The sequence below is a fragment of the Noviluteimonas gilva genome, from assembly GCF_009740395.1.
Classification (GTDB): domain Bacteria; phylum Pseudomonadota; class Gammaproteobacteria; order Xanthomonadales; family Xanthomonadaceae; genus Noviluteimonas; species Noviluteimonas gilva.
This window is the reverse complement of record NZ_WOXT01000002.1, coordinates 559023-612138: the sequence shown is the minus strand read 5'-3', so window position 1 is coordinate 612138 and position 53116 is coordinate 559023. Positions and strand designations below refer to the sequence as shown.

The window sequence follows — 53116 nt, the reverse complement described above, 5'->3', positions numbered from 1 at the left end:
TGGTGCAGCGGCGCGAGGGGAATGAACGCTTCCAGGCGCGCGAGCACGTCGGCATCCATGCGCACGGGCGCAGCGAATTCCATTCCACCGTGCACCACCCGATGGCCCACCGCGAGCAACGGCTCGTCGGGGAGCTGCGCATGCACGAACTCGACGATGTGGCGCAGCGCTTCGTCATGGCCGAGCGCCGTGCCCTGCGGCCAGGTCTTCGTCCCGCACTCCGCGCCCGCGGCATCGCGCGCCTTGAATCGGGGCTGCGTGTGGATCGACTCGATTTGCCCCCGCAGCGCCGGCGCGAGGCCCTGCGCACGATGGAAGTAAACGCAGAACTTGAGGCTCGAGGAGCCCGCGTTGATGACGACGATCGCGCCGGACATCAGCGCACCGCCCGCCCCGCGTCGAGGCGTCGGGCATGCGCGACCCGGACGGCGACCGCGCACGAAGCAAGACGCGCGGTGACCGAGTCCGCCCGACTCGTGAGGATGATCGGCACGCGCGCGCCCAGTACGATGCCGGCGGCGTCCGCGCCGGCGAGGAAGGTGAGGCTCTTGGCGAGCATGTTGCCTGCCTCGAGGTCCGGCACGACCAGCACGTTCGCGCGGCCGGCCACGGGCGAATCGAGATTCTTGATCTTCGCCGCGGCCAGGTCGATCGCATTGTCGAGCGCGAGCGGCCCGTCGAGGATCGCGCCGGTGATCTGGCGGCGGTCGGCCATCTTGCACAACGCCGCGGCTTCCAATGTCGAAGGCACGTCCGGGTTCACCGTCTCCATTGCCGAGAGGATCGCCACCCGCACTTCGACGACGCCGAGTGCATGCGCGAGGTCGATGGCGTTCTGCACGATGTCCACCTTCTCCGCGAGCGTGGGCGCGATGTTCACCGCCGCGTCGGTCACGATCAGCGTGTCCTCGTGCCCCGGCACGTCCATCACGAAGCAGTGACTGATGCGCCGCGCGGTCCGCAGCCCGGTTTCGCGCTTGACCACCGCGCCCAGCAGTTCGTCGGTGTGGAGGCTGCCCTTCATCAGCGCCTCTGCGCGTCCCTCGCGCACCAGCGCGACGGCGCGCGCCGCCGATTCCACGCTGTGCGGGCTGTCGACGATTTCGATGTCGCCCAGCTCGAGGCCGGCATCCTTCGCAGCCCCGTGGATACGTGCTTGCGGTCCTACGAGGATCGGCGCGATGAGGCCGAGGCGGGTCGCATCGATCGCGGCCGAGAGCGAGGACGCGTCGCAGGGATGCGCGACGGCCGTGGACATGGGAGGCAGTGCCCTGCAGCTGTCGATGAGCAGATCGTATTTCCTGGGCTTGCGGGTCTCGTTCATGGCTTCCACTTTCGACTCCCGGGGCTTGCGCGGTGTGAAGCCTATTGCGCAATCGGCAACGGCGCCGAGGGATCCACGAGTTATGCATTGCGCAGATCGCGCCAGAAGTCGTCCGGCACAACCTCGTCCATTGCAGCGCGATCCTCTGCAATGCGGTCGGGCTTGCTCGCGCCCGGAATCACCGCCGCCACCGCCGGATGCGCGAGTGCGAACTGCAAGCCGGCGGCTTTCATGCTGATGCCGTAACGATCGGCGATCGATTTGATCCGGGCGACCTTGGCGAGGATCTCCGGCTTGGCGGGTGCATATTCGAAGTTGGGCCCGCCGACCAGCGCGCCCGAGCTGTAGGGCCCGCCCACGACGATGCTCAGCCCGCGCGCGGCCACCTCCGGCATCGCGCGTTGCAGCGCGTGCGCGTGGTCGAGCAGCGTGTAGCGCCCGGCGAGCAGGAATCCATCGGGGCGCGGTTCTTCGAGCGCCATCAGCAATTCGATCGGCTCAACACGGTTGACGCCGAGACCCCAGGCCTTGATGACGCCTTCGTCGCGCAAACGGTCCAGCGCGCGAAACGCGCCCTTGCGCGCAGCTTCAAAGACGCCCAACCAGTCATCGCCGTAAAAGTCCTGCGCAACATCGTGGACCCAGATGATCTCGATGCGATCCGTCTTCAGTCGCTTGAGGCTATCGTCGATCGAGCGCAGCGTCGCGTCTTCGGAATAGTCGTTCACGATCCTGTTCGGGCGCCCGTGCTTGAAAACATCCCGCTTCTCGCCGTGGTCGCGTGCGTCCACGTCCTCCACCTCGTCCAGGATGAGCCGACCCACCTTGGTGCTGATGACGTAGTCCTCGCGGGGGCGCGTGGCAAGCGCGTCACCCATGCGGATCTCGGCCAGGCCCGCGCCGTAGAACGGCGCATTGTCGAAGTAGCGAATCCCGTCGTTCCAGGCGGCTTCCACCGTCGCGCGCGCCTCGTCTTCGGGAATGTCGCGGAACATGTTGCCGAGCGGGGCCGTGCCGAAGCCGAGCTTGCCGGGAAGCAGATCTTTGAGCGCCATGGCCTGATCCTCGAATGCCTGGACGATGGTGGCGCAGACGTCCGACCGGGGCACCGGTAAAACAGCGGGCAGCGGCTCCGTAAAAGTACGTAAGGCCTACGGCCGCTCAAGCTGCCATCAATGACAATCCACGAACGCCTGGCAATGCGCCGGATGCGCATCGCACCCGTAGACGTACGCAACACCCACGTCGCCGAACGCCATGTCTTCGGTGAAATCGCCGTGCGCAGGTCGTCCTGCAGGAGCATCGGCAGGATCGCCGCGGGTTGGTCGGTCACGGTCGCGAGGGCGTCACGCAGCTCCGCGCATTCGCGCAACAGCAGATCGCAGAACTCGTCGCCTTCCACTTCGCCGTCCGGATCCTTCGGCACGGGCAGCATCAGCGGAAACAGTTCGCCTTTCGCCACCGGTGCGACCGGTACGGGCGGCTGTGGCATTTCGACCAGCGTGTCGGTGCTCGCGTAACTGCGCGCCACCACGTCGAAGCCGCCGATCGACACCCACAGTGCCAGCGAGCGGCCCGGCCACGGCGCGGGCAAGGCGTCCGGCAGCGGCAACTGCAACAACGCGCGCGCGGGCGTGCCGTCGTCGTCGATCGGCCACGCTTCGCCCGTCGGCATCAACATGCTCCCGCCGACATGCGCTTTGTGCGCGTCCCATCCCGAAGGACCGATATCACGGTAGTACACGCAATGCGCGACGCCGCGGGCGTAACGCTCCGCGATGTCCACCAGTGCGCGCCGGCGTTCCGGCGCGATCGCCGCGAAGTCGATCTGCGCTTGCTGTCGACGCTTGCGACCGGGGATGCCCTTGAACCAGATTACCGCGACGATCAGGGCGATGATCCCGATGAAGATGAGCAATCCGCGCGCCTCCTTGAACGACTGCAACGCGACATCGACGGACAGATTGCGCGCGAGCACGTACAGGCACGCCACACTCCACGCACCGAGCAACACCCTGCCCGGCCAACGCAGCGCACTGCGCGTCTCCGGGATCCGCTGCACGAGCGGCGGGCCGAAGAGGTAGCCCAATAGCGCGTAGCGAATGGCGGCCGCGCCTCCGACCCAGGCACCGACCAACTTCCAGAAGCTGCCGACGCGCGGCGGGCAGTTCGCGCGATGCACCACGAACACGTCGGTCTGCTGGGTCCACGCGTAGACGGTGGCGACGAACATCACAACCCCCACCGCCGCCGCGACCCGCACGAGCCACTTCGACGGTTTGCGCACCCAACGCGTCCACAGCAACGCGACCACGCCGATCCAGCAAATCAACGCCGCGCCCACGAGCAGGACATCGGGCGCGTCGATCGCCTTGACCGTGAACATCGACGCGAACAACCCGGCCAAGATCAGGACCAGGATAAAGACGACCAGATGCATTGGCATTCCCCCGATTGCCTGTTTTCTTACTTGAGCGAAGTGGCTCTAGTCAATTTCGGTTGTTCTCCCCACCGCGGGAAAGCAAGGGTTCGTTGCAATCCAACCCTGCTCGTCGTGCGCCTTCTTCGCTTCCTTATCAGACAGCAGCAAATCCAGCGGGATCTCGATTTGCGTCTCCGAGAATCGCAATGCCAGGTTCCAATGAGGACCTGTGTCATTGAAACCGCGATCGGTTTCATAGACTTCGAAGAACCTGGGCGAAACACCGGCAGCGCGTGACAGCGCCTTGCTTTGCCCTGCCGTGAGTTCAAACACGTAGGGCGTGAACTGATTCATGGTTTTGAAACTCGCCAGGTGACAGGTCCTGAAGTGCTCGATGGCCTTTTTCTGATCTTCCGTCAGTTCAAGGACGACAACCTTTCCCACATAGCGGCCATCTTTGAGTGGCACACCTTCGGCGAGCGCCGAGCCGGCAAGCAGCGAAAGGCAACAGAAAAGGGACAACTTGTTCATACGCATAGGCGCACTTCGCTGAAACGCATTCCCCGAACATCGCCCTGCCCCTCGAGCAAACCATCGGCAACCAACGTTCGGACGCGCTCGGCGTAGTAGATGTCAGGGACGTCGAGATAGGCGTGCTGCAATGCGTTCATCGCCATGGCGACGACATAGGCCACCTTTCGCCACTGCTTGTCGCAGTGGGACACCAGCGCCTGATCGATCGCCGCCACGTCCAACGGCGTGAGCGCGCTGATCGCGACCTGGTCGTCAGGGCCAAGCGCCGGATCGTCCTGTTCCTCGGTCATGGAAGCGATAGCCCCTGGGTCGCGGCGCGAACTAGCCGTCTATCCCAGCTTGCCGTACCACCTGGGTGCTTTCCACCGTCACCTGGTACGGCGCGCGCGAAAGACCACGGATGACGAAGGTCAGCTTGACCCAGTCCTCGCAAAAGAAAACAGGCGCGTCCGGTGGGAGCGTGCTCTGCCTGGTGCGATAGAACAACCGAAGCGCGCCGGGAACGGAAGCATCGACGCTGGCGGAGTCGTCGATGACGCTGTACGTCTGCGTTTCGCTATCCCACAGCGTGACTTCCAGGCTGCCATCGGCCCGCCAGGCCGATTTGACGACTTTCCAGTCATCCCCCGTGCCGGGCGACGCGCAATCCCCGCGCTGCACCGTGAGCGCAACTTCGTGCCTCGCCGCGATGGGCGACGCTGGCGTCTGCGCATGCAGCGAGGCGCAGGAGATCAGCAACAGCATGGTCATCCAGCTCTTCATCAACCACTCGGCCTTTTGGACGCCCGCCCTGCGCGGCGCAAGAGCGCCCAAAGTAGTTCTGGCGCGCTCGTCCGTCCAGACGAATGCGCGCCGCGTCGTCTACGCCGCGGCGATCACCGCGATCGAAACCTTGAGCCCCGGCACGCGAACGGGAAGCTTGGCGCCCTGGCGTGCGGGTGGATCGGCGGGAAACCATCGCAACCATTCCTCGTTCATGCCGGCGAAGTCGTCCTCTTCCGCGAGGATGACGGTGGCGCTGACGATCCTATCGAGGGAACTGCCCGCCGCCTCCAGGATGGCCGCGATGTTGGTGAGGCATTGGCGGGTCTGCTCCTGGATCGTGGCGCCGACGATCGCGCCCGTGATCGGATCCGCCGGGGCGGTGCCCGAGAGGAACACCAGGCCGGCCGCCTTGGTCGCCTGGCTGTAGGTCGCCGGCGGCTTGGCCGCCTTCGAAGTGAACACGATTTGCCTGGCCATGCTTCGCTCCTTGGCGATTCCGGGATCGCAGGTGCCTTGAACGCGACCCACGTCCGCTATCGGTCACGACGGAGACCGCGGGTGGCTATCGCAACCGGCCGGCAAGGGGCATGATCGCCCCACGCGTGTGGGGACACGCACCGAGGACCGTCGCGTGACCCACATCGTCGCGATTCGCGAGGGCTGGATCGAACTGCACTACACCGGCGTGGTCGATTACGCCGCGCGTATGGCCGCCCTGGACGATGTCGCCGCCCTGGTCCGCGACAGCGGCGTCCGCCGCATCCTGGCCGACTACACGCAGGCGACGATCGGCGAGGCGGGCGACAGCGCGAGCCGGCAGGACTACCTGTCCAAAGCGATCTCCGCCGCGACCCTGGAACAAGCCGACGTCGCCCTCATCGGATTGCCGCCGGAACACGCGCGCGCCGCCGAACTCGCAGGCGTCGTCCGCAACATGCGCGTGCGGAATTTCGACGATGCGGCGTCCGCGCTGGCGTGGTTGTTGTCGTTGTCGCCGACGTAGCGAATCGCGGCCGAGCGATCACTGCACCGAGGCCGTCGAAAGGAGCCCCCATGCCGCACTTCGTCGTCGATTGTTCCCGGGACCTTCTCAAGACCCACGACGAGGAGACGATCATCGCGCGACTGCATCGCGTGGTGAATGCTTCCGGGCTGTTCGACGAGGCGGACATCAAGATCCGCGTCAATCCCTATGCAACGTATTCGGTCGGCGGCGGGCGGAACGATTTCATCCACACCTTCGCCTGGATCATGCAGGGGCGCACCGTCGAGCAACGCGCGGCGTTGTCGAAAGCCATCGTGAGCGAACTGGCGGAAATGTTCCCCGGATTGCCTCGCATTGCCGCGAACATCGCCGAGTTCGAGCGGGCGACGTATTTCAATCGCGCGATGATGTGACTGCGTTGTCGGCGCCTTCGCCCTCAGCGCGAAAGCATATCGAGCGCCACCGCTTCCGCCATACGAATGCCATCGACACCGGCCGACAAGATGCCGCCTGCGTAACCCGCGCCTTCGCCCGCGGGGAACAACCCACGCGTATTCCGGCTGTGACCATCTTCGCCACGCGTGATGCGCACCGGCGAGGACGTGCGCGTTTCGACACCGGTCAACACCGCGTCGTGCATCGCAAACCCGCGGATCTGCTTGTCGAATGCGGGTAGCGCCTCTCGGATCGCTTCGATCGCGTAGTCCGGCAGCGACGGCGCTAGATCGCCCAGGCGCACGCCGGGTTTGTACGACGGGAGCACCCCGCCGAACGCACTCGACGCGCGGCCTTTCAGAAAATCCCCCACCAATTGGCCCGGTGCTTCGTACTCGCCGCCGCCGAGTTCGAACGCGCGCGCTTCCCAATGTCGCTGCAACTCGATGCCTGCCAGCGGGCCGGTGCCGTAGGGCGCGTAATCCTCGGGCGAGATGCCGCACACGATCGCCGCGTTCGCGTTGCGTTCGTTGCGCGAATACTGGCTCATGCCATTGGTCACCACGCGCCCGGGTTCGCTGGCCGCGGCGACCACGGTGCCGCCGGGACACATGCAGAAGCTGTACACCGAACGCCCGTTGCGGCAGTGGTGCACGAGTTTGTAATCGGCCGCTCCGAGCAACGGATGCCCGGCCTGCGGGCCGAAGCGCGCGGTATCGATCAGCGATTGCGGATGTTCGATGCGGAAGCCGATCGAGAACGGTTTGGCTTCGACGAACACGCCGCGTGCATGCAACATCGCGAAGGTGTCGCGCGCACTGTGGCCCAATGCGAGCACGACATGGTCGGCGCGCAGTTGTTCACCGCTCTCGAGCGTTACGCCGCGCACATGGCGCACGCCATCGCGGTCGGTTTCGACGAGCAGGTCATCGACGCGCTGGCTGAAACGGATTTCGCCGCCGAGCGATTCGATCGTCGCGCGCATTTCTTCCACCATCGACACCAGGCGGAACGTACCGATATGCGGTTTGCTGACGTACGCGATTTCCTCCGGCGCGCCCGCCTTGACGAACTCGTCGATCACCTTGCGCCCGTAGTGCTTCGGGTCGCTGATCTGGCTCCACAGTTTGCCGTCGGAGAACGTGCCCGCCCCGCCTTCGCCGAACTGCACGTTGGACTCGGGGTTGAGCACCTTCTTGCGCCACAGGCCCCAGGTATCCTTGGTGCGTTCGCGCACGGCCTTGCCGCGTTCCAGGATGATCGGGCGGAAGCCCATCTGCGCAAGCACCAGGCCGGCGAACAGGCCGCACGGCCCCATGCCGATCACGAGCGGGCGCAGCGGGAGATTGCCAGGCGCGCACGCCACGAACTTGTAGTTGGTGTCGGGCGTGCGCATCACCTTGCCGCCGTCGTGCGTGTGCGCGAATGCTTCGGCTTCGTCGTCCAGTTGCAGCCGTCGCAGGATGTCGGCTTCACGCGGCGTGTCGACGTCGACCGAATAGATCAGCACGATCGCGCCGCGGCGGCGCGCGTCGTAACTGCGCTTGGCGACGGTGAAGCCGGTCAGCTCGTCGGCGGCGATGCCCAGCCGCGCCAGGATCGCCTCGCGCAACGCCGGCTCGGGGTGGTCCAGCGGCAGCTTGAGGTCGGTGAGTCGCAGCATGGGGGCGGTCGTTGGCGCGGGTGCGTGGCCCGCATTTTAGGCGGCCCGAACCCGATAACATCGTCGACCATGCACGCACTGACGTTCTCGCGCTTCGGCGGGCCCGAGGTCCTGGAATGGACCGCCCTGCCCGATCCGCAGCCCAGCCCCGGCGTGGCCGTGGTCCGCACGCAGGCGATTGGGCTCAACTTCGCCGATATCTACCGTCGTCAGGGCCGTTACCACCTGGCGGGGTCGCCGCCGTGGATCGCCGGTTACGAGGCCGCGGGCGCGATTGCTGCGCTCGACCCGCAGGATGCGGGCGGCGCATTCGCCGTCGGCCAACGCGTTGCCTTCGCCGACAGCGCGTTCGCCAACGCTGAGTTGGTGGCGGTGCCGCTGGATCGATTGATCACGTTGCCTGACGACATCGACGCCGACACCGCGGCCGCACTGTTGCTGCAGGGCCTGACGGCGCAGTTCCTGCTCGAGGACAGCCACGCCGTGCAGGCGGGCGAAACCTTGCTGGTGCACGCGGCCGGGGGTGGCGTCGGCCAGTTGCTGGTGCAGTTGGCCACTGCGAAGGGCGCGAACGTGATCGCACTCGCTTCATCGGAAGACAAGCGCAGTTCCGCACTCGCGGCCGGCGCGCGCGATGCGGTGGATTCGGGGCCGGGTTGGGTGGAACGCGTGCGCGCGTTGGTGCCGCATGGCGTCGACGTCGCCTACGACTCGATCGGGCGCACGCTCGCCGACAGCATGGCGCTCACGCGCACCGGCGGCACGGTCGTGTTCTACGGCATGGCGGCGGGCGATCCGGATCCTGTGGACCCACGCGTGTTGATGGATCGTTCGTTGACGCTGGTCGGCGGCGATCTGTGGAACGTGCTCACGACGGCCCACGTGCGACAGCAGCGCGCGGATCGTCTCTTCGCCGCTGTACGCGCGAGACAACTGCGCGTAACGATCGCCGCGCGTGTTCCGCTGCGCGACGGTGCGCAGGCGCATGCGATTCTCGAAGGGCGTCGCACCGCGGGCAAGGTGTTGTTGATTCCGTAGCGCCGCTCCGCCGCTTCAGTGCTCGATGGACGCAAGTGCGCGCGAGCCTATTACGGTGTAACTGCGCCGGCGCGACGGGACGTTCGAGGACGGCCAGCCTTACGTGTTGCCGACGTGGATGCTTTCCCCTGTTCCCCTGCCCGCGACTTTAGTGCAGCGCGCGCGGCGGCGGAAGTTCATCCGCCAATGCGCCCGAAAGCGGACATCGCCATCGATTACGCACCTTGCGCCGGCCGGAACGCGCGGGGTTGCGCGTATGCAAACAGCATCCCCGCCCGGATTCCCGCGCGCCATGGACCTGTCTTCCCTCTCGCAATTCGCGCAGATCGTCGGCAACGTGGCGGTCGTGCTGGCGCTGTGCTTCGGCATGGCGCAGATCCGGCAGTTCCGGCGACAACGGCACGACGCCGCCGCGATCGAACTGATGCGTTCGATCGAAGACCAACAGTTCACGCACGCCTTTCACCTGATCTACCCGTTGCCGGTGGACATGCCGGTCGAGGACTTCCGGGCCTTGGGCCCCGATTACGAAGAAGCGGCGCTGGCGTTGGGTGCGCGTTTCGAAAGCATGGGCTTGCTGGTCTATCGCGACAGTCTGCCGATGCACCTGGTCGAAGAAATCATCGGCGGCGCCGTCGTGCTGCTGTGGCAGCGCCTGCGGCCGTGGGTGGAAGCGAATCGGCGCGAGCAAGGCCACCCGCTGTTGTTCGAGTGGTTCCAGTGGCTCGCGGAGCGCTTCGAAGAGCGCGGGCGACCGACACAGGTGCCTGCGTACGATCGCTTTCGGCGTTGGACGCCGAAGCGATAGGTTGTTTCACTTCAGCGCCGTTGGCTCACTTCGTGTAACCGTGCTTGCTGACGAACAATGCGAGGAGCGCGTCCAGCGACGTGACCTCCGCCGGCACCGGAGCGCCCCACGACTGCTCCCAGCAAGTGCGAAGCGCCTGCGCCAGTTGCGCCGGTTGCGGGACGTCCGACGCGTAGCCGGGGATGCTCACTCGAGGTTCGGTCGGAACCAGCCGGAGCAAATATCCGGCGCTGTCGTAGGCAACGTACTCGTTGTTGCGAACATCGATCGGCTCGATGTAACGGGCGGCGGCCTCAACCGACTCGAAAACGCTGACGTCTCCATGCTCGTCGATGATGATCGGTGGACGCATTTGCCTCAACTCAGTCGATCCGTTCGAATCGCATGGACCAGTTTGTCTTCCAAGACTTCCCCTCGTCCATCGAGAACATCTGCTCCCACGTGACGACATCGATCGACACGCGCTTCCATACGCCGCGCGCCAGCATGCGCTTGCCGTCGTGGTGCTCTTCCGATTCCCAGGTGCCGACGCCATTGACGAAGCGCCCGTGCTGCGGCAGTTGCAGCACGCCATTGCCGGCGGAGACCCATGCGTCGGACCACGTGCGTTGCGTTCGATCGAAGGTGCGCATCGCGCCGCCGAAGGGGCGTCCATCGGCGGTGCGGAGTTCCTCGACGCTGACCAGGCCGTCGAGCAAGGTGAAGAAGCGCGCGCGGCCTTCGTAGTCGACCCATTCTTCCTTCGCGGCGAAGGCATCCTTCATCTGGTGATGGAACACACGCCAGCGCCCTTCGAGGAAGGCGAATCCTTCCGCGTCGCTGGGCAATGCGCCCGGGGCCGGTGCGGCGGTTGCGGCGGGGACGGCGGTCGGTTCGCTGGCGGTGGCGGTGGCGGTCATCGTGGCTCCGGTCAGGATCAGCAGGCAGGTGGGCGCGAGGCAGCGGAGGAATGCGTGCGAGGCAGTGGCCATGGGTGGCTCCGTGAGTGAGGCAAGGCGAGCCTGCGCCCGGTTACATGCCAACGGATGGCATGTATTGGCGGTAGTCTTTCGCCATGCGCGCTTCTCGCCTCTTGTCCCTGTTGATGCTGCTGCAGGCGCGGGGTCGCGCCAGCGCCCCGGCGCTTGCGGCCGAGCTGGAGTGTTCGGTGCGCACGGTGCTACGCGACATCGACCAACTCTCGGCCGCCGGCGTGCCCGTGTATGCCGAGCGCGGCCGCGAAGGCGGCTTCCGTCTGCGCGAAGGTTGGAGTACGCAACTGACAGGACTCACCGACAGCGAATCGCAGGCGCTGTTGCTGGCGGGGTTGCCCGCGGCCGCCAGCGAACTCGGTCTTGGCGCCGCGTCCGCCTCCGCGCGCCTGAAAGTATTGGCTTCAGTGCCTGCGGCCTTGCGCGACAACGCGCAGAAGACCGCCGCGCGCCTGCACATCGATCCGGTCGATTGGTATCGCGCGCAGGAGCCGCCGCGCTTCCTGCGCGAAGTCGCAGAAGCCGTGTGGAAGCAGCGTCCCTTGCTCGTGCGTTACGACAGTTGGGCCGGGCCGCGTCGTCGCACGTTGCGTCCGCTCGGTCTCGTGCTGAAGGCCGGCGTCTGGTATGTCGTCGCGCTCGCCGAACAAGCGAGCGAGCCGCGCACGTATCGCCTCTCCGGCATCTTCGAACTCGCGTTCGGCAAGGGGCGCTTCGCCTGGCCACGGAAGTTCGTGCTCGCCGATTGGTGGGCGGCGTCGGTGCGCCGCTTCGAGCGAGAGATCTTCGTCGGGGAGGCAGCGCTCCGCGTCTCTGCGCGCGGGCTGCGTTGGGTCGGCGAGTGGAGCAGCGCGGCGGCCGCGGCGGCGGAATTCACTGCCCTGCCCGATCCACGGGACGGCTGGATGCGGATCACGATCCCGATCGAATCGGAAGACCACGCGATCCGGCAGTTGCTCGGGCTTGGCGTGGAGGCCGAAGTCTTGGCGCCGACCGCGCTTCGCGAACGCCTCCGCGCCGTCGTCGCGCAGATGGCGGCGACTTACGCGTCCTAGCGCGATCAGGCATCGCAAAGCCCGCGCAGCCGGGACAACGCGTCTGCATGCACTTCGGAAACCAATCCGACGGTCGGGTGGTAGCGAAAACCCGAATGATCCTCGGAGGCCACCTCGAGTGCGGCCTTGGCCTCGAGGCGTGCAGCGGCGCGGTCGCTCTTCGCAAGGATGATCGCTCGCGCGGCGTGGTGCTCGAAACGCTCGACGGGAAACATGAGCCGTTCCCTGGAGGCGGAAAGCATGTCCATGGCTTGTTCGAAGCGAGCGTCGATGCCATGGAGCGCGATCAGGTACGGCAGTTCCAGATAGGCAACGGTCAACAGGTTCGGAAACGCCGCCTCGCGCGCCAAGGCCGCCTCGTAGGATCGGATGGCTGCATCGATGTCGCCGAGCGCCAAATGCGCCGTCGCGCGGTCGACGTGCGCCTGGGCGTGATCGAAGTGCTCACCGAGGTCGAAGTACCGCTCCAACAGCGCGAGCGCAACGCGCGGGTGCGAATGGGCGAGCGTGCTCGCCTGGATGCGCAGGTATTGCTTCTTGTCGCGGGCGCGCCTGAGCTTCTCCTCGAAGGCCGCCGCGATCGCCTCGTTCCAATCGGTATTGCGATACCAATCGTTCGCCATGTGGGCTCCGCCTCGTGTTGTCACCGCTTGACGTCCCCGATCCCGCGACGCGCGCCATCGGCGTGAACAGGATATGCCAGGCGGGCCGGGCTGCTCCGGGGGCACGTGAAGCCCGGCGCGCGCCGGGCTCGCGGATCGCGGCGACGGCCCGTTTGCGCCGTTGTCTGCGTTCCTCTGTTTAATGCGCCATCGGACACCCCCATGCTGACCATCCGCCAGCTGCGCAAGCGCAAGGTCGCGCAATGGGTGCTCGGCTACACGGCGGTCGCGTGGGCGCTGTTGCAGGGGGTCGGCCTGTTGGCGGGCACGTATGGATGGTCGGCCGTCCCGATGCGCGTGGGCGTAGCGCTTTCGGTGCTCGGGTTCTTCATCACGCTGGTCATCGCGTGGTTCCAGGGCGAGCGCGGGCAACAGAAGGTCACGCGGCTGGAAGTCGCATTGATCGCGATCGTCGTGATCGTCGGCGGCGCATGGTTGTGGCAGACGGTGCGCACGACGTCCGAATCCTCGGTCGCCAGCGCGTCGACCCCGGGCAGCGACATCCCGACGATCGAAAACGATCCGTCGATCGCCGTGCTTCCGCTGGAGAACATGAGCGGCGACAAGGATCAGCAGTATTTCTCCGACGGTGTGTCCGAGGAACTGCTCAACGTGTTGAACAAGGTGCCGGACCTGCGCGTGATCGCGCGGACCTCGAGCTTCGCGTTCAAGGGCCAGGACCTGTCGGTGCCGGACATCGCGCGCCGCCTTCACGTGGCGTCGATCCTGCAGGGCAGCGTGCGCAAGGCGGGCAATCGCGTGCGCATCGCGGTGCAACTGGTGCGCGCCACCGACGGCGCGCAACTGTGGGTCGAAACCTACGACCGCAACCTCGACGACATCTTCCAGGTGCAGGACGAGATCGCCGCGTCGGTCGTCGACCAACTGAAGATCAAGTTGCTCAAGGCGCCCACCGTCACGCCGGTGGATCCGCGGGTCTACGCGCTGGTCCTCCAGGCGCAGGCGCTGCTCGACCAGCAGAGCAAGGCCGGGCGCGCGCAGGCGCTGGTCGTGTTCAAGCAGGCGCTGTCCATCGCACCGAACGAAGCTCGCGCGTGGGCGGGCCTGGGACGCGTGTACATCAACCAATCCATTTACAGCGAGATGCCGCCGGCGGAAGCCGCGAAGCTCGCGCGCGAAGCGCTGAACCGGGCGCTGAAGATCGATCCGCGCAACGTCATCGCGATCACCGGCCTGGCGCGCCTGGCCGCGGATTTCGACTTCGACGCGCAGGCGGCCGCCGATTACAACAAGCGCGCGTTGCAGATCGAACCGAACAACCTCGTCGCCATCAACACGCTCGGGATCCTGCTCAGCAACGTCGGGCGCTTCGAAGACGCGTTGCCGCTGTACGACTATCGCGTCGCGCACGATCCGGCGAACCCGACCGCCTACAACAATCGCGGCATCACGCGTTACTACGCGCGCCAGTGGGACGCGGCGATCGACGACTTCCGCACCGCGCTTCGCCTGAGCCCCGCCTTCGTCGGCGCACGCAACGGCATCGCGGTCTCGCTGCTCGTCGGCAAGGGCGACGCGGCCGGCGCGCTGCGCGAGATCGACGGCGAACCCGATGAAGCCTCGCGCCTCCAGGTGCGCGCGTTGGCGTTCCACGCGCTGGGCCGCACGCGTGAGTCCAATGCGGCCTTGCAGAACCTCATCAGGACATACGGCGACGAGCAACCCACGTTGGTCGCGCTGGCGTACAGCTATCGCGTCGACCGCGACGAAGCCTTCCGTTGGCTGGACCAAGCTGCGCAGGCCCATGATCCCGCCGCCACGTCGGTGGCGTTCGATGTGCTGACCGACTCGCTGCGCGACGATCCACGCTGGCTCCCGTTCCTGCGCAAGATCGGCTACGCCCCCGATCAGCTCGCGGCGATTCGGATCGACGTCCCCAAGCCGGGGACGTGACACGCCATTCCGGGTGACTTCACCCGGATGGGGGAGTCGCGAGGCGCGTTTGTGTCGTTCTCTCTGGTTGGTAACCCATGGAGGACGAAATGCAGATGCAATCCAAGCTGTGCCTGGTCGGCATGGCCCTTGTCGCGACGGCGGCCATCGCCGGCGGCAACCCCAAATTCCTGCGCGCGCCCAGCGCTTCGCTCGGCTCGCCCAAAGTGATCGTGAAATGGACGGAAGTCGGCCTCGGCAATCCCGGCACCGACATCTCGTACGAAGCCAAAGCGACGGCCGCTGCCCGGTACCAGTGCGTCAACCGCGGCAACAATTGCCCGGCCGCGTCGAACAAGGAAGACGTGCTGGCCGACGTGTCGGTGGGCGGCACCTTCGATGTCGACAAGAACGGACGGATCAGCGAATCCCTGATCATCCCGGCGCCGGAAAGCACCCTGGTGTGCCCGGGCAATCAACGCGTGGGCGTGGTCTCGGTCGTCTTCACCAACATCAAGTTGACGGACGTGACCAACAACATCTCCTCGCCGACCAATCCTTCGTCGCTTTCGTACAACGGTCCCGAATGCCCGTGACACGAACGGGTTAACCCCACCCATTCGGGGGAGCCGCATCGGGCGATTCCGTCGTTCTCTCTTATTGGATGTTCAAAGGGAGAGGACGACATGCGCATCAAACCGACGCTATGCCTGATCGGCGTGGCCCTCATCGCGACGGCGGCCATCGCCGGTGGCAAACCGAAATTCCTGCGCGCGCCCAGCGCTTCGCTGGGCTCGCCGAAGGTGATCGTGAACTGGTCGGAAGTCGGCCTGGGCAACACCGGCAACGGCATCAACTACGTCGCGAGCGCGAAGGCCGGCGTGCACTACCAGTGCGTCAAGAAAGGCCATGTTTGCCCGGCGAGGGGCAACAAGGAAGAAATCCTGTCCAACGTTTACGTCAGCGCCACCTTCACCGTCGACAAGAACGGCAGGATCAACGAAAGCCTGACCATCCTGCCGCCGCCCAGCACGCTGGTCTGCCCGCACTATCAGTACGTGAGCGTGGCCTCCGTCGTCTTCACCAACATCAAGTTGACGGACGTGACCAACGGACTGTCGGCGCCGACCAACCCGTCGGCCCTGTCGTACAACGGGCCCGAATGTCCGTATTGAGATGCCCGCACCAAAAGAAGAAGGCCACCGCGAGGTGGCCTTCTTTTTGACGCTCAGGGCGCGGCGCAAACCGCGGGGACCGCGAAGGATTCGCGGATCGCCACCTTCTTTCCGCGCGCCTGGCCACGCGCACCCACGCCGACGCCGTACTGGGCGAACGCACGCCACACCAGGCATTCCTGGCCGACGTTGGTGAGCGACGCGAGGATGCCGTCGCGCATCTCTTCGAACGTCGGCTCGGCCGGCGTGTAGTTCATGCCGTCGACGAGCACCGCCAGCGTCTGGTCGGCAGTGAAGCCTGCTGCCTGGAAGTTCTTCCACACCTGCCAGCCGATCGCGCCGTACACCTCGCCGTCGAAGTGCACTTCCTCACCGAGGATGTCGCCGTAGGTGCGCGAGTAGTTCGCATACGGCTCGGTGCGCAGGCCGTTCGGCGTCCCCGTGGAGTATTCGGCGACGCGATCGTTGTTGTTGACGATGATCGCGAGCACGTCGCTCATGCCCTCGCCGATCGCGCCACCCAGCGGGCCGTCCATGCGACCGATCATGCGCCACGTCAGGCCATGGCCGTATTCGTGCCACACGATGTCGGAGTCGAGGTCGCCGTCGCGACGGATCAAGGGCGGATCGATCACGCGGATCGTCGCTGCGATCGGCGAGGCCGCGCGCAACGTCGCGCCTGCCGCCTGCGTCACCATGACCGCGGGAATCTGCGGAGTCGTCCCGCCCATGACGATGGGATCGCCGGCGACGTTGTTAGCGACGATGAGCGCAACGGCACCCGCCGCCTGCGCGTTCGCCGCCTTGACGACGAAGTCGCACGTGCCACGATTGACCAACGCGATCTGCCCGCTGACGTTCGTCGTGAGCGCCTCGCAACCGTCGGCATTGCTTGTGCCGCCACTGTCGAGCGCGGCGACCACCGTGTCCTGCAGGCCCGTCGGCGTGAACGGCGGCGAGAACTCCGCGCGACGCGCCTGGAACGTGTTGCCGCCGGCGATCACCTGGTGATCCGGTTCCGGCGAAGACCACAGGTACATCTGCATGCGCGGATTGCGGCCGTCGCGCGGCGTGGCGAAGTTGGCGTTGTCGGTGCTGCCGCCGTCCTGCGCTTCGGCATTCACCGAGTCGTTGCCGCGGCCGCCCAGGCCGAAGTTGTTCTGCTGGAAGTTGCCCGCGGCTTCATCGAAACCCGCGGCATACAGGCGGTCGTGGATGACGTTGTTGAGGTAGAACAGGTTCTGCACCGCAACGTCGGGGTTGTTGCCCACCGACGGCTGCACGGCCGGGTTGAACGTCGACAGGAAGCGACGGTCCGACACGCGCGTGCCGCCCGCATCGGGCAGTCCGTTGTTGTCGGTGTCCAGGTACGCGTGGACGTTGTTGCCGGTGATGTTGTCGCTCAGGTGGCTGCCGTTGAACAGCCAGTTCGTCGGGCCGCTGACGATGGCCTGCGGCGTCGCGATCGGATCCACCGTGAACACGCGATAGTCGTCGCGCGCGGTGCGGTGGCTGGTGTCGAGCACGCGGCCGTCGCCGGAGACCAGCGTTTCGACGAGGTCGTTGCCGGCTTCGCGCCAGGTTTCGACGAGGAAGCCGACCTGCATTCCACCATCGGCGAGCGGCACGGCCACGCGCGTCACGATCGGGCCGTCGTGGAAGCCGGCGGTCTTCGCGAACTTCGTTGCGGCGCCGATCTTCTGCACGCGCGCGGGCGCGGCGCCGGCGATCTTGCGCGCACCGAGCGCAACGCGCAGCGCGGCGGTTTCGTCGACCTTCGCCGCTTGCAATCCGGTGGCGGGCACCGGCGCGACGTTTTCGACGACGCTCAGCAACGCGCCATTACGGCCGACCGCTGCCTTGACGTACGCGCCATACACCGCGAGGCCGCCCACTTCCTGCTGCATGCGCAGTTGCCGGATGCCTTTGCGATCGAGCGTGTCGGAATGCACGCGCAAGGCGTTGACGGCGCCGGAGCCCAGGCCCTTTCCGCGCAGGAAGGTGGAGACAACGGTGGAAGGCGCGGCTTGCGAAGGCGCGGTCAACGCCTGTCCGTTGCCGGCGCGATTGATGCGCGTGGCCGCGCGATCGTCGCGCGCCGTGGGCACCGCGGCGGCCGCCTGGACGGCAAGGGCGACGGCGGCGGACAGCAAGCCGACCGCGCAGGTCGATGCGAGGATTTTCATGCAAGGAACTCCCGGAATGATGGGGGAAATCGCGACTGGGACGCGAACACCTCCACCGTGATCGCGTCGCCCGATTGGGCGACCGCGTTCGTTCGTTCCGGGTGAAATTCAACTCTACGTTCGCTTGCTTTGCTGAAGCGTGGTGGAAATCCTCATCAATGGTCTCGTCGCATCAACCCGGGATCGCGAGCTCACCAAGTTCATACGCGTTGCGAAATCGATCCATCCCATGCGCGCCGCCGTTGACGCATTTGCGCGCCGTGCGCAGGTCATCCACCGCAAGCGCCGCACGCACGCGGCGTTCGTTGTTCTTGAGGAACTGCGCGAGGATGCGCCCGGCCAGCGGGCCGTCGTTCGCCAACTCGGGCGTGCGCAGCAAATCCGCGCCGATCTGGCGCCCGACCCGGCCGTAATTGTCGCGACCGGTGAGTTGAACAAAACCGCGTCCCTTGAAGCGCGCGCCATCACCCGGCTGCGTGTTGCCGATGCGATTGCCCGCGGACGTGCCCGGCTCGTAACGATCGAACGGCGCATGGCGCGTGTTGAATCCGCTGATGCCTTCGGAAATCGGGAGGAAGCCTTCGGACTCGGCGCGGATCGTCGCCAGTGCCATCAACACCATCTGTCGATCGCCGAGTGCGCACTCGCGCAGGCCCGCGAGGACGGACGGCAAATGCGCCACGATGTTCGCCTTGCGTGTGTGCGGGAACATCCTTGCGACGATCTCCGGCGTCACATCGGCGGTGATATCGCCCGGCGCATGCACGATCTCGCCACCCCGCTCCACCGTAATGGGTGCCACGCCGCCGACAGGCCGCAGGAACGCCGCGCTCATGAAGCCGTCGGCCAGGCCATCGCCGAGGAAATCGACCAGCGCCCATCCGTCCTGGCGTGCCATGACGTCGAGCTGCGTGCCCGGTGGCACGACGCGAATGACATCGCTGCTCGCCGATGGCCCGCTGCGCAGGCGCAGGCCGCTGCGCGCGATCACTTCATGTCGGTCGTGGGTCACGGGTTGCGTCGGCGCCACGATCGGCGGCGGTTCGAATCCAGGCCCTTGCAGGCTCGCGAGGTATTCCTCCAGGCCCACGATGGAAGCTGGATCCAGACCGACCGCGAGTTCCGCCGGCGAGACATCCATCTCGAAGTGCATGCAATCCTTGCGATCGCGCCAGCTGCCACCCCATTCGAACACCCTCGTGCCATCGCGCGTGCGGATCCGGAGCGCGTCTTCGATCATCGCCTTCGTCATGTCGGTATCGGCGACACCGGCGCGCACGTCGAGCGCACGACGCGCCTGCGTGTCCTTGTCGGAGAAGCGCACCAGCCGCGTGCCGGCATGGTTGAGGAAGGGATTGGTTTCCCAGTTGACGTCGAGCGCGATGCCGTAGCTGTGCAGGCTCTTGCCGGTGCCGCCGGTGATGGTGCGGCAGTTGTAGCTGTCGGTGTCCTGTGTGCGCACGTGATAGCCGTGGTGGTGCATGACCGCGGCGAGCGCTTCGAAGGCCTGCGTGGTCGGTGGCGCGACGCGGATCCTGTCCGGGCCGAACGGGATCAGCACCATCTCGCGCTCTTCGCATTCGAAGGCTTTCCACAGGCGTCGCAGTTGGGTGGTGTTCTTCGGCATGAGCCGTCTCCCAGGTGAAGGCGTTGATCGAGCGCACGATGCCGCGCAGCCAGCGCCAGACATCCGGCATGACCCGCGGCAGGTGTATTGGGCCTGCCTTTTTTCGAATCGCGCCGAAGAAAGCTCTTCGCGCGTCGACGGCTCTACAGGCTTGCGATCAGCTCGCCGGTGGTCACGATCGCGTGTGCGTACGTCGGCCCGTTGAGTTCATGCGCGGCATGCATCATGTCGTGTTGCATCGCCGCGGTTGCATCGCGCACCAGGGTCACGTGATAGCCCAGCTCCGTCGCGTAGCGCCCGGTCGCCTCGATGCAGGTGTTCGCCAGCAACCCCGCGATGATGACGTGCGTGATGCCTTTCTGTTTCAGGCGCAGGTCGAGGTCGGTGTTGGCGAAGCCGCTGGCGCCCCAGTGTTCCTGAACGACCGTGTCGCCGGGCTTCGGCGCGAATTCGGGATGCCATTCGCCGCCCCACTCGCCGCGCGCGAAGTTGTGGCGCGCCATGATCTTGCGATGCGTCGGGCTCGGGAATCTCCAGTCTTCGTAATCGCCCGGCTCCCAACGACGATGCGGCACGATGAACACCGCTACGCCATGCGCGCGGAGGGCGCGATCGAGCTTGCGCAGGTTGTCGAGCAAGCCGACTTCCGTCGCGATCGCTTCGATGAAGGGATAAACCTTGCCGCCTTCGGAGAGGAAATCGTTGTACGGATCGACGAGGAGATACGCGGTGCGATCGAGGGGATAAGTCGCCATCGCGCGTCTCCGATCAATGCTGTGCTGAACGGACCGAAGCGGGCCCAACGGCCAATGGATTCCCGGCGCCACCGGTGGTGAGATGAACACGCCGAGCGTCGTCGGAGGAGATCGCCATGAACACCAGGCTTCCCGTGTACGCGCCCACGTTCCTCGCGTTATTGCTGCTCGCTGCGTGTGCCAGCAGCGCGCCGGTCGTGCAGACCGACCAGGCGCCCGGCGTCGATTTCTCGCGCTACCGCACTTACTCCTGGGTCGAAGAGCCGCAGACGCAGTCGCCGCTGGTGCGCGACAAGCTCGTGCGTGCGATCGATGCGCAACTGGCGTCGAAGGGTTGGCAACGCGCGGCCGATGGCGACGTCGCACTGTTGGGTCGCTGGGATGCGCGCGAGGAAGTCAGCTATAGCGGGACGTCGTTCGGCTTCGGGCTCGGCAGTTGGGGCGGCAACAGCGGCGGCGGGATCGGCACGAGCACCGGTTCGTCGCGTCCGCATTCGAAGATGGTGGGCGCGCTGGCCATCGACATGTTCGATGCCAAGACCAAACAACCGATCTGGCGCGCGACCGCCTCGGGCGACGTGCCGGAATCGCCGCAAGGCATCGACGCGGCGATCGCGAAGGTCATCCCGCAGATGTTCGCGAAGTTCCCGCCGCCCTGAGGTACTGGCCTCTCAACTACGCTTTTGCGGCGTCATCCTCGGGCGCGGGCTGCAGTTCGACCGACAGCGCTTCCAGGTCGGCGATGGCGGTTTCCACCGCGTCGTAGAACTCGCCCTGCCGCGTCATGAGGTCTTCGAAGCTCGCGGCGCGCTTGAGCTTGGAAAGCTCACCGTCGAACAACAGCCACTGCGTCGTCAGCAGCTCGACGTTGTTCTTGGAGTAATGCCGCATCTCCTTGAGCTGCAGCAGCGTGTCGTGCACATGGTCCAGCGGCGTCTTGGAATCCGAAGTCATGTCGGCCCTCCTGTCGCGTGATCAACCGCCGCAGCGTAACGACGCCGGGCGGGTCGCGCGGTGAAGGCGTGAAGATCGGTTCAGGCGCTGGCGAGCGAGGCGAAGACGGCCTCGATCCTTTCCGCATCCTTCGACTTGTCGTGCACCCACTCGCCACGCTTGACGAAGATGTTGCCGTGGTTGTGAATGAGTTCGCGGCATCCGCACAACGCGGCGGCCTTGGCCGGATACGTGCAGACGGCCATGATGCGCGCGTTCTGGATCGCGACGTTCACGCGCGTTTCGTACGCCATGAAGCGCGACATGCTTTCGGGATCCTTCACCCAACTCACGCTGCCGGACGCGCGAAGGCCCGCATAGCCTTCCGCCTTGGCGCTCGATCCCATCGCGGCGAACTGGTAGCTCAACTGCTCGGGCGCCTTCACCGTGCCGTTGGGGTCGGTGTAGAACTCGCTGTAGTGCACGATCTGCATCTGCCCCCTGGCGATGTAGTCCGCCAGATCCGGCACGGCGACGCTGAGCGCATGACGCGCTTCGTCGATCGTCAGGTCGCCGACCAACCATGCGCAGGCTTCGTTTCGTTCGAGCCCCTGCTTGAAGTACGGCACGAGCATGTCGAGCTGATCCTGCTTGCTGTCGTAGAACTGGCAGACGTGCGAGCCCCACGGCAGGTCGAGCAGCGCCTTGTCGCTCGCCTTGGGCAGCGTGACGACGCCCTTGGAGATCAGATACAGCAACAGCTCGGCCATCATGTCGACGGACAGGCCCTGCAGCAGCGGCGAGTCGAGGTCGGGCATCCTGGACATCAACGCGTCCAGGGTTTGCTCCGCTTCGGGAATGCCGGCGACGAAGAGCTTCTGCCGGAGCGACGCGTTGGGGTACCGGGATGCGTTCATTGCCGGAGTGTAGTGGCAATTCCGGTCGACGACGCCGGTTCCTCACGGACTCGGCAGGAGTTGCCACCGTCGTTATCCGGGGGCAGGCGCGGCCAACAGGCGCAAGTCTTCGACGAATCCCCGATAGGCGGCTTCACGATCGCCTTCGGGCTGGCGCAACACCCACGCCGGGTGCACCGTCGCGAACGCGCTCGCACCGTTCGACAGACGCTCCCATCGGCCCCGCTGCTGCATCAATCGAAAATCGCGACCCAGCACGCTGTGCGCCGCGGTCGCGCCCAGGCACACGATGACGTCGGGCTTGAGCAAACCGATTTCCTGCACCAACCACTGGCGACACGCACGCGCGTGTCCTGGCTCGGGCGCCTTGTGCAAGCGATGCTTGCCGCGGCGTTCGAAGCGGAAGTGCTTCACCGCGTTGGTCAGGTAAAGCGTCTGGCGCGGGATGCCGATCTCGTCCAGCGCGCGTTGCAGCAGGCGACCCGCGGGACCGACGAAGGGGCGACCGCTCAGGTCTTCCTCGTCGCCCGGTTGTTCCCCTACGAGGACGATGCGCGCATCGTGCGGGCCTTCGCCGAACACGGTCTGCGTCGCCGGTTCCCACAAGGGGCATGCGCGGCAATCGCGGGCGCGGGCGCGCAAGGTTTCGAGATCGCTCGCAGGCATCTCGATCGCAGGCGCTTGCTCGGGGATGCGGCGCCGCGGTGGTTGCGGTTCGCGGTCCGCCATCGCTTCGACGCGGGCGCCGGCTTCGCGCAGCAAGACCGGCAACACGTGCGCTTCGGGAAGGTGCTTCCAGTACTTCTGCGGCATCTCCTGGCGCATCATGCGCGGGTTGAGGCGCGCGGGGTTGAAGATGTGCGCGTAGTACGTGCGCCACAGCGATTCCTGCGCGTCGTCGTCGGGTGCGTCGCTGCGCAGTGCGCCCGGTGCGAACGCGAGCGCTTCGCCATTCCAGTGCACGCTGCGATATGGGGTGAGGATCGACCAGCGCATGCCGGCGAAGCGCCGTGCGAAGAAACCCGAGACGCGATCGACGATGCGATGGTCCGGTTCGAACCACGCGATGAAGGCGCCCTCCACCCCTGGCACCGCGCGGAAGCGCACGAATGCCTTCATCTTGTGCAGGTCGCGACGCACGGCCTGGTCCAGGCGCAGCGCGCGGTGCATATCGATGTCGGTGGCGAGCGTGCACAGGTGTCGCTCGCCGTTGGCGATTCGCCAGGCCATGCGGTACAGCAACGCGTGCGCGTCCGTGTCGCGATGACATGCCACGCGGGCGGCGAGTTCGAAGAAATCGCGCGGCATCATCTGCAAGGCGCGCACCGGCGGCGCGGACGTGATGGCGCGACCTGCGAGCAACGCGCCTTGCGCATCGCCGTGCCAGTCGATCGCGTCCGGCGCGATGTTCGCGCGCAACGCGGCGCGCGCCTGTTCGCGCCAGGCGTCGAAATCCCACGGAGAATCCACCGTCGCGGTCCAGCGCTCGCTCATGCGGCGAAGAGGTCGGCCTGGCGCGGCTTGGGTGCGAGGTGCGCGCGCAACGCGTCGGGGTCATCGAGCTTCCGATGCGGGTGGTGATCGAGCAGCGTCACGAACGGCAGCACTTTCGACATCGGCGCGCGCAGGCGCGCCAGATCGCCGACACGGAGGCGACCATGGCGCCGCGATTGCACGATGCGTGCGACGTTGCGCGTGCCCAGCCCCGGCACGCGCAACAGCATTTCCCTCGGCGCGGTGTTGAGGTCCACCGGGAAGCGTTCGGGGTTGCGCAGCGCCCAGGCGAGTTTCGGATCGATGTCCAGGTCGAGCATCGTCGAGGCCGCGTTGGCGGGCGCGATTTCGTCGACGCCGAATCCGTAGAACCGGAGCAGCCAATCGGCCTGGTACAGGCGATGCTCGCGTTGCAGCGGCGGCGCTTGCAGCGGGAGCTTGGAGGATGCATCCGGAATCGGGCTGAAGCCGGAGTAGTAAACGCGGCGCAGGCGATAGTTGCCGTAGAGGTTGTCGCTGGCGAGCAGGATCGCGCGATCGTCCGCCCCATCGGCGCCCACGATCATTTGCGTACTCTGGCCGGCGGGCGCGAACTTCGGCGGCTTGTGCACTTTCGCCAGCTTGCGCGCCTCCTTCCCCTCTTCGATGCGCCAGCGCAGGTCGCCCATCGCGCTGCGGATGCGCGGCAGGCTTTTTTCCGGCGCGAGCATCGACAGGCCCTTCTCGGTGGGAAGTTCCACGTTGATGCTCAAGCGGTCGGCGTAGCGGCCCGCCGCGGCGAGCAGATCGGGCGACGCATCGGGAATCGTCTTGAGATGGATGTAACCGGCGAAGCGATGGTCTTCGCGCAGGCAACGGGCGACTTCGACGAGGCGCTCCATCGTGTAGTCGCTGTCGCGAATGATGCCGCTGGAGAGGAACAGGCCTTCGATGTAGTTGCGCTTGTAGAAGTCCAGCGTGAGCCGCACGACTTCGTCGGTGGTGAAGCGCGCGCGCCGCACGTTGCTCGACACGCGGTTGACGCAATAGGCGCAATCGAAGATGCAGAAGTTGGTGAGCAGGATCTTCAGCAGCGACACGCAGCGACCATCGGGCGTGTAGGAGTGGCAGATGCCCATGCCCTCGGTGCTGCCGATGCCGCCGGTCTTCGACGAATCACGCTTGCCCGCGCCGGACGACGCGCACGACGCGTCGTATTTGGCCGCGTCTGCAAGGATGCCGAGCTTGGTCAGGGTGTCCACGCGCGCAAGCGTGGACACTTTTCATCTCAATGCGTGAGATGACCCATGAACGATTCAGGCAACGGCCGTCAGGCCTTCACGCCTTCCACCGCGCGATCGAGCGCCGCGATGTCGATCTTGCGCATTTCCATCATCGCGCCGAACGCTCGCTTCGCCGTCTCGCCACCTTCGTTCATCAACTCGGTCAGGCGCCGCGGCGTGATTTGCCACGACAGGCCGAACTTGTCCTTGCACCAACCGCACTCGCTCTCCTGCCCACCGTTGTTCACGATGGCGTTCCAGTAGCGATCGGTTTCTTCCTGGTCCTCGGTGGCGACCTGGAAACTCACCGCTTCGTCGAACTTGAACTGCGGCCCGCCGTTCAACAGCATGAAAGGCATCTTGAAGATGGTCATGTTGATCACGAGGGCGTCGCCGGCTTTGCCCGACGGGTAGTCGCCCGGCGCGCGCGCGACGTTGTCGATCTTCGTGTCGGGGAAGGTGGCGGCGTAGAAACGCGCGGCTTCCTCACCGTTCTTGTCGAACCACAGGCAGGGCTGGATCTTGGGGACCATGGAAAACCTCCCGGGTAGGTGGAAACAGGGAACCCTACGGTGGGGCCGATGAGAAAATGGTTAAAGCACCATTTCGGCAAAAGCCCCTGCGCGGCAAGGAGCCAACGATCTCGCGCGCTGCGTCACTGCAGCAGCAGTTGCCAGTAGCCCACGTCGATCCAGCGGTCCTGCTTGAAGCCCACTTGCTTGAAATGGGCCACCTTCTCGAAGCCCATCCTTTCGTGCAGCGCGATGCTCGCATCGTTCGGCAACGCGATGCCGCCGATGACGGCGTGCATCGAACGCGTGCGCAACGCGTCGATCAGCGCCGCGTACAAGGGCTTGCCGATGCCCTGGCCTGTTCTCGCGGCGTCGAGATACACGGTCGATTCGACGGAATGCCGATACGCGCAGCGGCCTTTCCACTTCGACGCATATGCGTAGCCGAGCACCTGGCCATTGGCTTGCGCGAGCAACCACGGCAGATTCGTCGCGCGCGTTTCGGCGATGCGTTCGGCCATGTCGATCACCGACACCGCGTCGGTTTCGAAGGTGATGCATGTCGTGGCGACGTAATGGTTGTAGATCGCGGCGATGGCCGCGGCGTCTTCGGGTTCGGCGGGGCGGATGTCCATGCGGCAATGGTCCCGGAGTGGCCGGGCCACTCGCAATAGCGCGCCCCTGTTGACGCCGCCCTTCATTTCCATAATATTGGAATTATGGAAATGCCCTCCTCCCTTGCCTGCCTGGCCGCGCTTGGCCACGAATCCCGCCTGCGCGCCTTCCGCCGCCTCGTGGAAGCCGGTCCCGACGGCCTGCCGGTGGGCGAGTTGCGCGAATCCCTCGACCTGCCGCCCGCCACGCTCTCCGCGCATCTCAACGTCCTGCGCTCGGCCGGGCTCGTGCTCGACCAACGCGAGGGCCGCGTCATTCGCGTGCGCGCGAACTACGAACGCATGAACGCCCTGATCGCCTACCTCACCGAGAACTGCTGCGCCGGCTCCGGCGCGTGCGATCCGGTGGCCTCCCCGTGCAAGCCGCGCAAAAAAGGAGCTTCGAAGTGAATCGCTTCCACGTGCACCTCAACGTCGCCGACCTCGACGGCAGCATCCGCTTCTACACGCAGTTGTTCGCGGCGCCGCCTTCGGTCCGCAAGGACGACTACGCGAAATGGATGCTCGAAGATCCGCGCATCAATTTCGCCATCTCCAACACCGGCCGCGCGCCCGGCATCGACCACCTCGGCTTGCAGGTGGATTCCACCGCCGAGCTGTCCGCCCTGGGCATTCGACTGGATGCCGCCGGCGGCACGGTGGTGCCGGAAGACGCGACCGTGTGTTGCTATGCGCAGTCGGACAAGTTGTGGACGGAAGACCCGCAAGGCACGCGCTGGGAAACCTTCCATACCTTCGGCGATGCGACCACGTATTACGCGGGCGAAGCGGCCTGCGCGACCGATGGCGCGGCTTGCACGCCCAAGGTTTCGGCCATGAAACCGAAGGTCGACAAGGGCACGTCGTGCTGCTCGCCTGAAGCCGCGTGCTGCTGATGAAACGCGTGCTTTTCGTCTGCGTCGAGAATTCCAATCGCAGCCAGATGGCCGAGGCGTTCGCCCACATGTTGGGCGGCGCCGATGTTGTCGCGGAGAGTGCGGGCTCGCGTCCATCCGGCGTCGTGAATCCCAAGGCCGTGCGCTTCATGTCGGAAGTCGGCTACGACCTCACCACGCATCGTTCGAAATCGCTGGACGACATCGAAGGGGAATTCGATGCGGTGGTGACCATGGGCTGCGGCGATGCCTGTCCGTGGGTGCCTGCCAAGCGCCGCGAGGATTGGGCGTTGGCCGACCCCAGGCACATGGACGACGAGGCGTATCGCGTCGTGCGCGACGACATCGCCGAACGCGTGCGCACATTGCTGGCCTCGCTGTGAGTCGCCTGCATCGCGCGTTGCTGGCCGAAGCGCTCGGCACTGCGCTGTTGCTGGCGACCGTCGTCGGGTCCGGGATCATGGGCGTGGCGCTGTCGCAGGGGAACGATGGCATCGCGTTGCTCGCCAACGCCAGCGCGACGGGCGCGATCCTCTACGTGCTCATCGTGCTCTTCGGGCCGATCTCCGGCGCGCATTTCAACCCGGCGGTGACGCTGGCGATGCGCTTGCGCGGCGCGCTCGACACGCGCACGACGCTCGCCTACATCGCGGTGCAGGTCATCGCGGCGATCCTTGGTGTCGTCCTCGCGCACGCGATGTTCGACCAGGCGTTGCTGCAACCCGGCACGCATGCGCGCGCGGGCATGGGGCAATGGTTGAGCGAAGGCGTCGCGACGTTCGGGCTGTTGCTGACGATCCTGCTCGGCGCAGCGCATCGGCCTGCCGCTGTGCCGGCGCTCGTCGGTGGTTACATTTTCGCGGCGTACTGGTTCACCGGCAGCACGTCGTTCGCGAATCCGGCGGTGACGCTGGCGCGCTCGCTCACGCAAAGCTTCGCAGGCATCCGGCCGGTCGACGTGCCGGCGTTCGTCATTGCGCAGATGATCGGCATGGGCTTGGCGGTGTGGGTCGCGGCGAGTCTGATCCCCCTCAATCGCGCTTTGCGCGATTGATCCCCCTTGGAAGGGGGATGGGCGGTGCAGTGGCACTTGAATCGACCGGGGGATCGCCGCAGCATCCGACGCATTCCCCCAGGAGCGCGCACGATGCAATATTCCGGTAGCTGCCAATGCGGCCAGGTCGCCTTCGATGTCGAAGGGGACATCGACAGCGGGCTCGCCTGCAATTGCTCGATGTGCGGCAAGCGCGCGTCGCTGTTGTGGTTCGTGCCGCGCGACAAGCTCGTGCTGCGCACGCCGGAAGCCGACCTGGCGACCTACACGTTCAACAAGCACCACATCCAGCATCGCTTCTGCGACAACTGCGGCATCCACGTGTTCGGCGAGGCCAATGATCCGAAGGGCAATCCGGTCGCGGCGGTGAACCTGCGCGTGCTGGATAACGTGGATCTATCCGCGATTCCCGTGCACCACTACGACGGGCGCGCGCTCTGAAGCCTAAGCGTGCGGCAGGTTGCGGATGCGTTCGACGAGGGCCTGCAAGTCTGCGTCGGGGGCGGTTTCATGCCCGAGGAACCACTTCCACAAGCGATCGTCTTCGCTGTCGAGCAGGCGCAGGAACGTGGCGCGATCGGCTTCGCTGGATTGTCGCCACGACGTATCGAGCCAACGCTCGAGCAATTGATCCAGCTCGCGCATGCCGCGGCGGCAGCGCCATTTGAGCTTGCGCAGCTCGGCTTCGTCGTTCACCAGGCCTCCATCGCGAGATAGGCCCACCACGTGAACAGCACCAGCGCGCCGGCGACGTACAGGAGGAACCGGTGCATCACGCGGTTGTAGGTGCAATGCACCGCGCTGTGCAGCACGCGCAGGACGACGAAAGTCCACGCCAACCCGATCGAAATCGGCGTGACCAGGTTCGTGAGCATCGCAACGAACACCGCGGCGTAGAACAACACCGGAAGTTCGAACAGGTTGCGGAAGTTGTCGGACGCGCGCGTGTCGGTCAGCAGGCGCGCCATCTCCGACGAGGTGGCCACCGCTTGCGCATCGATGCGCGCCCGCCCGATCTCGGCCAGGCGCAACCAGTACATGCGAACAAAAACGACGGCCGTCAGGCCGACCAGGACGAACGCGGGCTTGAGCATCTCCGCGCCGGCCACGGGATCAACCGCGCCTTGCCAGCATCAACTTCTTGATCTCACCGATCGCCTTCGCCGGATTCAGGCCCTTCGGGCAGGTCCGCGCGCAGTTCATGATCGTGTGGCAGCGATAGAGCTTGAACGGGTCTTCGAGGTCGTCCAGGCGCGCGCCGGTGTCTTCGTCGCGCGAGTCGACGATCCAGCGATACGCCTGCAGGAGGATCGCGGGGCCGAGGTAACGATCGCCGTTCCACCAGTAGCTCGGGCAGCTCGTCGAGCAGCACGCGCACAGGATGCATTCGTACAGGCCGTCGAGCAGCGCGCGGTCTTCCTTCGACTGCAGGCGTTCGCGATCCGGCGCCGGCGTCTGCGTGCGAATCCACGGCTTGATCGACGCGTACTGCGCGTAGAAGTGCGTCATGTCCGGCACCAGATCCTTCACCACCGCCATGTGCGGCAGCGGGTAGATCGGCACTTCGGCCTTCGTGCAGTCGGAGATCGCGCGCGTGCACGCCAGCGTGTTCGTGCCGTCGATGTTCATCGCGCACGAACCGCAGATGCCTTCGCGGCAGGAGCGGCGGAAGGTCAGCGTCGGGTCGATCTCGTTCTTGATCTTGATCAGCGCGTCGAGAACCATCGGGCCGCAGGTCGCGAGGTCGACGTCGTACGTGTCGACACTCGGGTTCTTGCCGTCGTCCGGGTTCCAGCGATAGACCTTGAAGGTGCGCACTTGCTTCGCACCGGCAGGCGCAGGGAAGTGACGGCCCTTGCCGATCTTCGAGTTCTTCGGGAGCGTGAATTCAGCCATGGTTTCTCGTTCCCCGGTCAGTAGACGCGCGGCTTGGGCGGCACGACTTCGACATCGTCGCTGAGCGTGTACATGTGCACCGGGCGGTAGTCGATGCGCGTGTTGCCCGCATCGTCGGCCCAGCACACGGTGTGCTTGTGCCAGTTGGCGTCGTCGCGCTCCGGGAAATCCTCGCGCGCATGCGCGCCGCGGGATTCGGTGCGGTTTTCCGCCGACACGATCGTCGTGAGCGCCTGGCCCAGCAGGTTCTGCAGTTCCAGGGTTTCGATCAGGTCGGAGTTCCAGACCAGCGAACGGTCGCTGACGCGCACGTCGGCGAACGAGGCGTGGATCTCACGCACCTTCGCCACGCCTTCGGCCAGCGTTTCGCCGGTGCGGAACACCGCGGCGTCGGCCTGCATCGCGCGCTGCATGTTGTTGCGGATTTCCGCCGTCGGCATCGAACCCTTGGCGTTGCGCAGGCGATCGAAGTTGGCGAGCGACTGATCGCACGCCGACGACTTCAGATCCTTGTGCGGCGCGCCGGACTGGATCGTCTCCGCGCAACGGTTCGCGACCGCGCGGCCGAACACCACCAGGTCGAGCAGCGAGTTGGAACCAAGGCGGTTCGCGCCGTGCACCGAAACGCAGGCCGCTTCGCCGATCGCGTAAAGGCCCTGCACCACCGCGTCGGGATTGCCGTCGCGCAGTTGCACGACTTCGCCGTGGTAGTTGGTCGGAATGCCGCCCATGTTGTAGTGGACGGTCGGGATGACGGGGATCGGTTCCTTCTCGACGTCCACGCCCGCGAAGATCTTCGCGCTCTCGGCGATGCCGGGCAGTTTTTCGTGGATGTCCTTCGGGTCCAGGTGCGTCAGGTCGAGGTTGATGTGGTCCTTGTGCGGGCCCACGCCGCGGCCTTCGCGAATTTCGATGGTCATCGAACGCGAGACGACGTCGCGCGAGGCGAGGTCCTTCGCGTTCGGCGCATAGCGCTCCATGAAGCGCTCGCCGTTGCTGTTGCGCAGGATGCCGCCTTCGCCGCGCACGCCTTCGGTGATCAGGCAGCCCGCGCCGTAGATGCCGGTGGGATGGAACTGCACGAACTCCATGTCCTGCATGCCCAGGCCGGCGCGCAGCGCCATGCCGCCGCCGTCGCCCGTGCAGGTGTGCGCGGAGGTCGCCGAGAAATACGCTCGGCCGTAGCCGCCGGTGGCGAGCACCACGCCGTGCGCGCGGAACAGGTGCAACGTGCCTTCGGCCATGTCGAGCGCGAGCACGCCCTTGCAGGCGCCCTCCTCGTCCATGATCAGGTCGAGCGCGAAGTATTCGATGAAGAACTGCGCCTTGTGCGCGAGCGACTGCTGGTACAGCGTGTGCAGGATCGCGTGGCCGGTGCGGTCGGCGGCCGCGCACGTGCGCTGCGCGATGCCCTTGCCGTAATGCGTGGTCATGCCGCCGAAGGGGCGCTGGTAGATGCGGCCGTCTTCGGTGCGCGAGAACGGCACGCCCTGGTGTTCGAGTTCGATGATCGCGGGAATGGCCTCGCGGCACATGTATTCGATCGCGTCCTGGTCGCCCAGCCAGTCCGACCCCTTGATGGTGTCGTAGAAGTGGAAGCGCCAGTCGTCTTCGCCCATGTTGCCGAGCGCGGCGGAGATGCCGCCCTGCGCGGCGACGGTGTGCGAACGCGTCGGGAAGACCTTCGTCAGGCACGCGGTCTTCAGGCCCTTCTGCGCGAGGCCGAAGGTGGCGCGCAGCCCGGCGCCACCGGCGCCGACGACGATCATGTCGTACTTGTGTTCCTGGATCTTGTAGGCGGTCATTTTCTCAGGCCATCAGCGCGATGCGGACGATCGCGAACAGCGACGCGATCGCGCCGAGGGTGCAAGCAAAGAGATTCAGCAACTGGAGGGTGACTTCCCAGAAGCGTGTGTGGACGTAGTCTTCGATGATCACCTGCATGCCGAGTTTGGCGTGCCAGAACATCGCGACGAGGAAGGCGCCCATCAGGATCGCGTTCCAGGGGCGGCGCAGCACGTCGATGGCGTGCGTCGAATCACCGCCCGCGATCGAGAACAGCACCCACACCAGCCACGCAATGAGCAGCGCGAGCGCGACGGCGGTGACGCGCTGCACCCAGAAGTGCCCCGTGCCGGTCTTGCCGGAGCCCAGGCCGCGGGCGCGTGCGAGCGGAGTACGCAGGTCGTTCATGGCTCAGGCGACTCCCAGTGCGAAGAACCACAGCGCGGCGGTCACGACCACCGTCAGCGCGAAGACGGTCCAACCGGTCTTGTAGACCGTCGGAATGTCGTAGCCATGGCCCGTATCCCACAGCAGGTGTCGCAGGCCGTTGAACAGGTGGTAGACCAGGCACAGCGAGAAGGCGAAGGTGAAGAACAGGCCGATCGGCGATCCCACGCACGCCATCGCGCGCGCGCCCGATTCCGGGCCCATCGCCAGCATCACCAGGAACCATGCGAGGGCGAATGCACCCACGGTCAACCCGACGCCGGTGGCGCGGTGCAGGATCGACATCGTCATCGTGATCTGCCAGCGATACACCTGCAGATGCGGTGACAGGGGGCGTTGGGTCGCCATACGTGCGTCCTTCCTTACGTGATGGTCAGCGCCGCGGCGTCAGAAATCGATGCAGCGGCCATTCTTTTCCCAATCGCCATAGCGAACCGGATCCGGTCCCTTGCGCCCGCCGATCTCGACGGGAGGCGAAACGGGGGCGTGCGTGTCGTCGGTCGGGACAACCTGCGTGCCTTCGCGCGGCGTCGCTGCACCATCGGGCAGCGTTCCGGCGTCGGTGGCAGGTTCGGATTGACCTATGATTCGCGGCGTCACAACCCCCGAAGTTTAAGTCTCGCCCGGATGTCCCACAACCTAGCGCCCCAGCCCGCCCCGGCATTTGCCCTTCCCGGCCACCGCGTGATCGCACTCGAAGGGCGCGATGCCATCGCTTTCGCGCAATCGCAGTGCATGAACGACGTGGAGGCCGCGCCCGTCGGGCGATGGCAATGGAACGGGTGGCTGACCCCGAAAGGCCGCGTCATCGCCCTGTTCGCCCTGGTCCGCGTGGCCCAGGACGCGGCGTGGCTCATCGTGCCCGACGCCGATGCCGATGCCCTGTCCGCGCAACTGCAGCGTTTCGTGCTCCGTCGCCAGTTGCAGGTGACGGTGCGCAACGATCTTCACGCGAGCGGCACCTTCGAAGGGCCCGACAAGGCCGCGGGTGCCAGTTTTGCCGGCAACCCGGCGGACGGGATCGAACTCGACTTCGGCGGATTCGGACTCAAGCGCACGCTGCGCATCGGACCGGCGATCGACGCGCCGCGCGACGACGACGCGGAATCGCGTTGGCGCGCATCCGACCTGCGCCTGGGGTTCCCGCGCCTGCCGCCTTCGCAAGCCGAACAGTGGACGCCGCAAATGCTCTCGCTCGATCGCCTGCATGCCTTCAGCGTGAAAAAGGGCTGCTATCCGGGACAGGAGATCGTCGCGCGCACGCATTTCCTCGGCCAGGTCAAACGCGGGCTCACGCTGTTCGAATGCCCGAGCGAACCGGAGGCCGGCGCCAACGTCGATGTCGGCGCGGTGCCGCTGGGCCAGATCGTCAGCACGGCGCGCAATGGCGACGGCTGGGTGGCGCTCGCCGTGTTGCCGGTCGAACGCCCGGACGTGCCGGTGATGAGCAACGGCGTGGTGTTGCGCGAACGCGCGTTGCTCGCGGGGTTGTCGCGTTAGGGAACGCTAATCAGCCCACAGGTCGCGACCACTCGTGGCGAACCACGGGGCGCGATTGCGCGCGACAAACCACTGGTGGAACGCGACGGCAGCGAGGTACGGAATCGCGAAGGCGACGACGGCCACATGCACGAATGCGGTCTGCACCTTGTGCGCCATCGGACCCGTCACGCCGAACGCCACCAGGCTCGCCGCGATGCACAACGTCAGCGTCATGCCGATCGCGTAGCTGACGCCGAGGCGTCGATCACCGCTGCGTCGATACGCGCCATACGCGCGACCCCAGCTGCGCAGCAGCGAGAAGACGAGCAGCATGAACCACACAGCCGTCAGAAACTGCTCGCGCGGCGACGTCAAACGCCCGCCAAACGATCCGCCGCCGCGACGATGTCCTCGTCCGACGGAATCACCAGGAACGCCGCACCCGCGAGCGGGGTGAACGTATCCGCGCCCACGACGCGCTGGAACGGCCGCGCGCCGTAACCGCCTTCGACGATCGCGGTGACCACGCCCTCGCCCACGCCTGCGCTGTGGCGGCCTTCGTCGACGATGATCATGCGCTTGGCGTTCTTCGCCTGCGCACGGATGTAGGTTTCGTTGAGGGGCACCAGCCAGCGCAGGTCGACCACGCGCGTCTTCCACCCGTGCTTGGCCTGGATCTGCTTCGCCGCACGCAGCGACATCGGCACGCCATTGCCGAAGGTGAAGATCACCAGGTCGTCGCCGTCGCCGTAGACGCGGCCTTCGCCGAGTTCCATGGTTTCGTTCGGCGCCGGGTATTCGGTCAACCAGCCACCATCACCGGGTTCGTACAGATCCTTGGCCATGTACAGCGCGATCGGTTCGAGGAACGCGCACACGCGCCCGTCGACCTGCGCGAGCGCCGCCATCGTGCGCAGCATCGTCGCGGCATCGTCGCCGCGCGACGGGCAACCGACGACCAGGCCCGGGATGTCGCGCAGCGCGGTGATCGAGTTGTCGTTGTGGAAATGCCCGCCGAAACCGCGCTGATAACCGAGCGAGGCGATGCGCATCACCATCGGGTTGCGGTACTGGCCGTTGCTGAAGAACTGCAGGCTCGCCGCTTCGCCGCGAATCTGGTCGCACGCGTTGTGGAAGTAGGCCAGGTACTGGATTTCGGGGAACGGCAGCATCCCCATGTTCGCGTAACCCTGCGCCAGGCCGAGGATGATCGTCTCGTCGAGCAGCGTGTTGAACACGCGCTTGCCGGAGAACGCCTTCTGCAGGCCCTTGGTCACGGTATACACGCCGCCCTTGAGCGCGACGTCTTCGCCGAACAACAGCGCCTGCGGATACTTCGCGAACAGATCGTGCAACGCGTTGTTGATCTGGATGGCGAGATGGCGCGCGGGTTGCTTCTCCGGCAGCTTGCCTTCACCACCGAAGGCCTGTTCGCGACGCGCGGCTTCCGGCGTGCGCGCAGCTTCCTTGCGCACCGCATCCGGCGTGTACGGCGCGAGCGGCTTCATCACGTCGGCCAGTTCGGTCAGGCGCGGGCGGCTGTCGGCGTCGTGCGCCGCAGCGAAGCACTTCTTCCGCGTGTCTTCGTAGAGCGCGAGGATTTCGTCTTTCGACATCAGGCCCGATTCCAGCGCGATCGCCGCAGAACGCAGCAGCGGATCGGTCGCTTCCACCGCGCACAGCTCTTCGATCGAACGCCATTCGATTTCGAAGTCGGTGCCGGCGTGGCCCATGATGCGCGTCGTGCGCAGGTGCAGGAACGTCGGGCGGCGCGTGCGACGGCAATGTTCGACCGCGGCTTGCACCTGGCCGTAGCCTTCGGCGAGATCCAGGCCATCGGCGTAGAAGTAATCGAGGTCCTGGCGATGGCGGAAGTTCTGCGCGACCCAACCACTCGGCGTCTTCACCGAAATGCCGATGCCGTTGTCTTCGCACACGAACAGCACGGGCGCGGGCAGCTTCTGGTACGCGGTCCACGCAGCGGCGTTGAAGGCGGTCTGCGCAGTGGCGTGGTTGCTCGAGGCATCGCCGAAGGAGCAGATCGCGATGCTGTCGTTCGGGATCGGCAATTCATGGCCGATGCGCGGGCCCTGCTCGATCGCAAGCGCCGTGCCCAACGCCTTCGGCAGATGCGAGGCGATGGTCGAGGTCTGCGGCAACACCCACAACGGCTTGCTGCCCCACACCTTGTGGCGCCCGCCACTCGCCGGATCGTCCTTGCTGGCCGCGAACGACAGCGCCGAATCCATGATCGGATCCATGCCCGGCAACTTGCGGAAGCGCTCGGCCATGAAACCGCCCGAGCGGTAATGCAGGAACGCAGGATCGGTGTGGCGCGTCAGGCGCGCGACCATCGCGTTGCCTTCGTGGCCGCTGGAACCGATCGTGTAGAAGACCTTGTTCTGCACGCGCAGCACGCGCGCCATCAGATCGAGATGACGCGAGATCAGCTGCGATTCGAACAGTTCGCGGAAGCCCTTCGCATCGAGCGCGCTGCCGTCGAGGATCGCTTCGTTCGGCGCGGGCGCGACATCGCGCTGCCCGTTCCAATCGCGCACGAACTCCTGGAAGTTGACGTCGCAGATCTCGGCGCGGTTGAGGCCCTTCATGCGGGCGGGGATCGGCTTGGCGGCGGTCATGGGGCACTGTCTCGGGAGCGATTCGGGGGTGCGGCGCTGGCGGTGCGCAAGCGGCGCAACTGGGTTTCCTGCACGTAGGCCAGGCCTGCGAAGAACAACATCAGGCCGGCGAGGACGGCGGCGATCAGGCGCCACTCGTTGACCGATTTCGCGTCGGCCTCGCGTGCGATCTCATCGGCGTCGTCGCCGATGGACACGCTGTATTCCATCAACTCGCGCGCGCGGCGGGCGTCGGCGCGGACTTTCGCGTAATCGCGCGCCGGCACCTGGTCGGCCAGGCGACGCCATTCGCCCACGATTTCCAGCTTGTCTCCCACCACGCGCACCACGCGATGGAAACTGAAGTACGGGTTGGCGATGGTGACCTGCTCCGGATCGATGTCCCAGCCGCCTGAAAGCCGCGTGCGCACCGTCTGTCGCGCATACGTCGGGCCGGTGAGAGCAAGCGGCGTGGTGCGCTTGTCGAGTTCGAAGGCCGGCATCCAGTCGAGCAACTGGAACAACACGATGTCGAAGTTGTTGTCGTCCGCGGGCCAGCGCATCACGTAACGCTCGATCGCCCGCGCGCCGCGCCCGCGCCGCTTTCGTGCAAGGTCGGCGTGCGCGTGGCCTGCAGGTCGTCGTAATACTTGCGCATGTAGCTGACGTAACGCTCGCCGAGTTCGTCCTCGCCATCGGCGAAGGTGCCGCGGATGCCGTCGGCCTTCTCGTTGCGATAGTCGGTGACGATCGTGAAATCGGCGCGGAAGCCGTCGTCCGTCGTCGCGAGGTCCACGCGCTGCCCGACATCCACCAGCGGCGCGCGCGGCGGCGGCTGCGGAATGTCGACGAGGCGATCGCACGTCGCGCACAGCGGCAGGCCGAGGCGATACGGAAGCGGCGAACGATCTTCGAGCGCGCCGGTTTCGGGATCGCGCGTCGGGTCGATCCAAACCGGCTTGTTGTCCAGGTGCGCGCGCACGACGACATGGTCGAAGGCAACGGCGCTTGGCTGTCGGCTGGCCAGGGATTCGCGGCCTTCGGTATCGACGAGGACCGGCTCGGCCTGGATGCCCGCTTCGTGCAGCAGCGCGGACAACAGCACGGCCTTGTCCTTGCAGTCGCCGAAACGGCGCGCGACCACGGTTTCGGGCAGGTTCGGCTCGTGCGAATTCTTGCCCATGTCCAGCGCGGTGTAGCGGATCTCGCCTTCGACGAAGGCGATCGCGCGCAACATCGCCGCGCGCTTGTCGGCGTCGTGCAGGCGCAGGCGTTGCACGAGGTCGGCGGCGAGCGCGCGGTCTCGCAAGCGCGGGAGATACATCGGCACGGCCCACTGCACGACGTCGGACCACGTCTTCGCCGTGGAGAGTTCGATGTCGCCGTAGGGATCGAAGCTCGACGGCGTGTCGGGCTCGGTGCGCGTGCGCGGCAGGCGGCGCGCGGCGAATTCGACGAAGCGTGCGTCGCCGATCGCCCCGTCCTGTCGCGTGAAATCGCCCGGCGCGCGCACATGCAACGGGCGCGCCGGCGAATACAGCGCACGCACGCGGCGATACGCGAGCGCGGCGCCGAAGCGCGCGGTGAACGTGCCGTGGTACCCGCCGCGGAACACCGGATTGGCGCCCACCACGCTGTAGCTGTAGTCGACGATGTCGCCCACGCGCAGGTCGGGCAAGGTGATGCTCAGCGTGTGTTCGCCGTCGTACATCGCCGAGTCGAGGTCTTCCTCGCGGCGCAGCACTTCGATGCGCGCCGATTCGCGTCGGTCGGTGACCTGGCCGCCGCGCCGGACATGGATGGCGTGGATTTCCACGCGCTGGTATTCGGGTTGGTACCAGATTTCGAGTTGGCCGCCGTCGGACAGCGCGCGCGCGTTATCCAACCGCGTGGCGACGCGACGATACGTGACGCGCTCGGGGCCGCGCACGTCGATCTGGTCGTCCAGCAGCAGGTAGCGCGTGCCCTCGCGCGTGGGTTGCGCGTCGCCGGCGTCGGGCAACGGCGCATCCTTCACCCACGTGGGCGCGGGCGCGAAGCGATAGTCGTTGGCGAACACGGGCAGTGCCAGGCAGCACAGCACGAGGGCGAGCAGGAATCGGTGCAGCTTCACGAGGTGGCCGCCAAGCGCTCGCGCACTTCGGCATCGTTTTCCGGCAGCGCGACGAACCCGTCGGTGGCGCGCACGCGATTGAGCCAGCCGCGCACCATCGGATAGTCCTCCAGCGCCACGCCGCCTTCGTCCGCCACCGCCGTGTACGCGAACAACGCGATGTCGGCGACGCCGTACTGCGCGCCGGTGAACCACCCGTGTTCGGCCAGGTGGCGTTCCATCACGCGCAATGCGTCGTGCGCGCGTTCGCGCAGGCGCGGCAGCTCCGCGCGGCGCGGAGAGTCGATCGGCGTCCATCCGCAGATGAAGCGTGCGACGGCGACGTAGGGTTCGTGGCTGTACTGCTCGAAGAACATCCAGCGCAGCGCCTGCGCGCGTTCCCACGCATCGGACGGCAGGAACGGCGTGCCGTCGGCGAGCCAGCACAGCATCGCGTTGGATTCGGTCAGCACCGCGCCGTCTTCGCGCACGAGCACGGGGACCTTGGCGTTGGGATTCAGCGCGAGGAATTCAGGCGTGTGCGTTGCGCCGATGTCGCTGCGCGTTTCGACCCAGCGATACGGGCGGCCGAGTTGTTCGAGCAGCAACCGCACCTTGTGGCAGTTGCCCGAAGGCGAGAAGCCATGGACGGTGACGGTGCCCATCAGCGCTTGCGTGCCCGCCATTCCTCGCGCGACTGCGCCCAGATGTCGATCACCACGTCTTCGAACGGCGCCGGCAACTGACCGCGCCCGCGATTGCGCGAACCCAGGCGCTTTGCGAGCTCTTGCGAGCCGACGTTGTCCAGGTCGATCGAATGGATCACTTCGGTCCAGCCCAGCGTGTCGAAGGCCCAGTCGATCGATGCGACCGCCGCTTCAAACGCATAGCCCTTGCCCCAGGCCGCGCGACGCAGCGCCCAACCCACTTCGGTGCCCGGCCAGCCTTCGGGATGCCACGGGCCGATGTTGCCGACCCATTGGCCCGAGGATTTCTCGATCACCGCGAACATGCCGAAGCCCTGCACCGCCCACGCACCGGGCATCTGCAGGAACTTGCGCCAGGCCGCAGCGCGCGGCGCGGTGCCGCCGATGAAGCGGCACGCTTCTTCGTCCTGCTGCAACTCCGCGAAATACTCGAAGTCTTCCGCGCGTTGCACGCGCAGCAGCAGGCGTTGCGTTTCGATTTGGGTGTCCAGGCGCGACACGGGCGTCAGAACGCGCTGATGCCCGTGAGTTCGCGGCCGATCACCAACTGGTGCACGGTCTCCGTGCCTTCGTAGGTGATGACCGACTCGAGGTTGAGCGCGTGGCGGATCGCCGCGTGTTCGGTGGTGATGCCCGCGCCGCCGAGCAGGTCGCGGCATTCGCGCGCGATGTCGATGGCGATGCGGCAGTTGTTCCACTTCGCCAGCGACACCTGCGAGGGCTGCATCTTGCCGGCGTCCTTCAATCGGCCCAACTGCAGCACGAGCATCTGCGCCAGCGTGATGCGGCGGGCCATCTCGGCCATCTTGATCTGCGCGCTCTGCGTGGCCGCGACGGGGCGGCCGAACAGCATGCGTTCCTTGGTGTAGTGCAGGACTTCGTCCAGGCACGCGATGGCGGCGCCGATCGGGCCCCACGTGATGCCGTAGCGCGCCTGCGTCAGGCAGCCGAGCGGACCCTTCAGGCCCTTCACGTTCGGCAGGCGATTGGCTTCCGGCACGCGCACGTTGTCGAAGAACAGCGCGCTGGTCACCGAAGCGCGCAGCGACATCTTGTGCTTGATCTCCTGCGCGGCGAAACCGGTCATGCCCTTTTCGACGATGAAGCCCTGGATGCCGTCGTCGGTCTGCGCCCACACGATGGCGATGTCGGCGAGGTTGCCGTTGGTGATCCACATCTTCGAACCATTGAGGACCCAGTCGTCGCCGTCGCGGCGCGCGTTGGTCTTCATGTTGGCCGGGTCGGAGCCACCCTGCGGTTCGGTCAGGCCGAAGCAGCCGATCACCTTGCCCGCGGCCATGTCGGGCAGCCAGCGCATGCGCTGTTCTTCCGAGCCGTAGGCGAAGATCGGATACATGCACAGCGAGGACTGCACGCTGACGAAGCTGCGGATGCCGCTGTCGCCGCGTTCGAGTTCCTGGCAGATCAGGCCGTAGCTGACGGCGTTGAGGCCGTGGCCGCCGTACTGCTCCGGCAGCGAGGAGCCGAGCAGGCCCAGCTCCGCGATCTCACTCACCAATTCGCGCGGGAAGCGGCCCTCGTCGAAGGCATCGCCGATGATCGGGATGACGCGTTCGTCGGTGAAGCGCGCGACCGTATCCTGGACGGCGCGCTCCTCTTCGCTGAGCAGGGAGCGGACGTCGTACAGATCGTAGGGATGCAGGGCCATGGGGGGCTTTGATGCGGACGGAAGCCCGGCATTGTAGGTAAAAAAAACGGGGCCGGATCGCTCCGGCCCCGTCTGGTAACGGTTTCCGCTTGTCTGGCCGGGGGTTAGCCGTTGTCGTCGCTGCCGCCGACCGACGCGGTCTGCGTCACGACCTGGCCGTCGATCACGGGCAGGCGCTGGCCCGGCTTGTCGTCCATGCGCACGGTCTTTTCCTCGCCGTCATAGCGGTAGGTCACGTCGTAACCGACCGTCCGGGACTCGCTCCCCAGCGAAATGCGGCTGCCGGGCTTCTCGCCGGTGCGCATCGTGCCGGTGGTGCCGTCCGGATTGCGGTAGGTCACGTTCCAGGCGACCGTCTTGGACGACTGCGAGGTCGAGGTCTCGGTGTGGCACTGGCGCTCGGTCTTGTCGACGACCTTGCCGCCCACGTGGCGCTTGTCGATCTCGCGACCGGCGAAGCCACCGGCCACCGCGCCGGCGACGGTCGCGGCCTTCTTGCCGTTGCCGCTGCCGACCTGGTTGCCCAGCAGGCCGCCGATCACCGCACCGGCGACCGTGCCGCCGACGTTGCCGTCGCGTTCCGGGGCGCGCTCCTGCACGACGACGTCCTGGCAGACCTCGTGCGGCGTGGAGGTGGTGCTGGTTTCCTTGATCGGCTCGGTGCCGATGACCTGCGCGTACAGCTTTTCCGACTTTTTGATCGGCTCGACGTTGACCACGTCGGCGTATTCGACCTTGCCGCTGGCCGGAATGCCGGCTTCGTCGAGGGGCTGGTCGCCCGCGACGGCGGCCGGATCGGCGGCGAGCGACGGCGAAGGCTGGACGTCGGCGGCGACGTCGGCCTTGCCACGGTTGTTCATGAAGGCCGCGGTGGCAACACCACCCACGAGCAGCGCGGCAAGGGCAATGGCGAGCGTGTTGTTCTTCAACATGAGAGTGGCCTCCTGGGCCTTCGTACTTGCTTCGGCGGCACGAGCGCCGGCGTCGGAGCGGATTCCAACACTTCCTTCCTGAACGGCCACCCTCGAATTTGACGACTTCTTAACCGAATCGTGAAGCACGGCACGCTCGCTGCATGACGCGTGCTAGCGTTGAATGAACGCACCATTCAGGACCGCACTCGCCATGCCCAATCTGCTTACCGACAAGGTGCTCGGGTTTCTCTCGAAGTTGAGTTTCCCGCGCCTGTTCCTCATTTCGGCGGCGCTGTTCGTGCTCGATACGGCGATTCCCGACCTGATTCCCTTCGCCGACGAGATCCTGCTCGGCCTCGGCACGTTGCTGTTGGCCGGCATCCGCAAGCGCAAGCAACCCGACGTCAAGGAGTCCGACGTCATCGACGCCCCGCGCCGCTGATGCACGCGCTGGTCGACACGCACTGTCATCTCGACGTTCCGGAATTCGACGCCGATCGCGACGCTGTCGTCGCGCGGGCGCGCGAAGTCGGCGTCACGCGGCAGATCGTTCCGGCCATCGAAGCGAAGACGTGGCCGGGTTTGCGGGATGCGTGTGCGCTCGACGACGGCTTGTTCCCGGCCTACGGCTTGCATCCGTTGCTGATCGCGGCGCATCGCGAGGCGCATTTGCGCGAGCTGCGTGAGTGGATCGAGCGCGAACGTCCCGTCGCCATCGGCGAATGCGGCCTGGACTATTGGGTCGAGGACCTCGATCGCGACGTGCAGGCCACCTATTTCGACGGCCAACTGCAACTGGCGCGCGAATACGATCTTCCGCTCGTCGTGCATGCGCGGCGCGCGGTGGATGCGGTGATCGCCGCGATCAAGCGCGTCGGCAAGCTGCGCGGCGTGATCCACAGTTACGCGGGCAGCGAAGAGCAAGCGCGGCAACTCGCCGACCTCGGGTTTCTCATCGGCATCGGCGGGCCGGTGACCTACGAGCGCGCGAACCGCATCCGGCGCGTGGCGGCGACGGTGCCGCTCGAAACGCTGCTGCTGGAAACCGACGCACCGGATCAACCCGACAGCACGCATCGCGGGCAGCGCAACGAACCGGCGCGCATCGTGCGGGTGATGGAAACGATCGCGGAACTGCGAGGCGTGGAGCCGGCGGTGATTGCGCAGGCGACGACGAACAATGCCGAACGGCTGTTTGGGTTGGCATGACACTTTGTTTGCGGCGCCACCAGTCGGGCGCAGCGGCACGCCGCATTGGAGGCCACATTACTCCGCAAGAGCTCACGCTCCGCAATGTGACCTCCAACGCGACGACCCCTGCGCACCACACGTACGGTTGCGCGACATCCGCTTTTGAGTGGACTCGTCGCTTTTTGATGGGGCCGCGCCAACTGCCAGCACACCAGACGGACGGAACCTCGCCCACCTCGGCGCGCGCACCGTCGTGACTTCGTCGCCTCTGGCAGGCGATGTTCCTCGCGGCGACCGGATGGGCTCACCGAAGGGGACGGCAAACAAACTGAGGCGTCCTTCCGAAGGGGTGCCAAGTCAGGCCTTCGCAGCTTTCGCCTTCAACAACACGTCCATCGCCTTGCCGACCGCCGCGAACGCGAACGCGCCGGTGACATGCGTCGCCGCGCCCAGGCCTGCGCCGCAATCCAACTTCAACGCTGCGTCGGCATCCATCTGCGGCCGCGTGCCGCACACGCTGCCATCGGCTTGCGGATAGCGCACGTTTTCCAGCGAGTACACCGCCGAGATGCCGAAGTAGCGATCCTTGCTGCGCGGGAAATTGAACTCGCCGCGCAGCTTCTTGCGGATCAGCGACAACATCGCATCGTGTTCGGTGCGCGAGAGATCGCGCACGCGCACTTGCGTCGGATCGGTGCGGCCGCCGGCGGAACCGACCGTCACCATCGGGAGCTTGCGACGGCGGCACCACGCGATCGAAGTGACCTTCGTGCGGAAGCTGTCGCAGGCATCGAGCACGAGGTCGAAGTTGCGGTCGAGCAGCGTGTCCAGGTTGGTCGGCGTCAGGAACTGCTGCACGGGGTCGACATCGATCTGCGGATGGATCGCGCGCACGCGTTCTGCCATCACGTCGGCCTTGTTGCGTCCGTAGTTGCCGGTGAGCGCGGGGAGCTGGCGGTTGGTGTTCGACACGCAAAGATCGTCGGCGTCGACGAGCGTGAGATGGCCAACGCCCGAACGCGCGAGCGCTTCGGCCGCCCACGCGCCCACGCCGCCCAGGCCGATGACGGCCACGCGGCGTGTGTCGAGGCGTTCCACCGCGCCACGCCCATAGAGCCGGTCGATCCCGGCGAAACGATCCCGCAAGTCCTGTCGCATACCGCGCATTCTAGCGAACGACGCCCGCCGCCCCGGCCCTCTGCTACCCTCGCGCCACCATCCACGCAGGAGCACGGACATGGCAGGCACCGGGGCGCGTTACTTCTTCCTCTTCCTTGTCGGCCTGGTGATGGGTTCCATCCTCACCGTGATGGCCGTGCGGACCTGGCAGGCGCGGCAGGATCCCTTCCCCGATGCGCTGATGCACGTGCAGCAGTGGCACGCGGTGCAACTGAAGAACAACCTCGAAGCCAACCGCTGCAACGCGACCGACACGCTGCCGCACTTCGCGGCGTTGCGCACGACGGCCGACGACATCGAGCCGGCATTCCCCAAGCTGCGCGACGATGCACGCTTCACCAAGGCCGCCAGTGGCTTCCGTGCAGCGCTGGATGCCGCGCGTGCGAATCCGCCGCTCACCTGCCCCGCGTTGGGCAAGACGCTGGAAACCATCGGCGGTGCATGCAAGGCCTGCCACCAGGATTTCCGCGGATAAGGCGAAGCCTGAAGTTTTCGCAACTGAACATCCGCTGATGCGCGCGCGGCAAACCGCGCGCGCTTGATGCCTCGTTCACCGCGCGACTCACAGCATCGGTGCCGGACAAACACCGACAGGAGAGTCGCATGAAGATGCACATGCTTACCGTAGCCGTCGCCACCCTCGCGCTCGCGGGCTGCGCATCGACGTCGCCGTCTTACAACGGATCGTCCGGTTACAACACGCCGCCGCCTGCGCAGAGCTGTTACGACTGCGGCACCGTCACGCGCATCGATGCGATCGGCGGGCAGCAGACCAGCGGCACCACGGGCGCGGTCCTGGGTGGCGTGGTCGGCGCGGTCGCGGGCCATGAGCTGGCGAAGAATTCGAGCGATGGCAAGCAGAACGCCGCGACGGTCGCCGGTGCGGTCGGCGGCGCGGTCGCCGGCTCGGCGATCCAGAAGAACATGAACAAGGCACAGAGCTACAACGTCTATGTGCGCATGGACAACGGCAACACGGTAACGCTCAACCAGGCCGATGTCGGCGGGATCCGTGAAGGCTCCTACGTGCGCGTCTACAACGGGCGCGCCTGGGTCAACTGATCCTTGCCAAGCCCCTGAAGCATCGTCCTGTTTCGAGGCCGCCCCCGGGCGGCCTCTTTTTTGCGCCGTCATCACGCGGGCTTCGCGCATATGCCGCGGGCAGCAGGGCTGCTGCAGCGCAGAATGCGGGCGGACGCGCCCGGGCCTATGGTCGGTCGTCCGCCGCAGAGCGGACATCGCGCTTCCAACCACTTTCGGGGGTTCCACTCGCATGAAACTGACCGTCAGCCAGACCGTCGTCGCATCCGCCCTCCTCGCCGGCTCGATCGCCGCAGTCACCACCGCGGCGCCGCCTTCGGCACGCAGCAATCCGTTGCAAGTCAGCATGGTCGCCGCCACCGGCAAGGCCAGCGACTTCCTCGGCGCCGTCGAAGTGCGCATCACGAACACGAGCCGCAACACGGTGCGCGTGCCGAAGTGGCAGCTCCCGTCGGATTTCCTCGAAGCCCGCCTGTTCCAGGTGAGCCGCGACGGCAAGCCGGTGCAATACGAAGGCCCGCTGATCAAGCGCCCGCTGCCGAGCGCCGCGGACTTCGCGATCCTCCGCCCGGGCCAGACCTACATCGCGAAGGTGGATCTCTCCGCCGCGTACGATCTCGCGCAATCGGGCCAGTACACGGTGACCTTCGCCTCGCCGCTGCAACACGCGTCCTTGTCGAACGGCCAGATGCTGCGCCAGGCCACCGGCGCGCCGATGATCGCGCGCTCGGCCCCGCTGCGCTTGTGGGTGGATGGCCGCGACCAATTGTTCGGCAAGGCCGGCGGCAACGGTGCGAAGAAGCCGCCGTCGGGTGGCGGCACCGTCGTCAACGGCGTGAGCTACGTCGGTTGCACGACTTCGCAGATCAGCACCGCGGGCAGCGCCGTCAACAGCGCGCGCACCTACACCGAAAACGCGAAGGGCTACCTCAACGCCGGCACCAGCGGCCCGCGTTACACGACGTGGTTCGGCGCGTATACCTCGAGCCGCTACAACACGGTCAAGTCGCACTTCACCTCGATCGACGCTGCGATGGACCAGAGCGCCGGCCAGGTCAAGATCAACTGCGGCTGCAACCAGAACTACTACGCGTACGTGTATCCGACCCGCCCGTACGAAATCTTCGTGTGCCGCGCGTTCTGGACCGCACCGTTGACGGGCACCGATTCGAAGGCCGGCACGCTCGTGCATGAGATGAGCCACTTCAACGTCACCGCCGGCACCGACGACCACGTGTACGGACAGGCGGGCGCGAAGAGCCTGGCGATTTCCGATCCGGCCGCGGCGGTGGACAACGCCGACAGCCATGAATATTTCGCCGAGAACACGCCGTCGCAGAACTGAAGAAACAAAAAGCCCGGCACCAGCCGGGCTTTCTGCATTTCACCGGGGTTGTAGGGGGGCCGAGCCCCCCAACGACCCCTTTTCAATTTCTAGGTCGTCTGCACTTCGTCCGCCTGCAGGCCCTTCTGGCCCTGCACGACGATGAAAGTCACCTGCTGCCCTTCCTTGAGGCTCTTGAAACCCTGCGACTGGATCGCGCGGAAATGCACGAACACATCGTCGCCATTTTCCCGGCTGATGAAGCCGAAGCCTTTCGCATCGTTGAACCATTTCACGGTTCCGGTTTCGCGGTTCGACATACGGGGTGCTCCCTCGGCGGTCGGTGGCTCGCCGGGGTCCGGCGAAACGCAGCGGCCGCACCGTACGCCCGCGTTCGACAAAAATCAACGCACCTGAACACCCCCTCGAACCCCCAGAATCAACCGTCCGGCGGAAGCCACCGAGAACCCTCATGACCCACCACGCGTTGCTCTACGCCCTCGCCGTCCTGCTCGTCCTGATCGGCTTGATGGGCGTCGTGTTGCCTGCCCTGCCGGGCCTGCCTTTCGTGTTCGCGGGCATGATCCTCGCGGCCTGGGCCGACGGGTTCCGGGAGATCGGTTGGGTCACGCTCACGGTCCTCGGGCTGATGACCGCGGTGTCCTTCGTCGTCGACTTCTGGGCCACCGCCCATGGCGCCCGGCGCGTGGGCGCGAGCAAGTACGCGATCTGGGGCGCGGTGCTGGGCACGTTCGCGGGGCTTTTCATCATGCCGCCGCTGGGGTTGTTCATCGGTCCGTTCCTGGGCGCGCTGATCGGCGAGCTGATCAAGGGCAGGGAAATCCGCCAGGCCGCGAAGGTCGGGTTCGGCACGTGGCTGGGCATCGTGCTGGCGATCGTGCTGAAGCTGGGCCTGGCGTTCGCGATGATCGGGGTGTTCGCGTTCGCGTGGTTCTTCTAGCGCACGCATTCACGCCTCGCGTGCGGCCGCTTCTTTAACGTCGCGTTTCCCAAGGACCCGGGGCGCGCGATGCGCTGGAGCAAGACCCGCATGCTGGCCGTCATCATCGTCACCGTGCTCGTGACTTTCCTGGCCGTCATCCTCGGCCTGAACTTCGTCAAGCCGGAAAAACAGATCGAACGCAAGGTCGAACACCGTTACGCGGCGGCCGACCCGCAGTTCCGTCGCGAAATGGGCGTGCTGCTCGGCCCGGCGATCGTTTCGCACAACGTGATCCAGGATCTGCAGAACGGCGACGAGATCTTCCCCGCGATGCTCCAGGGCATTCGCAGCGCGAAGCACACGATCAGCTTCGAAACCTACATCTACTGGGAAGGCGAAATCGGCCGCGAGTTCGCCGCTGCGCTGAGCGAGCGCGCGAAGGCCGGCGTGGCCGTCCACGTCACCATCGACTGGGCCGGCAGCTACAACATGGAAGACGCGCTGCTGGACGAGATGAAAGCCGCGGGCGTGCATGTCGTGCGCTATCGACCGCTGCATTGGTACAACCTCTCGCGCATGAACAACCGCACGCACCGCAAGCTGCTGATCATCGACGGGCGCGTGGCGTTCACCGGCGGCGTGGGCATCGGCGATCCGTGGCGCGGCAACGCGCAGGATGCCGATCATTGGCGCGACATCCACTTCCGCGTCGAAGGGCCCGTGGTCGCGCAGTTCCAGGCGGCGTTCAACGACAACTGGATCAAGACCACGGGCGAGGTGCTCAACGGGCCGGAGAACTTCCCGTCGCTGGAAAGCGCCGACGGCATGGATGCGCACATGTTCATCAGCTCGCCCAGCGGCGGCAGCGAGAGCATGCATCTGATGTACCTGATGGCGATCGCCGCGGCCGAGCACACCATCGACTTGGAAGCGGCGTACTTCATCCCCGACGAATTGATCACCAACGCCTTGCTCGCGGCGCGCAAGCGCGGCGTGCAGGTGCGCGTGATCGTGCCGGGCGAGAAGACCGATTCGGATGCCGCACGCCATGCCTCGCGCATGGATTGGGGCCCGATGATCAAGGCCGGCATTTCGATCAGCGAATACCAGCCGACCATGTTCCACAACAAGATGCTGATCGTGGACAAGGTGATGACGTCGGTGGGTTCGACCAACTTCGACCTGCGCAGCTTCCGCCTCAACGACGAGGCGAGCCTCAACGTCTACGACGCCCGCTTCGCCGATCGCATGACGCAGATCTTCGAACAGGACCTCAAGCAGTCGAAGGGCTACACCTACGAAATGTGGGAAAACCGGCCGCTGAAGGAGAAGTTCATCGAACGCGTGATCCTGCCGATCCGCTCGCAGTTGTAGACTGGGCGCGTCCCACTGACGCCACGACGGTACGAATGACCTCTTCGATCGCCGCGCGCCTCGCGCCCTTGCTGCTCCTGCTGTCCTTCGCCTGCCACGCGGCCGCGCCCGCCGCGGCGCTGCCCGCGGCTTCGAGTTCGGCGCCCACCGCCGTCGATGCCATGGACCGCGCGCTGAGCAAGCGCGTGGAAGCACGGCTTGCCTCGCAACCGCAGTTGGCCGATGTCGAAGCCAGCGTGATCAATCGCGTCGCGATGCTGCACGGCGAAGCGGTGAGCAAGGAAGACATCGAAATGGCGGGCGCCATCGCCGCGCAGACCACGGGCGTGGCGCGCGTGGAAAATCGCATCGAACTGAGCACGAAGTTGTCCGATCGTTTCGAAGTGGCCACGCAGGCGGTCGCCGAAAAACTCGTGCGTTTGGTCGCCGCGATCCCGCTGCTCGTCATCGCGCTGGCCATCGTGCTGTTGGCCGCGTGGATCGGGCGCTCGCTTTCGCGCCGCATGCGCTGGATGGCGCGCGTGCACAGCAACAACCCCTACATGGAAGCCCTGCTCCGCCGCACCGTGCAGGGCGTGATCACGTTGATCGGCATCCTCGTCGCGCTCGATCTGCTGGGTGCGTCTTCGCTGGTCGGTGCGGTGCTCGGTTCGGCGGGTGTAATCGGCCTGGTGCTGGGCTTTGCGTTCAAGGACATCGCCGAGAACTACATCGCCGGCATCCTGCTCAGCCTGCGCCGGCCGTTCGCGCCGGGCGACCACGTCGTCGTGGATCGCGTGCATGAAGGCAAGGTCGTCGCGCTGACCTCGCGCACCACGTTGCTGATGACGCTCGACGGCAACCAGGTCGCGTTGCCGAACGCGCTGGTGTTCCGTTCGGTCGTGCTCAATTACACCGAGAATCCGAAGCGTCGTTTCGACTTCATCGTGCCGCTGGATCCGAGTGCGTCGGTGGGCGATGCGCTCAAGCTCGGGCTCGACCGGCTGCGTGGCATCGGCGGCGTGCTCGAAGATCCGAAACCCAACGCGCTGATCGTCGAATACCTGCACGATCAATTGAAGGCGCAGTTCCTCGGCTGGGTCGACCAGCGCGAAAACAGCGTGCCGCGCGTGCGAAGCGAAGCGATGCGCGCGGTGAAGTCGGCGCTCGACAAGGGCGGCGTGCGTCGCGCCGGCACGCCGGCACCCGCGGTGCATTCCTCGACCCCGACGACGGAACACGCCATGCACGTGGATACGTCGAAGGACAAGGAAATCGACGAGCAACTGGCCGAAGCGCAGCGCAAGACCGAAGACGTCAACCTGCTCGACGACAAGGCCCCCGCGACGCCCGAATAGGCGTCGCAAGGCGCGGGATCACTCGCCGTACATCAGCCAGTGGCGCGCGACGAATTCGTCGTTGGTCACGTAGACATTCACGCCCCGCTCGCTGGCGAGGATCGAACCGTGTTCGCTGCCCTGCAGGTCGTCCTGCAATTCGACGAACGCGGTGCGGATCGCGGCGAAACCAGCGTCGGCCATCGCGGCGATGACATCGTCGATCTGCTCCAGCGGCACCGTGCCGTCGAGGTCTTCGACCACCAGCAGGCGCGTGGCGCCGTGCGTGCGGCAGTGTTGCCCGAGCAGGTGCCACATCGCGGTGGAGACTTCCAGCGAGTCGCGGCCTTCGTGCACGTAGGCGCGCAGGTAGCCGTGGTGCTGTTCGAATCGCACCTTGAAAGCGTGGCCTTGCGCGTCGTGTTCGACCAGGATCGGGGCGATCACGCGACGACCACCGGGATCTTCCCGATGCGCGCCTGCCATTCCTTCGGACCCGTCTGGTGCACCGACGTGCCCTTGGAATCCACCGCCACCGTGACCGGCATGTCCTGCACGGTGAATTCGTAGATCGCTTCCATGCCGAGGTCGTCGAAGGCGACGACCTTCGCCCCCTTGATCGCCTTCGACACCAGGTAGGCCGCGCCGCCGACCGCCATGAGGTACGCCGAGCCGTGCTTGCGGATGGCGTCGATCGCGACCGGGCCGCGTTCGGCCTTGCCGACCATGCCGAGCAGGCCGGTCTGCGCGAGGACCTGTTCGGTGAACTTGTCCATGCGCGTGGCGGTGGTCGGGCCGGCGGGGCCGACGACTTCGTCGCGCACCGGATCGACCGGGCCGACGTAGTAGATGAAACGGCCGCGCAGATCGACCGGCAGCGTCTCGCCGCGATTCAACATTTCGACGATGCGCTTGTGCGCGGCGTCGCGACCGGTGAGCAGCTTGCCGTTGAGCAACAGCACTTCGCCCGGTTGCCACGTGGCGAGGTCGTCCTTCGTCAGCGTGTCGAGATCGACACGACGCCCCTTGGAGGCGTCGTAGGTGAGCGTCGGCCAATCTTCGAGCGAAGGCGGATCCAGCATCACCGGGCCGCTGCCGTCGAGCACGAAGTGCGCGTGGCGCGTGGCGGCGCAGTTGGGGATCAGCGCGATCGGCAGGTTCGCCGCGTGCGTGGGGTAATCCTTGACCTTGATGTCGAGCACGGTGGTCAGGCCACCGAGGCCCTGCGCGCCGATGCCGAGCGCGTTGACCTTCTCGTAGAGCTCCAGGCGCAATTCTTCGGCGCGGTTGGACGGGCCGCGCGCCTGGAGGTCGACGATGTCGATCGGCTCCATCAGCGCTTCCTTAGCCAGCAGCATCGCCTTCTCCGCGGTGCCGCCGATGCCGATGCCGAGCATGCCCGGCGGGCACCAGCCGGCGCCCATCGTCGGGACGGTCTTCAGCACCCAGTCGACGATGGAGTCCGACGGGTTGAGCATCGCGAACTTCGACTTGGCTTCCGAGCCGCCGCCCTTGGCCGCGACGATCACCTCGACCGTATTGCCCGGCACCACGCGGACGTTGACCACGCCCGGCGTGTTGTCCTTCGTGTTGGTGCGCTTGCCCGCCGGATCGGCGAGCACGCTGGCGCGCAGCTTGTTGTCGGGATGGTTGTAGGCGCGGCGCACGCCTTCGTGGACCATCTCCTCCACGCCCATGGTCGCGTCGTCCCAGCGCACGTCCATGCCGATGGTCAGGAAGACCGTGACGATGCCCGTGTCCTGGCAGATCGGGCGGTGGCCCTCGGCGCACATGCGCGAATTGATCAGGATCTGCGCGATCGCGTCCTTCGCGGCCACGCTTTCCTCGCGCTCGTAGGCGGCCGCGAGATTCTTGATGTAATCGACGGGGTGGTAGTACGAGATGTACTGCAGGGCGTCGGCGACCGACTGGATGAGGTCTTCCTGGCGGATGGCGACGGGGCCTGCGGGGCGGGACGAAGCAGCTGCGTGGGTCACGGGAAACCGGGGGGCGTGCGAAAGGCGGGATTCTAGCCCGGCCGGGCCTCTCAAGCGGCTCTAAACCTTGGGGCCGGACCGTGCATCGGAGTGAGTATGCTGACCTCCGCCGTGACCGCATGGACACCCCAAGCCCCAGCAGCACCCCCGTCCGCCGACACCGGCGAGGACGTGGATGGCGCGTTGGTGCGTGCGGCGGGTCGCGGCGACGCGACCGCCTTCGAGGCGATCTATCGGCGCCATAACACGCGGGTCCACGGCGTGATCCTGCGCCTGGTGGGCGGCCATGCCGGCCGCGCGGAAGACCTCACGCAGGAAGCCTTCGTGCGGTGCTGGCAGGCGCTGCCGGGGTATCGGTTCGAAAGCGCGTTCACGACGTGGCTCCATCGCCTGGCCGTGAACACCGCCCTGATGGAGTTGCGCGCCCGCCGCAGCCGGCCGCAGGCCAGCGACGACGAGGACGCGCTCGACATGCTCGGCACGCCCGATTCGGCGGGCCATGGCACCGCGCTCACGATGGACCTGGAGCGCGCCGTGGCCACCCTGCCCCCGCGGGCGCGCGCCGTGTTGGTGCTGCACGATGTGGAAGGTTGGAAGCACGAAGAGATCGCCGCCGAACTCGGCATGGCGGTCGGCAGTTCGAAAGCCCAGTTGCATCGCGCGCGCGGATTGCTGCGCACGCGCCTCGGAGGTTCCCATGACGCATGACATCGACAAAGAAGACGGTCACCTCCCCGACGCGCTGCGATGGGAATTGCGCGCACTGCGCAAGGACGTCGCGCCCGCAACCGACCTGTGGCCGTCGATCGCCGCGCGCATCGCCGCGACGCCGCAGGTCGCGCCGGCGCCGGTTCGCAAGGCCTGGCGTCCGCTCGCACCGCTCGCCGCGGCGGCCACGCTCGCGCTGGCCATCGGCATCGCATGGCAGACCAGCCCGGTCGCGACGCCTGCCGCGCCGGCCGCCAACGATGCGCAGACCACCCGCATCATTGCCCGCGAAGCCGAAGCCATGACGCTCGAATACCAGGCGGCGCTGAAGGAGATCGACGCCTACACGCCGACGCCGGCCAGGGGCGCCCCCGAACTCAAGGTGCTCGACCGCAGCGCCGCGCAGATCCGCAC

67 protein-coding genes (2 of these 67 only partly in view) are annotated in these 53116 nt (G+C 66.2%); 28 read left to right on the top strand and 39 right to left on the bottom strand.

Annotated elements, in window-relative coordinates:
• The 3 genes from GN331_RS09990 to GN331_RS09980 all read right to left on the bottom strand — a co-directional run.
• Positions 1-377 carry the start of an acetate/propionate family kinase gene (locus GN331_RS09990; protein ID WP_156641814.1) on the bottom strand. 811 nt of this gene lie to the left of the window's left edge, so 377 of the gene's 1188 nt are visible here — the first part of the coding sequence; its start codon is at positions 375-377; its stop codon lies beyond the left edge, outside the window.
• Positions 377-1324 (bottom strand): phosphate acetyltransferase, encoded by a 948-nt coding sequence (locus tag GN331_RS09985; protein WP_156642048.1) that lies wholly within the window; start codon positions 1322-1324, stop codon positions 377-379. Before GN331_RS09985 ends, GN331_RS09990 begins: the two co-directional genes overlap by 1 nt.
• Positions 1325-1404: 80 nt before the next feature.
• Entirely contained in the window at positions 1405-2319 is a 915-nt protein-coding gene (locus GN331_RS09980; protein ID WP_231734468.1) for an aldo/keto reductase, read from the bottom strand.
• Between the two features lie 180 nt (positions 2320-2499).
• Here GN331_RS09980 and GN331_RS09975 point away from each other — a divergent pair, with 180 nt between their 5' ends.
• The 3 genes from GN331_RS09975 to GN331_RS09965 all read left to right on the top strand — a co-directional run bounded on the left by GN331_RS09975 (position 2500) and on the right by GN331_RS09965 (position 3798).
• Complete coding sequence (locus tag GN331_RS09975; protein WP_156641813.1) at positions 2500-2844, top strand: hypothetical protein; 345 nt, start codon at positions 2500-2502, stop codon at positions 2842-2844.
• Positions 2845-3071: 227 nt separating this feature from the next.
• Complete coding sequence (locus GN331_RS09970) at positions 3072-3416, top strand: hypothetical protein (protein WP_156641812.1); 345 nt, start codon at positions 3072-3074, stop codon at positions 3414-3416.
• Positions 3417-3543: 127 nt separating this feature from the next.
• Positions 3544-3798: a hypothetical protein gene (locus tag GN331_RS09965; RefSeq protein WP_156641811.1), complete on the top strand. Its 255-nt coding sequence runs from the start codon at positions 3544-3546 to the stop codon at positions 3796-3798.
• An 11-nt stretch (positions 3799-3809) separates the two neighbouring features.
• Here the strand turns inward: GN331_RS09965 and GN331_RS09960 are convergent, their stop codons facing one another.
• The 4 genes from GN331_RS09960 to GN331_RS09945 form a co-directional block, all read right to left on the bottom strand.
• Positions 3810-4277 carry a hypothetical protein gene (locus GN331_RS09960; protein ID WP_156641810.1) on the bottom strand — a complete coding sequence of 156 codons (468 nt, stop codon included), beginning with the start codon at positions 4275-4277 and terminating at the stop codon, positions 3810-3812.
• Positions 4274-4570 (bottom strand): DUF3658 domain-containing protein, encoded by a 297-nt coding sequence (locus tag GN331_RS09955; RefSeq protein WP_156641809.1) that lies wholly within the window; start codon positions 4568-4570, stop codon positions 4274-4276. Before GN331_RS09955 ends, GN331_RS09960 begins: the two co-directional genes overlap by 4 nt.
• 31 nt (positions 4571-4601) lie before the next feature.
• The gene (locus tag GN331_RS09950; RefSeq protein WP_197427076.1) at positions 4602-5030 is read right to left on the bottom strand and encodes a hypothetical protein; all 429 of its coding nucleotides are present in this window, start codon (positions 5028-5030) and stop codon (positions 4602-4604) included.
• 111 nt (positions 5031-5141) lie between these two features.
• A complete protein-coding gene (locus GN331_RS09945) occupies positions 5142-5522 on the bottom strand; it encodes a RidA family protein (protein WP_156641807.1) in 381 nt (126 codons plus the stop codon).
• Between the two features lie 154 nt (positions 5523-5676).
• Between GN331_RS09945 and GN331_RS09940 the strand changes: the two genes are divergently transcribed.
• Both GN331_RS09940 and GN331_RS09935 read left to right on the top strand, forming a co-directional pair.
• Complete coding sequence (locus tag GN331_RS09940) at positions 5677-6048, top strand: hypothetical protein (RefSeq protein ID WP_156641806.1); 372 nt, start codon at positions 5677-5679, stop codon at positions 6046-6048.
• Positions 6049-6098: 50 nt separating this feature from the next.
• On the top strand, positions 6099-6443 hold the full coding sequence (locus tag GN331_RS09935) for a 5-carboxymethyl-2-hydroxymuconate Delta-isomerase (protein ID WP_156641805.1): 345 nt from the start codon (positions 6099-6101) through the stop codon (positions 6441-6443).
• A 23-nt stretch (positions 6444-6466) separates the two neighbouring features.
• On the opposite strand, the gene GN331_RS09930 is transcribed toward GN331_RS09935, so the two are convergent.
• Entirely contained in the window at positions 6467-8128 is a 1662-nt protein-coding gene (locus GN331_RS09930; RefSeq protein WP_156641804.1) for an NAD(P)/FAD-dependent oxidoreductase, read from the bottom strand.
• Between the two features lie 69 nt (positions 8129-8197).
• On the opposite strand from GN331_RS09930, the gene GN331_RS09925 reads away from it, so the two are divergent.
• Together GN331_RS09925 and GN331_RS09920 are read left to right on the top strand one after the other, a co-directional pair.
• Positions 8198-9166: a quinone oxidoreductase family protein gene (locus GN331_RS09925; protein ID WP_156641803.1), complete on the top strand. Its 969-nt coding sequence runs from the start codon at positions 8198-8200 to the stop codon at positions 9164-9166.
• A 292-nt stretch (positions 9167-9458) separates the two neighbouring features.
• Positions 9459-9974 (top strand): DUF4760 domain-containing protein, encoded by a 516-nt coding sequence (locus GN331_RS09920; protein ID WP_156641802.1) that lies wholly within the window; start codon positions 9459-9461, stop codon positions 9972-9974.
• Between the two features lie 25 nt (positions 9975-9999).
• Here GN331_RS09920 and GN331_RS09915 read toward each other — a convergent pair whose 3' ends face one another.
• Both GN331_RS09915 and GN331_RS09910 read right to left on the bottom strand, forming a co-directional pair.
• Positions 10000-10326: a hypothetical protein gene (locus GN331_RS09915; RefSeq protein WP_156641801.1), complete on the bottom strand. Its 327-nt coding sequence runs from the start codon at positions 10324-10326 to the stop codon at positions 10000-10002.
• Positions 10327-10336: 10 nt separating this feature from the next.
• A complete protein-coding gene (locus tag GN331_RS09910; protein WP_156641800.1) occupies positions 10337-10945 on the bottom strand; it encodes a hypothetical protein in 609 nt (202 codons plus the stop codon).
• Positions 10946-11028: 83 nt separating this feature from the next.
• Here GN331_RS09910 and GN331_RS09905 point away from each other — a divergent pair, with 83 nt between their 5' ends.
• The gene (locus GN331_RS09905; RefSeq protein WP_156641799.1) at positions 11029-12000 is read left to right on the top strand and encodes a helix-turn-helix transcriptional regulator; all 972 of its coding nucleotides are present in this window, start codon (positions 11029-11031) and stop codon (positions 11998-12000) included.
• A 5-nt stretch (positions 12001-12005) separates the two neighbouring features.
• Here the strand turns inward: GN331_RS09905 and GN331_RS09900 are convergent, their stop codons facing one another.
• Positions 12006-12623, bottom strand: a complete 618-nt coding sequence (locus GN331_RS09900) for a hypothetical protein (protein WP_156641798.1) — start codon at positions 12621-12623, stop codon at positions 12006-12008.
• A gap of 201 nt (positions 12624-12824) precedes the next feature.
• Between GN331_RS09900 and GN331_RS09895 the strand changes: the two genes are divergently transcribed.
• From GN331_RS09895 to GN331_RS09885, 3 genes are all read left to right on the top strand, one after another.
• On the top strand, positions 12825-14576 hold the full coding sequence (locus tag GN331_RS09895; protein WP_156641797.1) for a tetratricopeptide repeat protein: 1752 nt from the start codon (positions 12825-12827) through the stop codon (positions 14574-14576).
• Between the two features lie 89 nt (positions 14577-14665).
• The gene (locus tag GN331_RS09890; protein ID WP_156641796.1) at positions 14666-15151 is read left to right on the top strand and encodes a hypothetical protein; all 486 of its coding nucleotides are present in this window, start codon (positions 14666-14668) and stop codon (positions 15149-15151) included.
• 90 nt (positions 15152-15241) lie between these two features.
• The gene (locus GN331_RS09885; protein WP_156641795.1) at positions 15242-15730 is read left to right on the top strand and encodes a hypothetical protein; all 489 of its coding nucleotides are present in this window, start codon (positions 15242-15244) and stop codon (positions 15728-15730) included.
• 53 nt (positions 15731-15783) lie between these two features.
• Here GN331_RS09885 and GN331_RS09880 read toward each other — a convergent pair whose 3' ends face one another.
• The 3 genes from GN331_RS09880 to GN331_RS09870 form a co-directional block, all read right to left on the bottom strand.
• Positions 15784-17916, bottom strand: a complete 2133-nt coding sequence (locus GN331_RS09880) for a M36 family metallopeptidase (RefSeq protein WP_156641794.1) — start codon at positions 17914-17916, stop codon at positions 15784-15786.
• A 172-nt stretch (positions 17917-18088) separates the two neighbouring features.
• On the bottom strand, positions 18089-19543 hold the full coding sequence (locus GN331_RS09875) for a M15 family metallopeptidase (RefSeq protein ID WP_197427075.1): 1455 nt from the start codon (positions 19541-19543) through the stop codon (positions 18089-18091).
• Between the two features lie 143 nt (positions 19544-19686).
• The gene (locus GN331_RS09870; protein WP_156641792.1) at positions 19687-20298 is read right to left on the bottom strand and encodes a cysteine hydrolase family protein; all 612 of its coding nucleotides are present in this window, start codon (positions 20296-20298) and stop codon (positions 19687-19689) included.
• Positions 20299-20414: 116 nt separating this feature from the next.
• Here GN331_RS09870 and GN331_RS09865 point away from each other — a divergent pair, with 116 nt between their 5' ends.
• On the top strand, positions 20415-20957 hold the full coding sequence (locus GN331_RS09865) for a DUF4136 domain-containing protein (RefSeq protein WP_156641791.1): 543 nt from the start codon (positions 20415-20417) through the stop codon (positions 20955-20957).
• Positions 20958-20973: 16 nt separating this feature from the next.
• Here GN331_RS09865 and GN331_RS09860 read toward each other — a convergent pair whose 3' ends face one another.
• The 6 genes from GN331_RS09860 to GN331_RS09835 all read right to left on the bottom strand — a co-directional run bounded on the left by GN331_RS09860 (position 20974) and on the right by GN331_RS09835 (position 26051).
• On the bottom strand, positions 20974-21252 hold the full coding sequence (locus GN331_RS09860) for a hypothetical protein (RefSeq protein WP_156641790.1): 279 nt from the start codon (positions 21250-21252) through the stop codon (positions 20974-20976).
• An 80-nt stretch (positions 21253-21332) separates the two neighbouring features.
• Positions 21333-22148: an MEDS domain-containing protein gene (locus GN331_RS09855; protein WP_156641789.1), complete on the bottom strand. Its 816-nt coding sequence runs from the start codon at positions 22146-22148 to the stop codon at positions 21333-21335.
• A gap of 72 nt (positions 22149-22220) precedes the next feature.
• Positions 22221-23642: a UdgX family uracil-DNA binding protein gene (locus tag GN331_RS09850; protein WP_156641788.1), complete on the bottom strand. Its 1422-nt coding sequence runs from the start codon at positions 23640-23642 to the stop codon at positions 22221-22223.
• Positions 23639-24883: a putative DNA modification/repair radical SAM protein gene (locus GN331_RS09845; RefSeq protein ID WP_331713440.1), complete on the bottom strand. Its 1245-nt coding sequence runs from the start codon at positions 24881-24883 to the stop codon at positions 23639-23641. Before GN331_RS09845 ends, GN331_RS09850 begins: the two co-directional genes overlap by 4 nt.
• A 68-nt stretch (positions 24884-24951) precedes the next feature.
• Entirely contained in the window at positions 24952-25437 is a 486-nt protein-coding gene (locus GN331_RS09840) for a VOC family protein (protein WP_156641787.1), read from the bottom strand.
• 122 nt (positions 25438-25559) lie between these two features.
• Positions 25560-26051: an arsinothricin resistance N-acetyltransferase ArsN1 family B gene (locus tag GN331_RS09835; protein ID WP_156641786.1), complete on the bottom strand. Its 492-nt coding sequence runs from the start codon at positions 26049-26051 to the stop codon at positions 25560-25562.
• A 90-nt stretch (positions 26052-26141) separates the two neighbouring features.
• On the opposite strand from GN331_RS09835, the gene GN331_RS09830 reads away from it, so the two are divergent.
• The 5 genes from GN331_RS09830 (at position 26142) to GN331_RS09810 (ending at position 28460) form a co-directional block, all read left to right on the top strand.
• A complete protein-coding gene (locus GN331_RS09830) occupies positions 26142-26480 on the top strand; it encodes an ArsR/SmtB family transcription factor (protein ID WP_425489279.1) in 339 nt (112 codons plus the stop codon).
• The gene (locus GN331_RS09825) at positions 26477-26965 is read left to right on the top strand and encodes an ArsI/CadI family heavy metal resistance metalloenzyme (protein ID WP_197427074.1); all 489 of its coding nucleotides are present in this window, start codon (positions 26477-26479) and stop codon (positions 26963-26965) included. The genes GN331_RS09830 and GN331_RS09825 overlap by 4 nt, the downstream gene beginning before the upstream one ends.
• Positions 26965-27348: an arsenate reductase ArsC gene (locus tag GN331_RS09820; RefSeq protein ID WP_156641784.1), complete on the top strand. Its 384-nt coding sequence runs from the start codon at positions 26965-26967 to the stop codon at positions 27346-27348. Before GN331_RS09825 ends, GN331_RS09820 begins: the two co-directional genes overlap by 1 nt.
• Positions 27345-28019, top strand: a complete 675-nt coding sequence (locus tag GN331_RS09815) for an MIP/aquaporin family protein (protein WP_331713439.1) — start codon at positions 27345-27347, stop codon at positions 28017-28019. Before GN331_RS09820 ends, GN331_RS09815 begins: the two co-directional genes overlap by 4 nt.
• Before the next feature lie 93 nt (positions 28020-28112).
• The gene (locus GN331_RS09810; RefSeq protein WP_156641783.1) at positions 28113-28460 is read left to right on the top strand and encodes a GFA family protein; all 348 of its coding nucleotides are present in this window, start codon (positions 28113-28115) and stop codon (positions 28458-28460) included.
• 3 nt (positions 28461-28463) lie between these two features.
• On the opposite strand, the gene GN331_RS09805 is transcribed toward GN331_RS09810, so the two are convergent.
• The 7 genes from GN331_RS09805 to GN331_RS09775 are packed head-to-tail and all read right to left on the bottom strand — an operon-like array spanning position 28464 to position 32747.
• The gene (locus GN331_RS09805) at positions 28464-28715 is read right to left on the bottom strand and encodes an FAD assembly factor SdhE (RefSeq protein WP_331713438.1); all 252 of its coding nucleotides are present in this window, start codon (positions 28713-28715) and stop codon (positions 28464-28466) included.
• Positions 28712-29113, bottom strand: coding sequence for an MAPEG family protein (locus GN331_RS09800; RefSeq protein ID WP_156641782.1), 402 nt, complete (start codon positions 29111-29113; stop codon positions 28712-28714). Before GN331_RS09800 ends, GN331_RS09805 begins: the two co-directional genes overlap by 4 nt.
• A 19-nt stretch (positions 29114-29132) precedes the next feature.
• The gene (locus GN331_RS09795) at positions 29133-29915 is read right to left on the bottom strand and encodes a succinate dehydrogenase iron-sulfur subunit (protein ID WP_156641781.1); all 783 of its coding nucleotides are present in this window, start codon (positions 29913-29915) and stop codon (positions 29133-29135) included.
• 17 nt (positions 29916-29932) lie between these two features.
• Entirely contained in the window at positions 29933-31720 is a 1788-nt protein-coding gene (sdhA, locus tag GN331_RS09790; protein ID WP_156641780.1) for a succinate dehydrogenase flavoprotein subunit, read from the bottom strand.
• A 4-nt stretch (positions 31721-31724) separates the two neighbouring features.
• Positions 31725-32108, bottom strand: coding sequence for a succinate dehydrogenase, hydrophobic membrane anchor protein (gene sdhD / locus GN331_RS09785; RefSeq protein WP_156641779.1), 384 nt, complete (start codon positions 32106-32108; stop codon positions 31725-31727).
• A 3-nt stretch (positions 32109-32111) separates the two neighbouring features.
• Positions 32112-32495: a succinate dehydrogenase, cytochrome b556 subunit gene (gene sdhC, locus GN331_RS09780; protein WP_156641778.1), complete on the bottom strand. Its 384-nt coding sequence runs from the start codon at positions 32493-32495 to the stop codon at positions 32112-32114.
• A 39-nt stretch (positions 32496-32534) separates the two neighbouring features.
• Positions 32535-32747 carry a DUF1674 domain-containing protein gene (locus GN331_RS09775; protein WP_331713437.1) on the bottom strand — a complete coding sequence of 71 codons (213 nt, stop codon included), beginning with the start codon at positions 32745-32747 and terminating at the stop codon, positions 32535-32537.
• An 84-nt stretch (positions 32748-32831) separates the two neighbouring features.
• Between GN331_RS09775 and ygfZ the strand changes: the two genes are divergently transcribed.
• Entirely contained in the window at positions 32832-33647 is an 816-nt protein-coding gene (gene ygfZ, locus GN331_RS09770; protein WP_331713436.1) for a CAF17-like 4Fe-4S cluster assembly/insertion protein YgfZ, read from the top strand.
• Between the two features lie 6 nt (positions 33648-33653).
• Here ygfZ and GN331_RS09765 read toward each other — a convergent pair whose 3' ends face one another.
• From GN331_RS09765 to GN331_RS09730, 8 genes are all read right to left on the bottom strand, one after another.
• Positions 33654-33962 (bottom strand): hypothetical protein, encoded by a 309-nt coding sequence (locus GN331_RS09765; RefSeq protein WP_156641776.1) that lies wholly within the window; start codon positions 33960-33962, stop codon positions 33654-33656.
• Positions 33963-34000: 38 nt separating this feature from the next.
• Complete coding sequence (locus GN331_RS09760; RefSeq protein ID WP_156641775.1) at positions 34001-36268, bottom strand: thiamine pyrophosphate-dependent enzyme; 2268 nt, start codon at positions 36266-36268, stop codon at positions 34001-34003.
• On the bottom strand, positions 36265-36810 hold the full coding sequence (locus GN331_RS09755; protein ID WP_156641774.1) for a hypothetical protein: 546 nt from the start codon (positions 36808-36810) through the stop codon (positions 36265-36267). Before GN331_RS09755 ends, GN331_RS09760 begins: the two co-directional genes overlap by 4 nt.
• Entirely contained in the window at positions 36810-38360 is a 1551-nt protein-coding gene (locus GN331_RS09750; RefSeq protein ID WP_197427073.1) for a DUF3857 domain-containing protein, read from the bottom strand. The genes GN331_RS09755 and GN331_RS09750 overlap by 1 nt, the downstream gene beginning before the upstream one ends.
• A complete protein-coding gene (locus GN331_RS09745) occupies positions 38357-39025 on the bottom strand; it encodes a glutathione S-transferase family protein (protein ID WP_425489278.1) in 669 nt (222 codons plus the stop codon). The genes GN331_RS09750 and GN331_RS09745 overlap by 4 nt, the downstream gene beginning before the upstream one ends.
• Positions 39004-39546, bottom strand: a complete 543-nt coding sequence (locus GN331_RS09740; protein WP_331713435.1) for a GNAT family N-acetyltransferase — start codon at positions 39544-39546, stop codon at positions 39004-39006. Before GN331_RS09740 ends, GN331_RS09745 begins: the two co-directional genes overlap by 22 nt.
• Positions 39547-39551: 5 nt before the next feature.
• A complete protein-coding gene (locus GN331_RS09735; RefSeq protein ID WP_156641772.1) occupies positions 39552-40715 on the bottom strand; it encodes an acyl-CoA dehydrogenase family protein in 1164 nt (387 codons plus the stop codon).
• A 104-nt stretch (positions 40716-40819) separates the two neighbouring features.
• The gene (locus GN331_RS09730) at positions 40820-41608 is read right to left on the bottom strand and encodes a glycine zipper 2TM domain-containing protein (protein WP_425489285.1); all 789 of its coding nucleotides are present in this window, start codon (positions 41606-41608) and stop codon (positions 40820-40822) included.
• 232 nt (positions 41609-41840) lie between these two features.
• Here GN331_RS09730 and GN331_RS09725 point away from each other — a divergent pair, with 232 nt between their 5' ends.
• Together GN331_RS09725 and GN331_RS09720 are read left to right on the top strand one after the other, a co-directional pair.
• Positions 41841-42071: a DUF6116 family protein gene (locus tag GN331_RS09725; RefSeq protein ID WP_156641770.1), complete on the top strand. Its 231-nt coding sequence runs from the start codon at positions 41841-41843 to the stop codon at positions 42069-42071.
• On the top strand, positions 42071-42838 hold the full coding sequence (locus tag GN331_RS09720; protein ID WP_156641769.1) for a TatD family hydrolase: 768 nt from the start codon (positions 42071-42073) through the stop codon (positions 42836-42838). The genes GN331_RS09725 and GN331_RS09720 overlap by 1 nt, the downstream gene beginning before the upstream one ends.
• A 339-nt stretch (positions 42839-43177) precedes the next feature.
• Here GN331_RS09720 and GN331_RS09715 read toward each other — a convergent pair whose 3' ends face one another.
• Complete coding sequence (locus GN331_RS09715) at positions 43178-43978, bottom strand: tRNA threonylcarbamoyladenosine dehydratase (protein WP_156641768.1); 801 nt, start codon at positions 43976-43978, stop codon at positions 43178-43180.
• 79 nt (positions 43979-44057) lie between these two features.
• Here GN331_RS09715 and GN331_RS09710 point away from each other — a divergent pair, with 79 nt between their 5' ends.
• The 3 genes from GN331_RS09710 to GN331_RS09700 all read left to right on the top strand — a co-directional run bounded on the left by GN331_RS09710 (position 44058) and on the right by GN331_RS09700 (position 46385).
• Positions 44058-44474, top strand: a complete 417-nt coding sequence (locus GN331_RS09710) for a cytochrome c (RefSeq protein ID WP_156641767.1) — start codon at positions 44058-44060, stop codon at positions 44472-44474.
• 128 nt (positions 44475-44602) lie between these two features.
• Entirely contained in the window at positions 44603-45061 is a 459-nt protein-coding gene (locus GN331_RS09705) for an outer membrane lipoprotein (RefSeq protein WP_156641766.1), read from the top strand.
• A gap of 211 nt (positions 45062-45272) precedes the next feature.
• Positions 45273-46385 (top strand): M35 family metalloendopeptidase, encoded by a 1113-nt coding sequence (locus tag GN331_RS09700; RefSeq protein ID WP_197427072.1) that lies wholly within the window; start codon positions 45273-45275, stop codon positions 46383-46385.
• Between the two features lie 89 nt (positions 46386-46474).
• Here the strand turns inward: GN331_RS09700 and GN331_RS09695 are convergent, their stop codons facing one another.
• Positions 46475-46684, bottom strand: coding sequence for a cold-shock protein (locus tag GN331_RS09695; RefSeq protein WP_156641764.1), 210 nt, complete (start codon positions 46682-46684; stop codon positions 46475-46477).
• Between the two features lie 152 nt (positions 46685-46836).
• Between GN331_RS09695 and GN331_RS09690 the strand changes: the two genes are divergently transcribed.
• The 3 genes from GN331_RS09690 to GN331_RS09680 all read left to right on the top strand — a co-directional run bounded on the left by GN331_RS09690 (position 46837) and on the right by GN331_RS09680 (position 50018).
• Entirely contained in the window at positions 46837-47325 is a 489-nt protein-coding gene (locus tag GN331_RS09690) for a DUF456 domain-containing protein (RefSeq protein WP_156641763.1), read from the top strand.
• 90 nt (positions 47326-47415) lie between these two features.
• Complete coding sequence (locus tag GN331_RS09685; protein WP_156641762.1) at positions 47416-48681, top strand: phospholipase D-like domain-containing protein; 1266 nt, start codon at positions 47416-47418, stop codon at positions 48679-48681.
• Between the two features lie 35 nt (positions 48682-48716).
• The gene (locus tag GN331_RS09680; protein WP_156641761.1) at positions 48717-50018 is read left to right on the top strand and encodes a mechanosensitive ion channel family protein; all 1302 of its coding nucleotides are present in this window, start codon (positions 48717-48719) and stop codon (positions 50016-50018) included.
• Positions 50019-50036: 18 nt separating this feature from the next.
• On the opposite strand, the gene GN331_RS09675 is transcribed toward GN331_RS09680, so the two are convergent.
• On the bottom strand, positions 50037-50444 hold the full coding sequence (locus GN331_RS09675; protein WP_156641760.1) for a hypothetical protein: 408 nt from the start codon (positions 50442-50444) through the stop codon (positions 50037-50039).
• Complete coding sequence (locus GN331_RS09670) at positions 50441-51994, bottom strand: fumarate hydratase (RefSeq protein WP_331713434.1); 1554 nt, start codon at positions 51992-51994, stop codon at positions 50441-50443. Before GN331_RS09670 ends, GN331_RS09675 begins: the two co-directional genes overlap by 4 nt.
• Before the next feature lie 96 nt (positions 51995-52090).
• Here GN331_RS09670 and GN331_RS09665 point away from each other — a divergent pair, with 96 nt between their 5' ends.
• Both GN331_RS09665 and GN331_RS09660 read left to right on the top strand, forming a co-directional pair.
• Entirely contained in the window at positions 52091-52702 is a 612-nt protein-coding gene (locus GN331_RS09665) for an RNA polymerase sigma factor (protein WP_156641758.1), read from the top strand.
• Positions 52692-53116 carry the 5' portion of a hypothetical protein gene (locus GN331_RS09660; protein ID WP_156641757.1) on the top strand. It continues 112 nt past the right edge of the window, so the window shows 425 of its 537 coding nt (coding positions 1-425); it begins with the start codon at positions 52692-52694; its stop codon lies beyond the right edge, outside the window. Before GN331_RS09665 ends, GN331_RS09660 begins: the two co-directional genes overlap by 11 nt.

What these genes read in the sequence shown, in the direction of transcription:
- GN331_RS09985 (WP_156642048.1), bottom strand. Translation starts at nt 1,324, where the DNA reads ATGAACGAGACCCGCAAGCCCAGGAAATACGATCTGCTCATCGACAGC.
- GN331_RS09980 (WP_231734468.1), bottom strand. Translation starts at nt 2,319, where the DNA reads ATGTTCCGCGACATTCCCGAAGACGAGGCGCGCGCGACGGTGGAAGCC.
- GN331_RS09975 (WP_156641813.1), top strand. Translation starts at nt 2,500, where the DNA reads ATGACAATCCACGAACGCCTGGCAATGCGCCGGATGCGCATCGCACCC.
- GN331_RS09970 (WP_156641812.1), top strand. Translation starts at nt 3,072, where the DNA reads ATGCGCGACGCCGCGGGCGTAACGCTCCGCGATGTCCACCAGTGCGCG.
- GN331_RS09960 (WP_156641810.1), bottom strand. Translation starts at nt 4,277, where the DNA reads ATGAACAAGTTGTCCCTTTTCTGTTGCCTTTCGCTGCTTGCCGGCTCG.
- GN331_RS09955 (WP_156641809.1), bottom strand. Translation starts at nt 4,570, where the DNA reads ATGACCGAGGAACAGGACGATCCGGCGCTTGGCCCTGACGACCAGGTC.
- GN331_RS09950 (WP_197427076.1), bottom strand. Translation starts at nt 5,030, where the DNA reads ATGACCATGCTGTTGCTGATCTCCTGCGCCTCGCTGCATGCGCAGACG.
- GN331_RS09945 (WP_156641807.1), bottom strand. Translation starts at nt 5,522, where the DNA reads ATGGCCAGGCAAATCGTGTTCACTTCGAAGGCGGCCAAGCCGCCGGCG.
- GN331_RS09935 (WP_156641805.1), top strand. Translation starts at nt 6,099, where the DNA reads ATGCCGCACTTCGTCGTCGATTGTTCCCGGGACCTTCTCAAGACCCAC.
- GN331_RS09930 (WP_156641804.1), bottom strand. Translation starts at nt 8,128, where the DNA reads ATGCTGCGACTCACCGACCTCAAGCTGCCGCTGGACCACCCCGAGCCG.
- GN331_RS09925 (WP_156641803.1), top strand. Translation starts at nt 8,198, where the DNA reads ATGCACGCACTGACGTTCTCGCGCTTCGGCGGGCCCGAGGTCCTGGAA.
- GN331_RS09920 (WP_156641802.1), top strand. Translation starts at nt 9,459, where the DNA reads ATGGACCTGTCTTCCCTCTCGCAATTCGCGCAGATCGTCGGCAACGTG.
- GN331_RS09915 (WP_156641801.1), bottom strand. Translation starts at nt 10,326, where the DNA reads ATGCGTCCACCGATCATCATCGACGAGCATGGAGACGTCAGCGTTTTC.
- GN331_RS09910 (WP_156641800.1), bottom strand. Translation starts at nt 10,945, where the DNA reads ATGGCCACTGCCTCGCACGCATTCCTCCGCTGCCTCGCGCCCACCTGC.
- GN331_RS09905 (WP_156641799.1), top strand. Translation starts at nt 11,029, where the DNA reads ATGCGCGCTTCTCGCCTCTTGTCCCTGTTGATGCTGCTGCAGGCGCGG.
- GN331_RS09900 (WP_156641798.1), bottom strand. Translation starts at nt 12,623, where the DNA reads ATGGCGAACGATTGGTATCGCAATACCGATTGGAACGAGGCGATCGCG.
- GN331_RS09895 (WP_156641797.1), top strand. Translation starts at nt 12,825, where the DNA reads ATGCTGACCATCCGCCAGCTGCGCAAGCGCAAGGTCGCGCAATGGGTG.
- GN331_RS09890 (WP_156641796.1), top strand. Translation starts at nt 14,666, where the DNA reads ATGCAGATGCAATCCAAGCTGTGCCTGGTCGGCATGGCCCTTGTCGCG.
- GN331_RS09885 (WP_156641795.1), top strand. Translation starts at nt 15,242, where the DNA reads ATGCGCATCAAACCGACGCTATGCCTGATCGGCGTGGCCCTCATCGCG.
- GN331_RS09880 (WP_156641794.1), bottom strand. Translation starts at nt 17,916, where the DNA reads ATGAAAATCCTCGCATCGACCTGCGCGGTCGGCTTGCTGTCCGCCGCC.
- GN331_RS09875 (WP_197427075.1), bottom strand. Translation starts at nt 19,543, where the DNA reads ATGCCGAAGAACACCACCCAACTGCGACGCCTGTGGAAAGCCTTCGAA.
- GN331_RS09870 (WP_156641792.1), bottom strand. Translation starts at nt 20,298, where the DNA reads ATGGCGACTTATCCCCTCGATCGCACCGCGTATCTCCTCGTCGATCCG.
- GN331_RS09865 (WP_156641791.1), top strand. Translation starts at nt 20,415, where the DNA reads ATGAACACCAGGCTTCCCGTGTACGCGCCCACGTTCCTCGCGTTATTG.
- GN331_RS09860 (WP_156641790.1), bottom strand. Translation starts at nt 21,252, where the DNA reads ATGACTTCGGATTCCAAGACGCCGCTGGACCATGTGCACGACACGCTG.
- GN331_RS09855 (WP_156641789.1), bottom strand. Translation starts at nt 22,148, where the DNA reads ATGAACGCATCCCGGTACCCCAACGCGTCGCTCCGGCAGAAGCTCTTC.
- GN331_RS09850 (WP_156641788.1), bottom strand. Translation starts at nt 23,642, where the DNA reads ATGAGCGAGCGCTGGACCGCGACGGTGGATTCTCCGTGGGATTTCGAC.
- GN331_RS09840 (WP_156641787.1), bottom strand. Translation starts at nt 25,437, where the DNA reads ATGGTCCCCAAGATCCAGCCCTGCCTGTGGTTCGACAAGAACGGTGAG.
- GN331_RS09835 (WP_156641786.1), bottom strand. Translation starts at nt 26,051, where the DNA reads ATGGACATCCGCCCCGCCGAACCCGAAGACGCCGCGGCCATCGCCGCG.
- GN331_RS09830 (WP_425489279.1), top strand. Translation starts at nt 26,142, where the DNA reads ATGCCCTCCTCCCTTGCCTGCCTGGCCGCGCTTGGCCACGAATCCCGC.
- GN331_RS09820 (WP_156641784.1), top strand. Translation starts at nt 26,965, where the DNA reads ATGAAACGCGTGCTTTTCGTCTGCGTCGAGAATTCCAATCGCAGCCAG.
- GN331_RS09810 (WP_156641783.1), top strand. Translation starts at nt 28,113, where the DNA reads ATGCAATATTCCGGTAGCTGCCAATGCGGCCAGGTCGCCTTCGATGTC.
- GN331_RS09800 (WP_156641782.1), bottom strand. Translation starts at nt 29,113, where the DNA reads ATGCTCAAGCCCGCGTTCGTCCTGGTCGGCCTGACGGCCGTCGTTTTT.
- GN331_RS09795 (WP_156641781.1), bottom strand. Translation starts at nt 29,915, where the DNA reads ATGGCTGAATTCACGCTCCCGAAGAACTCGAAGATCGGCAAGGGCCGT.
- sdhA (WP_156641780.1), bottom strand. Translation starts at nt 31,720, where the DNA reads ATGACCGCCTACAAGATCCAGGAACACAAGTACGACATGATCGTCGTC.
- sdhD (WP_156641779.1), bottom strand. Translation starts at nt 32,108, where the DNA reads ATGAACGACCTGCGTACTCCGCTCGCACGCGCCCGCGGCCTGGGCTCC.
- sdhC (WP_156641778.1), bottom strand. Translation starts at nt 32,495, where the DNA reads ATGGCGACCCAACGCCCCCTGTCACCGCATCTGCAGGTGTATCGCTGG.
- GN331_RS09765 (WP_156641776.1), bottom strand. Translation starts at nt 33,962, where the DNA reads ATGCTGCTCGTCTTCTCGCTGCTGCGCAGCTGGGGTCGCGCGTATGGC.
- GN331_RS09760 (WP_156641775.1), bottom strand. Translation starts at nt 36,268, where the DNA reads ATGACCGCCGCCAAGCCGATCCCCGCCCGCATGAAGGGCCTCAACCGC.
- GN331_RS09755 (WP_156641774.1), bottom strand. Translation starts at nt 36,810, where the DNA reads ATGCGCTGGCCCGCGGACGACAACAACTTCGACATCGTGTTGTTCCAG.
- GN331_RS09745 (WP_425489278.1), bottom strand. Translation starts at nt 39,025, where the DNA reads ATGGCGGGCACGCAAGCGCTGATGGGCACCGTCACCGTCCATGGCTTC.
- GN331_RS09735 (WP_156641772.1), bottom strand. Translation starts at nt 40,715, where the DNA reads ATGGCCCTGCATCCCTACGATCTGTACGACGTCCGCTCCCTGCTCAGC.
- GN331_RS09725 (WP_156641770.1), top strand. Translation starts at nt 41,841, where the DNA reads ATGCCCAATCTGCTTACCGACAAGGTGCTCGGGTTTCTCTCGAAGTTG.
- GN331_RS09720 (WP_156641769.1), top strand. Translation starts at nt 42,071, where the DNA reads ATGCACGCGCTGGTCGACACGCACTGTCATCTCGACGTTCCGGAATTC.
- GN331_RS09715 (WP_156641768.1), bottom strand. Translation starts at nt 43,978, where the DNA reads ATGCGACAGGACTTGCGGGATCGTTTCGCCGGGATCGACCGGCTCTAT.
- GN331_RS09710 (WP_156641767.1), top strand. Translation starts at nt 44,058, where the DNA reads ATGGCAGGCACCGGGGCGCGTTACTTCTTCCTCTTCCTTGTCGGCCTG.
- GN331_RS09705 (WP_156641766.1), top strand. Translation starts at nt 44,603, where the DNA reads ATGAAGATGCACATGCTTACCGTAGCCGTCGCCACCCTCGCGCTCGCG.
- GN331_RS09700 (WP_197427072.1), top strand. Translation starts at nt 45,273, where the DNA reads ATGAAACTGACCGTCAGCCAGACCGTCGTCGCATCCGCCCTCCTCGCC.
- GN331_RS09695 (WP_156641764.1), bottom strand. Translation starts at nt 46,684, where the DNA reads ATGTCGAACCGCGAAACCGGAACCGTGAAATGGTTCAACGATGCGAAA.
- GN331_RS09690 (WP_156641763.1), top strand. Translation starts at nt 46,837, where the DNA reads ATGACCCACCACGCGTTGCTCTACGCCCTCGCCGTCCTGCTCGTCCTG.
- GN331_RS09685 (WP_156641762.1), top strand. Translation starts at nt 47,416, where the DNA reads ATGCTGGCCGTCATCATCGTCACCGTGCTCGTGACTTTCCTGGCCGTC.
- GN331_RS09680 (WP_156641761.1), top strand. Translation starts at nt 48,717, where the DNA reads ATGACCTCTTCGATCGCCGCGCGCCTCGCGCCCTTGCTGCTCCTGCTG.
- GN331_RS09665 (WP_156641758.1), top strand. Translation starts at nt 52,091, where the DNA reads ATGCTGACCTCCGCCGTGACCGCATGGACACCCCAAGCCCCAGCAGCA.